This window comes from Dyella sp. OK584, assembly GCF_057787755.1.
In genome coordinates this window covers 1,775,254-1,832,924 of sequence record NZ_CM173542.1, presented here as the reverse complement: position 1 = coordinate 1,832,924, position 57,671 = coordinate 1,775,254, and the positions used below count along the sequence as shown (strand labels likewise).

At 62.0% G+C, this 57,671-nt stretch carries 49 protein-coding genes (2 of these 49 only partly in view); 18 read left to right on the top strand and 31 right to left on the bottom strand.

Features of this window, described 5'->3' with window-relative positions:
- The 4 genes from AC3CBN_RS08145 to trmB form a co-directional block, all read left to right on the top strand.
- Positions 1 to 563: the final stretch of a DUF6600 domain-containing protein gene (locus AC3CBN_RS08145; RefSeq protein WP_488636303.1), read on the top strand. The gene continues 1,801 nt to the left of window position 1, outside the view; the window shows 563 of its 2,364 coding nt (coding positions 1,802-2,364); its start codon lies off the left edge, out of view; it ends in the stop codon at positions 561 to 563.
- A gap of 98 nt (positions 564 to 661) precedes the next feature.
- Positions 662 to 862, top strand: a complete 201-nt coding sequence (thiS, locus tag AC3CBN_RS08140; RefSeq protein ID WP_488636302.1) for a sulfur carrier protein ThiS — start codon at positions 662 to 664, stop codon at positions 860 to 862.
- 63 nt (positions 863 to 925) lie between these two features.
- Positions 926 to 1,726, top strand: a complete 801-nt coding sequence (locus tag AC3CBN_RS08135) for a thiazole synthase (protein ID WP_488636301.1) — start codon at positions 926 to 928, stop codon at positions 1,724 to 1,726.
- 178 nt (positions 1,727 to 1,904) lie between these two features.
- A complete protein-coding gene (gene trmB, locus AC3CBN_RS08130) occupies positions 1,905 to 2,612 on the top strand; it encodes a tRNA (guanosine(46)-N7)-methyltransferase TrmB (protein ID WP_488636300.1) in 708 nt (235 codons plus the stop codon).
- A gap of 452 nt (positions 2,613 to 3,064) precedes the next feature.
- Here the strand turns inward: trmB and AC3CBN_RS08125 are convergent, their stop codons facing one another.
- From AC3CBN_RS08125 to AC3CBN_RS08110, 4 genes are all read right to left on the bottom strand, one after another.
- Positions 3,065 to 4,129 (bottom strand): fimbrial protein, encoded by a 1,065-nt coding sequence (locus AC3CBN_RS08125; RefSeq protein ID WP_488636299.1) that lies wholly within the window; start codon positions 4,127 to 4,129, stop codon positions 3,065 to 3,067.
- Between the two features lie 92 nt (positions 4,130 to 4,221).
- Positions 4,222 to 7,044 carry a fimbria/pilus outer membrane usher protein gene (locus AC3CBN_RS08120; RefSeq protein WP_488636298.1) on the bottom strand — a complete coding sequence of 941 codons (2,823 nt, stop codon included), beginning with the start codon at positions 7,042 to 7,044 and terminating at the stop codon, positions 4,222 to 4,224.
- 239 nt (positions 7,045 to 7,283) lie between these two features.
- A complete protein-coding gene (locus AC3CBN_RS08115) occupies positions 7,284 to 8,021 on the bottom strand; it encodes a fimbrial biogenesis chaperone (RefSeq protein ID WP_488636297.1) in 738 nt (245 codons plus the stop codon).
- A 95-nt stretch (positions 8,022 to 8,116) separates the two neighbouring features.
- The gene (locus tag AC3CBN_RS08110) at positions 8,117 to 8,719 is read right to left on the bottom strand and encodes a fimbrial protein (protein ID WP_488636296.1); all 603 of its coding nucleotides are present in this window, start codon (positions 8,717 to 8,719) and stop codon (positions 8,117 to 8,119) included.
- A gap of 459 nt (positions 8,720 to 9,178) precedes the next feature.
- Between AC3CBN_RS08110 and AC3CBN_RS08105 the strand changes: the two genes are divergently transcribed.
- Positions 9,179 to 10,996: an SLC13 family permease gene (locus tag AC3CBN_RS08105; RefSeq protein WP_488636688.1), complete on the top strand. Its 1,818-nt coding sequence runs from the start codon at positions 9,179 to 9,181 to the stop codon at positions 10,994 to 10,996.
- A gap of 25 nt (positions 10,997 to 11,021) precedes the next feature.
- Here the strand turns inward: AC3CBN_RS08105 and AC3CBN_RS08100 are convergent, their stop codons facing one another.
- The 10 genes from AC3CBN_RS08100 to AC3CBN_RS08055 all read right to left on the bottom strand — a co-directional run bounded on the left by AC3CBN_RS08100 (position 11,022) and on the right by AC3CBN_RS08055 (position 24,233).
- A complete protein-coding gene (locus AC3CBN_RS08100) occupies positions 11,022 to 12,110 on the bottom strand; it encodes an acyltransferase family protein (protein WP_488636295.1) in 1,089 nt (362 codons plus the stop codon).
- A gap of 82 nt (positions 12,111 to 12,192) precedes the next feature.
- Entirely contained in the window at positions 12,193 to 14,391 is a 2,199-nt protein-coding gene (locus tag AC3CBN_RS08095) for a hypothetical protein (protein ID WP_488636294.1), read from the bottom strand.
- A gap of 6 nt (positions 14,392 to 14,397) precedes the next feature.
- The gene (locus AC3CBN_RS08090) at positions 14,398 to 14,778 is read right to left on the bottom strand and encodes a hypothetical protein (RefSeq protein ID WP_488636687.1); all 381 of its coding nucleotides are present in this window, start codon (positions 14,776 to 14,778) and stop codon (positions 14,398 to 14,400) included.
- A gap of 263 nt (positions 14,779 to 15,041) precedes the next feature.
- Positions 15,042 to 16,322: an O-antigen ligase family protein gene (locus tag AC3CBN_RS08085; RefSeq protein ID WP_488636293.1), complete on the bottom strand. Its 1,281-nt coding sequence runs from the start codon at positions 16,320 to 16,322 to the stop codon at positions 15,042 to 15,044.
- A 136-nt stretch (positions 16,323 to 16,458) separates the two neighbouring features.
- On the bottom strand, positions 16,459 to 17,574 hold the full coding sequence (locus AC3CBN_RS08080) for a glycosyltransferase (RefSeq protein ID WP_488636292.1): 1,116 nt from the start codon (positions 17,572 to 17,574) through the stop codon (positions 16,459 to 16,461).
- Positions 17,571 to 18,752, bottom strand: a complete 1,182-nt coding sequence (locus AC3CBN_RS08075) for a hypothetical protein (RefSeq protein ID WP_488636291.1) — start codon at positions 18,750 to 18,752, stop codon at positions 17,571 to 17,573. The genes AC3CBN_RS08080 and AC3CBN_RS08075 overlap by 4 nt, the downstream gene beginning before the upstream one ends.
- A gap of 91 nt (positions 18,753 to 18,843) precedes the next feature.
- Positions 18,844 to 19,665, bottom strand: coding sequence for a WecB/TagA/CpsF family glycosyltransferase (locus tag AC3CBN_RS08070; protein WP_488636290.1), 822 nt, complete (start codon positions 19,663 to 19,665; stop codon positions 18,844 to 18,846).
- Positions 19,666 to 19,790: 125 nt separating this feature from the next.
- A complete protein-coding gene (locus AC3CBN_RS08065) occupies positions 19,791 to 21,227 on the bottom strand; it encodes an undecaprenyl-phosphate glucose phosphotransferase (protein WP_488636289.1) in 1,437 nt (478 codons plus the stop codon).
- A 282-nt stretch (positions 21,228 to 21,509) separates the two neighbouring features.
- The gene (locus tag AC3CBN_RS08060; protein WP_488636288.1) at positions 21,510 to 23,711 is read right to left on the bottom strand and encodes a polysaccharide biosynthesis tyrosine autokinase; all 2,202 of its coding nucleotides are present in this window, start codon (positions 23,709 to 23,711) and stop codon (positions 21,510 to 21,512) included.
- Positions 23,712 to 23,810: 99 nt separating this feature from the next.
- On the bottom strand, positions 23,811 to 24,233 hold the full coding sequence (locus tag AC3CBN_RS08055; protein ID WP_488636686.1) for a low molecular weight protein-tyrosine-phosphatase: 423 nt from the start codon (positions 24,231 to 24,233) through the stop codon (positions 23,811 to 23,813).
- A gap of 374 nt (positions 24,234 to 24,607) precedes the next feature.
- Here AC3CBN_RS08055 and AC3CBN_RS08050 point away from each other — a divergent pair, with 374 nt between their 5' ends.
- The 5 genes from AC3CBN_RS08050 (at position 24,608) to AC3CBN_RS08030 (ending at position 29,805) form a co-directional block, all read left to right on the top strand.
- The gene (locus AC3CBN_RS08050; protein WP_488636287.1) at positions 24,608 to 24,916 is read left to right on the top strand and encodes a hypothetical protein; all 309 of its coding nucleotides are present in this window, start codon (positions 24,608 to 24,610) and stop codon (positions 24,914 to 24,916) included.
- Positions 24,917 to 25,000: 84 nt separating this feature from the next.
- The gene (locus AC3CBN_RS08045; RefSeq protein WP_488636286.1) at positions 25,001 to 26,101 is read left to right on the top strand and encodes a polysaccharide biosynthesis/export family protein; all 1,101 of its coding nucleotides are present in this window, start codon (positions 25,001 to 25,003) and stop codon (positions 26,099 to 26,101) included.
- A gap of 82 nt (positions 26,102 to 26,183) precedes the next feature.
- A complete protein-coding gene (locus AC3CBN_RS08040; RefSeq protein WP_488636285.1) occupies positions 26,184 to 26,861 on the top strand; it encodes a YjbF family lipoprotein in 678 nt (225 codons plus the stop codon).
- Entirely contained in the window at positions 26,858 to 27,640 is a 783-nt protein-coding gene (locus AC3CBN_RS08035) for a capsule biosynthesis GfcC family protein (protein WP_488636284.1), read from the top strand. The genes AC3CBN_RS08040 and AC3CBN_RS08035 overlap by 4 nt, the downstream gene beginning before the upstream one ends.
- Complete coding sequence (locus AC3CBN_RS08030; RefSeq protein WP_488636283.1) at positions 27,637 to 29,805, top strand: YjbH domain-containing protein; 2,169 nt, start codon at positions 27,637 to 27,639, stop codon at positions 29,803 to 29,805. The genes AC3CBN_RS08035 and AC3CBN_RS08030 overlap by 4 nt, the downstream gene beginning before the upstream one ends.
- Before the next feature lie 17 nt (positions 29,806 to 29,822).
- Here AC3CBN_RS08030 and AC3CBN_RS08025 read toward each other — a convergent pair whose 3' ends face one another.
- Positions 29,823 to 30,167 carry a Rieske (2Fe-2S) protein gene (locus tag AC3CBN_RS08025; RefSeq protein WP_488636282.1) on the bottom strand — a complete coding sequence of 115 codons (345 nt, stop codon included), beginning with the start codon at positions 30,165 to 30,167 and terminating at the stop codon, positions 29,823 to 29,825.
- Positions 30,168 to 30,245: 78 nt separating this feature from the next.
- Between AC3CBN_RS08025 and AC3CBN_RS08020 the strand changes: the two genes are divergently transcribed.
- From AC3CBN_RS08020 to AC3CBN_RS08005, 4 genes are all read left to right on the top strand, one after another.
- On the top strand, positions 30,246 to 30,518 hold the full coding sequence (locus AC3CBN_RS08020) for a hypothetical protein (RefSeq protein WP_488636281.1): 273 nt from the start codon (positions 30,246 to 30,248) through the stop codon (positions 30,516 to 30,518).
- A gap of 184 nt (positions 30,519 to 30,702) precedes the next feature.
- Entirely contained in the window at positions 30,703 to 31,581 is an 879-nt protein-coding gene (locus tag AC3CBN_RS08015; protein WP_488636280.1) for a methylated-DNA--[protein]-cysteine S-methyltransferase, read from the top strand.
- Positions 31,582 to 31,766: 185 nt separating this feature from the next.
- Positions 31,767 to 32,690 (top strand): drug/metabolite exporter YedA, encoded by a 924-nt coding sequence (yedA, locus tag AC3CBN_RS08010; RefSeq protein ID WP_488636279.1) that lies wholly within the window; start codon positions 31,767 to 31,769, stop codon positions 32,688 to 32,690.
- Between the two features lie 114 nt (positions 32,691 to 32,804).
- On the top strand, positions 32,805 to 34,193 hold the full coding sequence (locus AC3CBN_RS08005) for a short-chain fatty acid transporter (RefSeq protein ID WP_488636685.1): 1,389 nt from the start codon (positions 32,805 to 32,807) through the stop codon (positions 34,191 to 34,193).
- Positions 34,194 to 34,319: 126 nt separating this feature from the next.
- Here the strand turns inward: AC3CBN_RS08005 and AC3CBN_RS08000 are convergent, their stop codons facing one another.
- The 4 genes from AC3CBN_RS08000 to AC3CBN_RS07985 form a co-directional block, all read right to left on the bottom strand.
- On the bottom strand, positions 34,320 to 35,630 hold the full coding sequence (locus tag AC3CBN_RS08000; protein ID WP_488636278.1) for an ABC transporter permease: 1,311 nt from the start codon (positions 35,628 to 35,630) through the stop codon (positions 34,320 to 34,322).
- A 10-nt stretch (positions 35,631 to 35,640) separates the two neighbouring features.
- Positions 35,641 to 36,807 carry an ABC transporter permease gene (locus tag AC3CBN_RS07995; protein WP_488636277.1) on the bottom strand — a complete coding sequence of 389 codons (1,167 nt, stop codon included), beginning with the start codon at positions 36,805 to 36,807 and terminating at the stop codon, positions 35,641 to 35,643.
- A 10-nt stretch (positions 36,808 to 36,817) separates the two neighbouring features.
- Positions 36,818 to 37,504, bottom strand: a complete 687-nt coding sequence (locus AC3CBN_RS07990; RefSeq protein ID WP_488636276.1) for an ABC transporter ATP-binding protein — start codon at positions 37,502 to 37,504, stop codon at positions 36,818 to 36,820.
- 108 nt (positions 37,505 to 37,612) lie between these two features.
- Positions 37,613 to 38,860 carry an efflux RND transporter periplasmic adaptor subunit gene (locus AC3CBN_RS07985; RefSeq protein ID WP_488636275.1) on the bottom strand — a complete coding sequence of 416 codons (1,248 nt, stop codon included), beginning with the start codon at positions 38,858 to 38,860 and terminating at the stop codon, positions 37,613 to 37,615.
- Positions 38,861 to 39,063: 203 nt separating this feature from the next.
- On the opposite strand from AC3CBN_RS07985, the gene AC3CBN_RS07980 reads away from it, so the two are divergent.
- The 3 genes from AC3CBN_RS07980 to AC3CBN_RS07970 all read left to right on the top strand — a co-directional run bounded on the left by AC3CBN_RS07980 (position 39,064) and on the right by AC3CBN_RS07970 (position 41,860).
- Positions 39,064 to 39,750 (top strand): fumarylacetoacetate hydrolase family protein, encoded by a 687-nt coding sequence (locus tag AC3CBN_RS07980; RefSeq protein WP_488636274.1) that lies wholly within the window; start codon positions 39,064 to 39,066, stop codon positions 39,748 to 39,750.
- A gap of 149 nt (positions 39,751 to 39,899) precedes the next feature.
- Positions 39,900 to 40,310 carry a large-conductance mechanosensitive channel protein MscL gene (mscL, locus tag AC3CBN_RS07975; protein WP_488636273.1) on the top strand — a complete coding sequence of 137 codons (411 nt, stop codon included), beginning with the start codon at positions 39,900 to 39,902 and terminating at the stop codon, positions 40,308 to 40,310.
- A 110-nt stretch (positions 40,311 to 40,420) separates the two neighbouring features.
- Positions 40,421 to 41,860, top strand: a complete 1,440-nt coding sequence (locus AC3CBN_RS07970) for a M20/M25/M40 family metallo-hydrolase (RefSeq protein ID WP_488636272.1) — start codon at positions 40,421 to 40,423, stop codon at positions 41,858 to 41,860.
- A gap of 82 nt (positions 41,861 to 41,942) precedes the next feature.
- Here AC3CBN_RS07970 and AC3CBN_RS07965 read toward each other — a convergent pair whose 3' ends face one another.
- The 3 genes from AC3CBN_RS07965 to AC3CBN_RS07955 all read right to left on the bottom strand — a co-directional run bounded on the left by AC3CBN_RS07965 (position 41,943) and on the right by AC3CBN_RS07955 (position 46,971).
- Complete coding sequence (locus tag AC3CBN_RS07965; protein ID WP_488636271.1) at positions 41,943 to 45,047, bottom strand: efflux RND transporter permease subunit; 3,105 nt, start codon at positions 45,045 to 45,047, stop codon at positions 41,943 to 41,945.
- 13 nt (positions 45,048 to 45,060) lie between these two features.
- Positions 45,061 to 46,191: an efflux RND transporter periplasmic adaptor subunit gene (locus AC3CBN_RS07960; RefSeq protein ID WP_488636270.1), complete on the bottom strand. Its 1,131-nt coding sequence runs from the start codon at positions 46,189 to 46,191 to the stop codon at positions 45,061 to 45,063.
- A gap of 315 nt (positions 46,192 to 46,506) precedes the next feature.
- The gene (locus AC3CBN_RS07955; RefSeq protein WP_488636269.1) at positions 46,507 to 46,971 is read right to left on the bottom strand and encodes a MarR family winged helix-turn-helix transcriptional regulator; all 465 of its coding nucleotides are present in this window, start codon (positions 46,969 to 46,971) and stop codon (positions 46,507 to 46,509) included.
- Between the two features lie 222 nt (positions 46,972 to 47,193).
- Between AC3CBN_RS07955 and AC3CBN_RS07950 the strand changes: the two genes are divergently transcribed.
- On the top strand, positions 47,194 to 47,712 hold the full coding sequence (locus AC3CBN_RS07950) for an O-acetyl-ADP-ribose deacetylase (protein ID WP_488636268.1): 519 nt from the start codon (positions 47,194 to 47,196) through the stop codon (positions 47,710 to 47,712).
- Here AC3CBN_RS07950 and AC3CBN_RS07945 read toward each other — a convergent pair.
- From AC3CBN_RS07945 to AC3CBN_RS07905, 9 genes are all read right to left on the bottom strand, one after another.
- Complete coding sequence (locus AC3CBN_RS07945; RefSeq protein WP_488636267.1) at positions 47,702 to 49,384, bottom strand: BatD family protein; 1,683 nt, start codon at positions 49,382 to 49,384, stop codon at positions 47,702 to 47,704. The two genes, AC3CBN_RS07950 and AC3CBN_RS07945, sit on opposite strands and share 11 nt — an antisense overlap.
- Positions 49,381 to 51,288, bottom strand: coding sequence for a tetratricopeptide repeat protein (locus tag AC3CBN_RS07940; RefSeq protein WP_488636266.1), 1,908 nt, complete (start codon positions 51,286 to 51,288; stop codon positions 49,381 to 49,383). Before AC3CBN_RS07940 ends, AC3CBN_RS07945 begins: the two co-directional genes overlap by 4 nt.
- The gene (locus AC3CBN_RS07935) at positions 51,285 to 52,265 is read right to left on the bottom strand and encodes a VWA domain-containing protein (protein ID WP_488636265.1); all 981 of its coding nucleotides are present in this window, start codon (positions 52,263 to 52,265) and stop codon (positions 51,285 to 51,287) included. Before AC3CBN_RS07935 ends, AC3CBN_RS07940 begins: the two co-directional genes overlap by 4 nt.
- Complete coding sequence (locus AC3CBN_RS07930; RefSeq protein WP_488636264.1) at positions 52,258 to 52,806, bottom strand: DUF4381 domain-containing protein; 549 nt, start codon at positions 52,804 to 52,806, stop codon at positions 52,258 to 52,260. Before AC3CBN_RS07930 ends, AC3CBN_RS07935 begins: the two co-directional genes overlap by 8 nt.
- A complete protein-coding gene (locus tag AC3CBN_RS07925) occupies positions 52,803 to 53,735 on the bottom strand; it encodes a DUF58 domain-containing protein (RefSeq protein ID WP_488636263.1) in 933 nt (310 codons plus the stop codon). The genes AC3CBN_RS07930 and AC3CBN_RS07925 overlap by 4 nt, the downstream gene beginning before the upstream one ends.
- Positions 53,732 to 54,727: an AAA family ATPase gene (locus AC3CBN_RS07920; protein WP_488636262.1), complete on the bottom strand. Its 996-nt coding sequence runs from the start codon at positions 54,725 to 54,727 to the stop codon at positions 53,732 to 53,734. The genes AC3CBN_RS07925 and AC3CBN_RS07920 overlap by 4 nt, the downstream gene beginning before the upstream one ends.
- Positions 54,728 to 54,886: 159 nt before the next feature.
- On the bottom strand, positions 54,887 to 57,019 hold the full coding sequence (locus tag AC3CBN_RS07915; RefSeq protein WP_488636261.1) for a type IV pilus secretin PilQ: 2,133 nt from the start codon (positions 57,017 to 57,019) through the stop codon (positions 54,887 to 54,889).
- 54 nt (positions 57,020 to 57,073) lie between these two features.
- The gene (locus AC3CBN_RS07910; RefSeq protein ID WP_488636260.1) at positions 57,074 to 57,613 is read right to left on the bottom strand and encodes a pilus assembly protein PilP; all 540 of its coding nucleotides are present in this window, start codon (positions 57,611 to 57,613) and stop codon (positions 57,074 to 57,076) included.
- Positions 57,610 to 57,671: the 3' end of a type IV pilus inner membrane component PilO gene (locus AC3CBN_RS07905; protein ID WP_488636259.1), read on the bottom strand. The gene runs 646 nt beyond the window's last position; the window shows 62 of its 708 coding nt (coding positions 647-708); its start codon lies beyond the right edge, outside the window — the gene reads right to left on this strand; it ends in the stop codon at positions 57,610 to 57,612. Before AC3CBN_RS07905 ends, AC3CBN_RS07910 begins: the two co-directional genes overlap by 4 nt.

Below are 57,671 nucleotides of genomic sequence, written 5' to 3'. Positions count from 1 at the left end.
ACGAACCCGCAGCGACGCGCCAAGGCGAACAGCCTTCTGCCAGGTTTGCCCGACCGCAAGACGCTGAAGATCGCAGCATGCCCGCCGACCGCGCCAATTCGCGCAACCAACCTCGCCCGGGCGTGAGCTATATCCCCGGCGCCGAATCCGACCGGACCACCCGCATGCAGCCGCAGCCCGGTGGCACGCTGCCCAGCACGCCCCGCTTCGAACGCCCGCAACCCACCCAGCCAGCAGGGTCGGACAACCCTCGCGGCGCCATGAATCAGGACAACGCCCAGCGTTTCCAGCGCGAAAATGCCGGCCCGCGTCCGATGCCCCAGGAGCCGCGCGTCGCTCCGCAGCAGCGCGAAGCTCCGCAAGGCGGCTACCAGGCCCAGCAACGTGGGGGCTATGAGCCACCCCGCGGCTACGAGCCGCCACGCGCCAACGCCGCGCCTCAACAGCAGCAGCAACAGCAACAGCCACCCCGCCCGGCCCAGAACAACGGCCAGCAGTCGCATCAGCAGGCGGCCGGTCACGAGGACCGCCACCCGCCGCGCAAGGATGACCAGCGCAACTGACGCACTCATCCGAGTCATCTGAATGAAAGGCCCGGCCAATGCCGGGCCTTTTTTCGTCCTGCCCCGGCATCTTCAGCCGTAGCCGTTACAATGTTCGGATGCACATCACGCTCAACGGCAGTCCGCGCGACTGCACCCCCGCCACGACAGTCGCCCAGTTGCTGCAGGAAGCCGGTTACGGCAACCGCCGCGTGGCCGTGGAAGTGAACCACGAGATCGTTCCGCGCAGCGTCCACGTCAGCCATCAGCTGACGGACGGCGACCAGGTCGAGATCGTCCACGCCATCGGCGGCGGCTGATCGCCACGGCACCCGTTTTCACGCGGCGCCGTAGGGCGTCGCCCGCAGCCTGAAGACATCACGATGAACACCAAGACGTTCGATTTCGCCGATCCACTCATCATTGCCGGCAAGAGCTACGGCTCGCGCCTGCTCACCGGTACCGGCAAGTACAAGGATTTCGACGAAACCCGCCGCGCCACCCAGGCCGCCGGCGCCGATATCGTCACGGTGGCGATCCGCCGCGTGAACATCGGCCAGGACGCCAGCCAGCCCAACCTGCTGGAAGCCCTTCCGCCGGAAGAATTCACCCTGCTGCCGAACACGGCCGGTTGCTACAACGCCGTCGATGCGGTGCGCACCTGCAAGCTTGCCCGCGAACTGCTGGACGGCCACAAGCTGGTGAAGCTGGAAGTGCTCGGCGACCAGCGCACGCTGTTCCCCGATGTGGTGGAAACGCTCAAGGCTGCCGAAACGCTGGTAGCCGACGGCTTCGACGTCATGGTCTACACCAGCGACGACCCGATCCTGGCCAAGCGCCTTGAGGAAATTGGCTGCGTCGCGGTGATGCCGCTGGCCGCACCGATCGGCTCGGGCCTGGGCATCCAGAACCGCTACAACCTGCTGGAGATCATCGAGAACGCCAAGGTGCCGATCATCGTCGACGCGGGCGTGGGTACGGCATCCGATGCGGCCATCGCGATGGAGCTGGGCTGCGACGGCGTGCTGATGAACACGGCGATCGCGGGCGCCAAGGATCCGGTGCTGATGGCCCACGCGATGAAGCTGGCCATCCAGGCCGGTCGCGCCGCCTTCAAGGCCGGACGCATCCCGCGCAAGCGCTTTGCTTCCGCGTCCAGCCCGATCGACGGCACCATCGGTTAAGCAGTGCGTCGTCCCCGCGAAAGCGGGGACCCAGTGACTGTTCTACGCGCCAAAGACACTGGATTCCGGCTTTCGCCGGAATGACGAGCGTGGAGACGCAAGGCTCTTAAAGCAGTAGCCCACTCTCTGCCCGTGGCACGCTGGCCGCAGGAGGGGTTAATACGTTGACGGAACTTCCATGACCCACGATCACGACGACGCCAACAAGCCGCAATACATGCGCCGCATCCGCAGCTTCGTGCTGCGTGAGGGGCGCATGACGCCGGCGCAGCAACGCGCGTTCGACGATCATTGGGCGCGATTCGGCATCGACTACAGCGCAACACCGCAGGACTTTGTCGCGCGCTTCGGGCGTGCTGCGCCGCTGGTGCTGGAAATCGGCTTCGGCAACGGTGAGGCTCTGGCCTGGGCCAGCGAGCACGATCTCGTGCGCGACTTCATCGGCGTGGAAGTCCACGGTCCGGGCGTTGGGCGCCTCATGAACGCACTGGCCGCTCGCGATGCCCACAACGTACGCCTGTACAAGCACGACGCCGTGGAAGTGCTTGAGCATGAGATCGCACCGGGCACGCTGTCCGAAGCGCGTATCTGGTTCCCCGACCCGTGGCACAAGAAGCGCCACAACAAGCGCCGCATCATCCAGCCCGAGTTCGTCGCCCTGCTCGCCTCACGCATGGCACCCAACGGTTTGCTGCACCTGGCCACCGACTGGCAACCGTATGCCGAGCACATGCTCGAAGTCATGGAAGCGGCACCCGCGTGGCGCAACGCCATCGACCCTGGCCAATACGCAGAAAAGCCCGAGTGGCGCATCGAAACCCATTTCGAGCGCCGCGGCCTCAAGCTGGGCCACGGCGTGTGGGATCTGCTTTATCACAAACGTTAAAGCATCGAATCGAGACGCGCGGCATGCCTCATCCAAGCGACACTACGGAGGCCGCCGGCCTGGTTCTTGGCCCTCACAGGCAATTGGCCAGGGCGGAACTCGTGCAGCGATAGATGCGGCAAAAGCACGCCTAGAGCAGGATGATGTAGCCGCCCCCCCACCCGCCGTCGCGCCGCAATCGCTGGACGTCGTGACCGTGTGCAGCGGGAATGGTGACGTACCTGCCCTGCAAAGCCACGCTTGTGATGGCGGTGTTTCCGTCCATTGCGACTAACGCTCTGGCGTGATCGGCGATGGCCGCGAAGTGAAGTTCACCACTTCGTGGTATCGCAACGAATATCCACAACTCCGAGGCTGAGTTGCAGAGGAACTGGCACTCGATCGACTGTGAGGCGCCGTGCAACGACGACGCGCCTGATGCAGGTGCGTCGTCGTCGGATGCAGCTCCCGCCTTAGTTGTAGGTGAAGTCAACGGTGGCAAAGCCATTGACCGTGCCAGCACCAAGTGAGCGCAGCCGGTAGTACTGGACGCCCAGGGGTATGGACATGGTGGTTGAAGTACCGACATTGCCCATGTTGATGCTGGTATTGAGGGGGAGCACCGTGCCCGAGGTACCGCCATTTAATAGTTGCAAGCCCACGCCACTAGCCGAACCGGTATTTTTCAGCACACTGGGTACGCCGTCGGTCGTGCCGCTTATGGTCATGCTGACGATGGACTCCAGCACGCAATTTTCCAGACGGAGATTGAAGGGGGTAATGCCGGCCGTGGCGCCATCGGCCGGCATATCGGCCACACTCGCCGCAGGTAGGGTAATGACCTGATTGGCGGTGTCGGAGCTGAGCGTACAGGCGGGATTGACGAACTGGAACGTCACCGGCGTGCTGGTTTCCTGGCCGAACTGCCAGGTCGGTGTACCCGGCCCCGATGCTCTGCTATAGCCGTCCTGATAGCCAAAGCGGACCAGGCTATCGTTAAAAGTGCCTGACGTGAGCGACGTGTCGGTGCGTACAAGATCAAGCCTGAAAGTGAAGCTTTGGGTCGATGTACCCACTGGCATGGCGCACCACACACCTCCCACGTTTGCTCCCATGCAGTTGGCGCCAAAGTTGTCGCCACCATTGGTGCCGTAACTTGTTGGTTTGACCATGCTGCCATCGGGCAAGTACATCCGATAGCCGAGTCCCGGCATGGACGTCGCAAACGTCCCCTGGCCCAACGACGTGCCCGCCAACGGAGCCATGGGTGTGTAGTTCAAGGTCCAGCCCCAGGTGCTAAAGGTCAACCCTGTGTTGTTACAGGTTACGGTGAGTGTCACCGTGGCACTGGAGACAACCTGACCCAGGGGTGTCGACTTGCTGATGACCACCAACGCTGGCTGGAACGGCGTCGTTGTTGTGCCGCCCGAGCAGGTGGCTCGTGCGTCTACCTGCACCAGACTGAGCACAATCGCCACCATCAGCAGCAGCGCAATCCGCCAACGCTGGATGAGCAAAGAGAGAGATCGAGCATTCATGGGCTTGTTCCAGCCGCCCGCGGGCGGCATCGGGTGGGTCAGTGATTGGCTTTGTTCACATCCAGTGACGCGGGGGCATACGTGTCGCGTGTTCATCGGCACATCGCCTCGACGCTGGTGATCGCAGCTTGTTTGTCGCCCTTGGCACGCGGCGGCAGGCTGTAGGCTGCATGGCACTGCTGGGTATCCGTGTCACCCCAGCGCACCGTGACCACGCCACCGTCTTCCATGCCGCGCACGAAGAGTTGGCCGCCCTGGGCCACCGAGCCCACATCATGTCCATTGGCATCGAGCACCTGCGCACCGAATGGCAGCGGCGTGCCATTGGCCTGCTGTGCGCGGATCAATACGGCACGCCCGCTGACGGTACCGAACTTCAGCGGCACTACGGCGCCAGCACGTGGCGCTACCTGCACACGCGTGGTTTCGAACTCCACATCCATGGAGGTTCCGATGGGGTCCAGCGTGACGTCGTTCATGCGATAAGGCATGAGGTTGGTGGCCACGGCATAGCCACGGCCATCGACAACGGTCTGACCGCTGCTGGACACACGGGCGCCCTTGGCGTCCGGCGCATCGATGATGCCGATGGCGCTGTTGAGATCGAGCTGCGGCGCCAGTGTGATGCCGCCGCCGTGCATCACCAAGCCACCGGCCGCACTGACCGATGCCTGCTGGTAGTGCTCCGAATACGAATAACTGCCATTGAGGTTGGCGTACGGGGCCTGCCAGCCCAGCGTACCGCTGGCCGTGGTCTGCGAACTGGCATTGCTGTAATCGTTATACGAGACGTTGCCGCCGTAGTTGAACTCGCTGTTCTTGCCGAACGTACCGCTGACGCCGACGCGATCGTTGTCTCCCATGACGTCGTCGTGCGTGGTGGAGAACTGCAGCATGGGCGCGTTGCGCGACGACGGCCCGCCCAACGGGATCGATACGTTGAGGCCGAACTGGTTGTCGTAGTGGGCGCCGTTGTACATCGGGCCAGACGTGTAGGTGCGACTGGCAGTGATGCCAAAGTTCACGCGGCGATACCGGTTGTTGTAGCCGAGCTGGTAGGTGGTGGCGCTGGGCATGCCGTGCCAATAGGTATTGCGCGAGCCGTTGAAGAACAGCTGGCCGTAGTTGCCGCCAAAATCCTGGTTGATGGTGACGTTGAGGCGCTGCCTGGAGCGCATCAGGTTCACCATGGACAGGCTGGTGGTGCGCAGGGACGTCAGCATGTCTTGCGTGATGACGGCGTCGGACAGCGACAGGAAATTGCCGTTGGAGTACCGATACGACGCCAACGCGAAGGTGGTGCCCGAACTGGGAATGACCTTGGAGTAAGAAACCCGCATGCTGTAGCCGGACAGCGAATCGGCACCCTGCAACGTGGTGTGCGAGTTGGTGACATCCAGCGCAATGGCGCCGAGCGGCGTATTGATGGCCGCACCGAGCAAATAGGCGTGGTAGAGATTGCGGTAGGTGGACTGCGCGCCCCCGTACGCCGTCAGCCAGTTGTTGATACCGTGCTGATAGGTGCCTTCCACGAAATACGGTTTGTCGTTGCGCAGTGCCGTGTTGTGCACCTGTCCATCGGTAACGGCCCAACGACTGACACCGGGACGCAGCAACATGGGCACCGCCGAATAGGGCACGACGAAGCTGTGCACGCTGCCATCGGCCTCGAACACGGTGATGGTCAGGTCGCCGCTATAGCCCGTCGCATACAGATCATCAATGACGAATGGGCCCGGTGCCACGGTGGTCTGGTACAGCAGGTTGCCGTTCTGGCGCACTTCCACGCGGGCCTGTGTGTTGGCGGTGCCGCGCACTACCGGCGCGTAGCCCTGCTGCGAGTCGGGGAGCATGCGGTCATCGCTGTACATGGTGATGCCACGGAATGGCGTGGTATCGAACACGACGCCCTGCGTATAGCCGTCTCCAATGGTGAACTGGGCCTTCCAGGGCGTGATGTCGTGGGTGGCCGTGGTGTTGATGTTGATCCAGCGGGTCCGGCCCGTACGCTGGTCCCACTGTGCCGTCTCCTGGCTGCGCACACGCCAGCCCAGCACGTTCATCCCAAGGTTGAGACCCAGATAGGCGTTAATGTCATTGCTGCTATCACCACCACGTTGTACCGGCACGAAGGTGCTACGTTGCACCGGCACATACTGGCCGTTGGTGCCGAGCATGTAGTTGCCCGTGGCGCTTGGCACGTAGCTTCCGCTTGGGCCCGCCATGTAGTACTGCGCGCCTTGCACCTGTAGCTGGCTGCCATCGGCGGCAATGGCGGTGCCACCGCCCTGCATACGCGGACCGCCGTAGCTCTGATCGAGCGAATAGGCGTTGAAGTTGTAGCCAAGCAGGAAGGCGGTTTCACCCCGATCCCACAGCTCCGGGCTCACATAGCCGCGTGCCTGACGGCGCAGCGATTCCTGAGGGATGGACACGTCGAGGCGAAGCTCACCCACATCCATTTGCACAGTGGCATCGGCGCTGATGTCCCTGATGCCAATGCACGGACTCTGGACGTTGACGACCTGGGCATCCAGCCTGGCCACATCCACGCCCATCTGCACCAGCGTTTCGTAGTCAAAACAGGGCTGGGCGACCTGGCTGCCTTCCATGGCACGAAACTGGATGTTCTTGCGTGCAACGCGACCCTCGTTGACGAAGACATCGACGTTGTAGCTGCCCGGCAATACTGGATTGCCCCTCTCAAAGCGCGACACGTCGACCGACTGACTGGAACCAGTGAAGGCGTTGCTGAATTCGACCACGCCAGGATTGGCAGCGGGCTCCAGCGCCGCGACAGCCGGAGCAGCAGCGGGGGCGGCAAGGATGGCAGCAGGCGCTGTACCCAAGCCCAGCATCACAAACCACGTCAGGGAGCGGATGCGCGCCACCTGAGGCAGGCGGGAATTGGCCATGTACAAGGAATGAACTTGCTTCGTGCTGGTCGCATTCATTGGGGTCAAAGCTCTTTTTTTGGACAAACGACTCCCCTCCGGGCCGCGCGACTCGCATCGCGGCACTGGAAAAAAGTCCTGGTTGGAGGGAAGCCCAACTACGTTGAACGGCTCCCGCGAATTACGCGTGGATCAATGCCTTTGTTCGACCTTCGTACCCTTCCGTCGCGGCGGGAGGTTCGCTTCAGCGAGCACCGGGATCACCGCGTGAAACTTGCTTCGTGCGGATTGAAGCCGCCGTAATCGTTGATGACGGTGATCACGAGCTTGCCGCTGGCATCGGGCGTCCCCGCCACGGGGAATGTCCCCTTGCCTTTGGCCGGGCACATGCCACCCTTGCTGACGGAGTCTTGCTGCGGAGCGCCCTTGAAGGAGACGTCACTGAAGGACACGTTGAAAGGCGTGTCGTTGGTGCACTCCACGGCGTAGCCGTTGCCTTTGGATACGAGGTGCCAGGTCACTTGCTCAGGCGCCGCGTCGAGTGAACCCTGCAGGCCCTTGGGGCGATAGAACAGCTTGATGCGCGACCGCACGGCCAGCTGCACGTAATTTTCCGCCGCGTCACTGCCCGCCTTGGGCTTGGGCGGAATTTCCAGAATATTGAGCCAGTAGACCGTTTCGCGGTCCTGCGGCAGTTGGTTGGCGCCGGTAAACATGATGCGGAGTGTCTGGCCCTTGCCGGGATCGACACGCGACATGGGCGGCGTGATCAGGAACGGTGCATTGCTGGATTCTGCGCGTTCGCTCGCGTCGCCGGTGTCCACCCAGGCTTGAATGAGGCGTGCTTCCTTGCCGTCGTTGACCATGCTCAGCGACACCTCGCGCTGATCCGCGGGATACACCACGCGTGTACCGTTAATAGTGATGCCGGCATAGGCGGAGCTGAGGCTCGCGGCGATGACGATCATGGCGCACAGGGCGCGGCTAAAGGCTTTCATGACACTGCTCTCGAAGCTTGGAAGGAACGGCACTGATCCGGAAGAGTCGGCAGGGCCGGCGTACCGGCCTTGCCACTGAAGCCCGTCGAGAGCGATCAGTTGTATTGCATTGAATAGGTCAGATAGGTGGTGACCACACCCGCCGTAGCAGCGCCGCCATTGGCCAGATACTGGGCGACGTAGTTCAGCGTGGCGGTATTGCCAGAGATCGTGGCGGCCGGCTGGTTGTTGGCAGCGATGACCGTGGCGCCATTGGCGACAGCGGCGTTGATGCCCAGGTTGATCGGCTGGTTGTTAGCCGGGTTGACCATGCGCACCTCCACGAAGTTGGCGCCGCCGCTGGCCTGGTTCTTCAGCGCACCCGTGGCCGTGTCGAGGGCCGGGGTCTGCGTAGTTTCGATCCACAGGGCAGCCGTCTTGCCGTTGGTGCAGTTGGTACCGCCACCCAGGACGAGCGAGAAGTTGGTGTCGCCGGCGGTCTGGCCGTTGGCGGCCAGCGCGGAGGTGCTGACGGTCGGCATCGTCACCGTGATGTTGCCGCTGCCGGTGGCAGCGCCGCCGCCCGTGACGATGCAGGTGGTGTCGGTGATCTGACCATTGAAGGTGATCGTGCCATCGGAGGCACTGGCGACCATCGGAGCGAGTGCAGCCAGGCCAAGAACCGCAGTCAGGGCAGTCGTGATAAGCGTCTTCTTCATATAGTGGTTATTCCTTTACCAGATCGGATAGAGCAGTGGATTCAAAGACGAGGCACGCCGTCGACCGGCAGTTGCCGGACTTCCTGTCGCATACGTGGAGAGGTTTTCCCCGTAGACCCGAGCGGGCTACGTCGCCATTTCGCGGTTGCTACCACGAAACACGGCCATTGTTCATTGATCCCAGGCCCGCTTCTTTAGGATGAATCTGAGATGTGTGTTTGATAAGCAGCCAGCGAGGCGCAGGCCTACAAGCCGCTCGAAGAGGTCGGCCTCGCGTCCAGCCGAAATTCACCTCCGGCTGTCGGCCGCGCTTATACTCGCCGCATCTCAATAAGAATCGTGCCGCTGCGTGAGTGACCCATCACGCCTTCCCATGCCCTGCCTCACGCCCGAGGCGGCGTTGACGCCGGGCGCAAGCGAAGGAGACGCCCGCTAGTGGGACTCACACTCACCCCCGAAATGATTCTGGTGCTCGGGCTGGTGGGCTTCACCATGCTGATGCTGGTGCTGGAATGGATCCGCGCCGACATGGTGGCCCTGCTGGTCGTGGTGGTCATCGGCCTGACCGGCCTGATTCCTTCCGACCGCGTCTTCAACGGCTTTGCCGGTAACGCCGTCATCGCGATCATCGCGATCATGATCATGGGTGCCGGACTCGATCGAGCTGGCGTGCTCTCGCTCACTGCCAACTTCGTCATGCGCATGGCGCGAGGTAGGGAGTCGCGTCTGGGCGTAGTGATCAACCTGGTCACCAGTCTGTTCAGCGCGGTGATTCCCAGCCAGGCGCTGGCTGCATTGATGATTCCGGTTACCAGCCGCCTTGCCGCGCGTACCGGCGTGCCGCTCTCGCGGCTGTTGTTGCCGATGGCGTTCTGCATCCTCACCGCCACCAACACCACGCTGATCGCCAACTCACCGCTGATCGTGCTGAACGATCTGGTGGCCAGCGCCAACGCCAACCTGCCTGCGGGTGCGCACACGATTCCAAAATTCGGTCTCTTCAGCGTAACGCCGGTGGGTCTTGTGCTCGCGCTGACGGGTGTCGGGTTCTTCTACTTCTTCGGCAAGAAGCTGTTGCCCGAGCGAGAAGACGAACGCCTGAAGGTAACGCCGGGCCGTACCGAGAGCTACTTCGCGGACACTTACGGCATTGTCGGTGAGACCGCCGAGCTCACGGTGACGGCCGAAAGCCCGCTGGTAGGCATGAGCATCGGCGAAGTGGAACAGCTCTATGGCTCACCGCTGATTCTTGCCATCAAGAGTGGCAACGATGCACGCATGGCGCCACCAGCCGATCATGTCATCTGGGTTGGCTCGGTGCTGGGCGTGCTGGGTCCACGCGATCAGCTCAACCAGTTCGCCAACAACCAGCTGTGCAAGCTGTCGCCGCGCATGCGGCAGTTGGGCGAACTGTTCAACCCCACGCGCGCTGGTATTTCGGAAGCAGTGATTCCGCCCAGCTCACGCTTCCTCAAGCAGACTGTCGGCGACCTGCGCCTGCGCAAGCGCTACGGCATCTCGGTGCTGGCGGTGAACCGCGGCGATCAGGTGTATCGCGACGACGTGCGCTCGGTGAGCCTGCGCGCCGGTGACACACTGGTGCTGCATTCCAGTTGGCGCGACCTGGCGTTGGCCAGCGAGGACAAGGACCTCGTCGTCGTTACCGACACTCCCAAGGAAGAGCAGCGTCCGGGCAAGATCTGGCAGGCCGTCGGTTTCTTCGTGCTGGCCAAGTGCCTTGCCTTGTTCACTCATCTCGATCTTTCCGTCGCCATGATGACCGGCGCCATCGGCATGCTGCTCACTGGCGTGCTGAACATGGATGAGGCCTACAAGGCCATCAACTGGAAGACCATCTTCGTCACGGCCTGCCTGATTCCGCTGGGCTGGTCGATGGACGCCACCGGCGCCGCCGCGTGGCTGGCGCAGGAAGTGCTGCAGCATCTGGGCCACACTTCGCACTGGGTTCTGCAACTGTCACTGGCTGTATTGACCCTGCTGTTCTCGCAGGTGATGTCCAACGTCGGCGCCACAGTGATGATGGTGCCCATTGCCATCAGCGTTGCTGTCGCTACTGGCGGCAATCCATCGGCCTATGCGCTGATCGTCGCGATATCTTCATCCAACACCTTCCTGCTCAGCTCCGGCCACCCGGCGTTGATGATGATCGCCGGTCCCGGTGGTTATCGCGGCAAGGATTTCCTGCGCGTTGGCTTGCCACTCACTGCATTGGTGCTGGTGATTACGTTGGTGGCGATCAATTTGATGTATCACTGACCTTAGCTAAGCGGCAATAGAGTGCTCAGGCCACCTGGCTGGCCGCCTCGCGTACATGCACTTCTCTAGCGAAGGCCCTCTTTACTAGCCTGCGGGCAGGGTTTTCTACGAGGTGATGGAGCATCGCAGCGCTAAAAATGCTCAGGGCCAAGAGAGAAAATATGCTCAAGCCAAGCGGCATAGCTTCAATGACATGAACCTTCTGACGCGATAAATCCCAAAGGTTCTGGGGAACGCGTTGAACCAGGTAAAGGCAGTAGGAAATCTCACCAAGATAGATCAAAGGCCGCACCGACATCGGCGTCCGAAGGATGTCGCCCTTGCTTGCCAAGCCAAGGACGAGAAGCGCAAGGCCCACCACGGCAATCGTGTCCGAATTGCAAAAGACGCCGAAGACAATGACTACGAGAGAGACGATGGAGCCAACCCGGATGGCCGCAAGCATGGGGATCTGACTACGCAGCCGGCATATGAGCGAGCCCAAGTAGAACTCGGGGATAAGTCGGGACAAGCCATGTGGCGTAGACAAATGCAATCCATCATTCGTTGACTCGACCCACCACAGGACGCAGATGGCCAGCACCACGGCAACGATAGTCGTGCCCGAGCGCTTCAGCTTGGAGGCCATCATGAAGATGGGAAACGCCAGGTAAGCAAACCACTCGGCGCTTACGGACCAGGCAACATCATTCCAGCCATTGCTCTGCCAGGGAAACCACGAGTTGACGAGGAGAAGGTTCGCCACCAACTCCCACCATGTATTGCCGGGAGCACCAATGATCTCCCGATGCATGAAGGCCTGTTTGACAAGGATCCTGGCGGCCGCCAAGCCAAGACAAACGAAGTGAACCGGGTAGATGCGAGCTATGCGATTGACTACAAAATCCTTGTAGTCAAACCGTCTCTCCGCCTGGCCGTAGTTATAGGCAAGGATGAAGCCACTCAGAACAAAGAAGCCGTCCACGCCAAGGTAGCCCTTGTCAAACAACGGCGTTGAAAATCCAAGGTCAAAGAACGCTGTTGGCGCTACCGGATAGAGGAAGAACCAGTGAAAAGCCAGCACCCAGAGAGCAAAGAAGGATCTCAGAGCGGTAAGCGGCTTGATGTTCTGCAACGTATTGCTTCCTTGTAGAGCGTCCTTCCTTGGAACGCATTTCCGATGAAGAGTCGGAACTTCGATATTGCAACAAGACTGATTAGGCGGATGCTCCCGACGCATCCCACCAGCCAGTGCCCCAGAACACCGGTCGGCCTATCACCGTATCGAAATAAGTAAACGTTTCGCCCTGGGCGAAATTCGCAGGGCGCTGCGCCGTGGTACCCAGCTTTCGCCTGGCGTCTACACGGCCAACCTCATTCCATACACCATCCGCCTGAAGCTCAACTTCGAGCACTGATGTTGGCCCCATGCCAAAGTCTGCCGAACCCGCCAAGCGGATACCACCGGCGGAAGTACCGTGCAGCACAACGCCGTTGATGTTGACCTTGTGGATAGTGACTCTCTGTCCCACGCGACCACCAGCAAGCCCCTTTAGCGCACCCGTCCCATCGAAACGAACAGACGCATAGGCAGTGACATTCATGGTGCCACTCGATGGCGCCGCAATGCTCACATACCCCGCACGTTTGTCATTTGCGTCGTGAGTAGACACCTCACGCACATGGCCGTCATACATGTTACCCACGGCGACCTGCGGATAATCGAAATCGACGTCCATCTCAGTCCCATCTTCACCACCGCCAGTCCATGTGACAAATCCGCGCTGACAGTACCGGAACCGTGAACCATCTTTCGTACTGCGAAGCAACTTACGACCGCCTATCACCGTCGGCCCAAGTAGCTTGATGTACTGATCGGCTTGATCTGCTGAAGATGCGCCGCTATGAACGAAGGCACTGTCGCTCGCCGTCACGTCGGAGCGTAAATCGTAGATTCCACCCATGATCGTGACGTGCGTAGTGCCTCTAATCCCAAAGCCAGGATAAGCGGCCGAAAACGCAGGCAGAAAGAACACGCTCATGGGCATGTCGGACTCATTGAGTACTTTGCAGCCAACAAACTCGGATCTCGCACCGTGCAAGTAGATCGGGTTGTTGCGAGCCTGCGGCCCTGTCGCATACATCACCCTAAAACCTGACTGAACTATCCACTGATCGTTGACGTAAGTGTCCATTCCAAAGTCAGGCATTGGCACTGCACCGACCATCTGCTTCCGGTGAAGCTGGACATTGATGAACGTATTGCCCGACGAGTTGAGAAAATGGGCTCCCGTGAAAACATCAATCTGGGCGCATTGTTGATCAGGATTTCCACTGCGCACGAAGTTGCCACGCAACTTGAGGCCGGTAGTCGCGCGAGCGATTTTCAGGATGTCGTAGTTCCCGTCATAGAACCGCTGAGGCCCGTCACCATGATTTGGTGACCAAACATCCCAATAGTTATCCGAGACCACAAATTCGCCGTAAGCGCGATCAGGCGCGTTGCCGCCGGGTGCCACCATGAGCATATACGGTAACGCGTATGGATCAGATGCTGTAGTCACAGCAACGTTGCGGACGATACTAAGCGACCTATGGTTTCCTACGATCGTGACTTTAGCTGCATTGAAAATGTTTCGCTCAAGCACGAGGCGTTGGGTGTTATGGCGCGTCCCGAGATTGATATTCGAATAGTCTCGCTGCCCAGCCATGCTCCAATCAGAAAAGAACTCCCGAGTGCTTTCCAACCCTGCACTAATGCAAACATCCACGCCTCCACATCCAACGAGCTCACAGAATTCCACGTTAGCCGCAAGGACAAAGAGGCGCGAGCCCGTGAGCTCAAACTTCGCACCGTTCATTTCGATGCGGATACTTCTGCTGATGCGCAACTCGTCCGTTCTAAAGGTGCTCGCCGTCCGCATGAACGAAAGAACGCCACCTTCTGGAGTGCTGTCAATCGCCTTTTGCAAACTGGCTGTATCTTCCGCACCATCACCACGAGCACCGAAGTCTTTGACGTGTGTTTGATCCCGCCCTTTTTCCTGCAACGGACGCAGGACAGCTCCGTCGCCAGCCTGCTGAAAACCTGATCCATTGCCGATGGCAAAAGCAAGACGGTCGAAAGCACCCCGCCAGCTCGCACCATCCCAGCTGTAGCTAGCATTGTTGTCGGGCACGGGATCGAGTAGTACCCAAGCCGCAGCACCAAGTCGCTGTCCGGCATCCGCCAGCATGTCGGCCTTCGTCTTATAGACAACGACACCGCTAGCTTGAGCCGCAGCAAACTGATTGACCGCATACGTCAACAAATCCCAACCCGCGCCAGGGGTACTGGCAACGGAGCGTTGGTTGTCGTTTGTACGATCACTCACGAAACGACTAGACGACTTGGCAAGAATGTCGAGCAAGCCCATGCCGATTCACCGTAAATTGGATGTCATTGGAAGACTGCTCAGGCTTAGGTGCTGGGCAACAAACCGCAACACACGATCCGAAGGAAAGTGGTATCCGTAGATCAGCGGCATAACGATCAGCAGAGTCAGCAGAGTCAGTACCTGTATCTGATTGGAAGCCGGTAACTTCCAATGCTGACCAAACCTCCGAAGCAAACAAGCGAACGCCCCTCCTCCTAAGAGAAGCCCCGTAACCACCTCAGACACACCGTGGGCGTGCACGGCGACCCGAGACACGGCAATGGCTAGAGCCAAAAGCGCTCCCAGACAAATCGCAGCATTACGGAGCATTCGTCCATGCGATCCCGCCAGCAGCGCAAACAACGCTGGCCAAGTCGCGGCAGACATGGCGGAGTGACCACTTATCCCAGTGAAGCTCGGCGCTGGGTTCCCGCCATCAAATACCAAGACAACGAGCTTACTGACAGCCACAAGGGCCGAGACCGCGATCAGCATCACGCCCCAACCCCGGGCCGCCGGGCGTCCGGCCGACCGCTGGTCCATGCAAAACGCGACCGCCATTGCACACGGGGCCACAACCGCCAAATCACCAAGCGCGGAAATATCGCTCCAAACATGAAATGGCAGCAATGAAGTAAGGAACAAGCGAGTCAGCCTGAGTTCGTGACGGGAGACGACTCGCTGCCAAGCGCTTGCGGGACATCACTTCGCATACCGCTCGATTTGCCGGGGACAAATTTGTAGGTGTACAAGAACATCAACATGAACATGAAGGAAGTAATGTTCGACGTCTTGACGAAGAAAGATTCCGTAAAATTGGACGATATATAGATTATGACAAAGATGTAGAGCATACCCCTCAATGCAGGCGCCCTGACTCTTCGAATGAGGCCAAGAAACCGGGAAATGATTACAAAATAGATGAAGGCACCAACCAGGCCTAAGTTGGCGACCAAATCGATATAGCCGTTATGAGAATCTCCGGGCACGAAGTCTTTACCCAGGCCGATATCGGTAATGTATTTCGCATAGGGCGTGTTGTAAAAACCTTCCAACCCAAATCCGAACCACCACCTGTGCTCGGTATTCAGGCCGGTGATTACGCCCTCCCATATCGTGGCCCTGCCGGACAGCGGCACCAGCAAACCCAGGATGGATACGGAGTCGTGGTTATCCCCAACGCCCACGAAACTCACCAAGCCAAAGAGCACCAGACCGACGGAAATCGCAACGAGCATGACCATGGATGCTCTAAACGTCCGGTTAATCCAATCCCACTGCGCCACACCAAGCAGACCAAGAATCATGATGCCCACGCCCAAGGAGGTTCTGGAGTTGCTCAGAACGAGGGCGCCAAGGCACAACGCAATAAAACCCGTATCGCGAATCTTCCAACGACGACGTCGGAGCATCATTCGACACGTATAGAAAAATATCAGGAAGTAGATGAGGCGCCCGTACGTATTCTTTTGGGAGTAGAAGGAGTTCAGTGACAACTTCTCGTCCACCACACTGAAGGCGAGGTCATGAAAAGCGACGGCAAACACCAAGGACAAAATAAAGGTGATCGTAAGTGATTTGGTGCAACAACTAACGAACTCTTCGATGGTCATGACCTTGGCAATGTGGTTGGCTACCGCCATCACGCCAAAGAACGAGAATAATTTCAGCCAGAAGCTGATGTCACCGTAATTAGTCAGCGCCCCCGACCCGGCAACGTACAAGAATAGTGCGATAAGGAACGCATTCCCGGAAGTAAGGGTCTTCTGGGTGACAGATAGCATAATCGCATAGACATACGGCACCAAAATCATTAGATGGTGCACTTGAACGCGACCCTCTTCGCCGCGTCCCAATACCGTAGATCCCACAGAGAGTGGCATCCACATGTAGACGAGCCAGCGATTGCACCGTTGGGTCAAATTAGCCATGGGATCAAGCCTCACGAGCTTGCGGCCTGGGTCTTTCAACCACCGTGCACAGACGGGCATGAAGACGCTTTTTTACAGTTACCCGGAGAGCGGACAGCTGCACTGAGAGCGCTCCGCGCGCAAATGAAAATCGCATCTAGCAGCTCCCAAAAAATTCGACGCAGTACGTCCGCATCATTTCGTTGAACGTGAACTTGGCGCCCTGCCGCGCACTCCTCATGGACGCATCGGCAAGCGAGTCCGGATCAGTAAAGTAACGACCCACTGCATCAATCCAACCATCAACATCAGTCGGGTCGATCAGTGGCCCTGCATCGCCGATCACTTCCGCAATCGCGGGATAGCTCGACGCGATAACGGGTAGTCCCGCCATCATCGCCTCCGCAGCCGCCATGCCGAAAGCTTCGGAATGGGAAGGGAATACGAACACGTCGCCTGCACGGAGAAATCTGGCAACACGGTCTGGCGGTACTTCTCCAAGAAGGGTCACGCGATCAGCCAGGGATCTGACTGCAATGCTGGCTTCGAGCTTGGATCGCAACTCGCCCTCACCAAGGATGGCCAGCTTGACCGCAGGCACGCGCTCCACGACCTTCAAAAGCAGCTCATGATTTTTGACCGCGGCGAGGCGCCCGCAGGTGACGAGCAGGAATGCTTGCGCGTCAAGGCCAAATTCTTCGCGAGCCTGTGCTTTGGTTAGTGATGTCTGCTCAACCGACACGCCGTTGTAAATCGTCTTCAGTCGAGCCCGATAAGGAGCCGGGAAGCGATCAAACGCCCGTTCGATGAACTTCGAGGCAGGGATGTTGGAGGTGTAAATGCCGAACGTGCCGCAGAACCAGTCCAGGGCACGGGCAAATTTGTTGAGCTTGTCCGGGCGGCTCGTCTGCGTTGCAATTCGGCGCGGAACACCGGTAATCCAACCCGAGAGCGTCGCCAGGGGCGACGAGTAGTGCGCCATACCAATGATGGCCACAGGCCGGCGTTGCTTTACGTACGCCACGAGGCGCATGAGGATACGGACATAGTCCAGTAGTGACGGCCTGCCCGGGAAAAGCACTTCCACGTTGGGATCGCCATCGAAAACGGCGCGTTTGCGGTAAAGAAAGACAACCTTGGCGTCCACGCCCTCCGACACCAGGCTTCTGGCCATAGCGGTCGCGAGAATCTGCGCTCCTCCAGCCTCCATCTGAGTGCAGACGACGACCACTCCCTGCCTTGGTTTCCGGTTGTTACTCAGGATCGACGTCATGCCGCACTCGCTTCCAAAGCCATCCTGAAGCGGCCATAGCAGCCGAAGACGAGAACCAGATTCGCAATCTCACCGAACAGCGCACCCAGCAGTGAGAGCGACACATCCGTCGGCCGCGCGATTAGAAGCGCGCACGACAGTACCAGCGGAACCGGGCTACAGAAGGCTGCAATCTTCGCAAGTTCACGAAATTTGCCGGCAGCCTGCAACGCAGTCGCCATAGGCTCACGAAGCGAGCGCAGGAGCGTGATGACGCCTACCAGGACGGTGGCTCCCAAGAGTGTAGAAAGGTCGTAGGCGTTGTCGCGACTTATCTGGGCAGGAAACTTTGCCAAGAGAACCGCCACTACCAACGAATTGCCAAGCCATGCCATGGCGACAAGATTCCTGACAAAGGCAATATCGCCCTTGAGGCTGGCCAATTCATTCCGGCTGATGTGGTGGGCCATCCGTGGCTGCTCGTACTGCACCAGGCCCGTCAAGATGACACCCAAGGGACGAAACAAAATCGTGGCCAGCGCCACCGGTGCGAACGCAGCTGCACCGACCATCAGGGTGATCAGGTAAGCATGGGAGTTGACACTGATCTGGGTAGCTACGTTGGTAAACGTTGCCCATCCGCCATGTTCGGCCAGTGCATCGTTGAAGATATGCAGCGAACCGCGCCATCCGTGAATGCACATCTCCCGAACCTGTGGCGCAGAAGCCAAGACGGCAACCAGGCTGGCTGCGATCAGCAGGATGAGGACATCATTCAGTTCGATGCGTCCGGAAATCCGGAGCGCCAAGATGCCCGCGACGGAGGCAATACCAAAGATCACGTCGATACGTGATGCCGCGGCTCGTCGCCGAAAAGACAGCTCTGCGGAACGTATGAACCATCTGAACCAGCTGGCTGACGCCAGCAGCCCCATGAGCATCAGCGAGGTGCCCGCAGCACCAGCCGCTCGCATCAGGCCATACGTCAAGACAAAACCGAAGAGGCAGTACCAGAGATTGCCGCGAAAGAAACTTCCAACGACTGCTGACTGATCGTTTCGCGCCTGTGCCACAAGTACCGTCAGAGGATTGCCCAGCAATCCGTTCGACACGCCCAGGCCTGCCGCCACGATGACCTGGCAGAACGCATAGAGGCCGAACTCACGCGCATCGACCGATCGCTGCAACAGAATGGCCACGAGGAAATTGGAGCCCGCAAAAGCAATCGGGCCCGCAAGGCTTCGTGAGGCGCGGTTTGCTAACTGGACCAGGGGCCGGAACATGCAAGCCTTAGCGACGCGCGTCAGTGATTAGGGGAGCGCAACCACGTCGCGTGTACCGCAGCATGCGATACATGGCATAGGGATTCGTGGTCATGTACCGCCACAGCAGCCGACGCGGATCATTAAGCGCCCTGTAGAACCACTCGAGGCCAAAGCTCTGCATCCATTGCGGCGCACGTGAAGCCCTTCCCGACAGGAACGCGTAAAGACCGCCACAGGTCTTCACCCAGCCGAGCCCGACCAGGCGACCCTTGTTACGAACGCACCAGTACTCTTGGCGAGGCTTGCCAAGTGCTACCCACAGCACGTCCGCCCCACTCTCCCGGATCAGTTCGCATACGGAGGCATCCATGCTCTGGTCGAAGTAGCCATGATGACGCCCCACAACGTGCACATCAGGGTAAAGGTGTCGAATCGCTTCAGCCGCCAGGAGGTTCTCTTCTTCCTCACCGCCCAGCATGAAGAACTTCAGGCCAGCTTCGGACGCGGCGCGCGCCGCGTCATGAAAGAAATCCGTCGTTGCCACGCGCTCGGGAAGGCGAACACCTGTCAGCCGACTCGCGTAAACCACTGGCATACCGTCGGCGTGCACGATGTCCGCCTGGGCCATCGCGCTGGCAAACGCCGGTTCGGTACCCGCAAGGGCAATACCCTGCCCGTTTGAAGAGAAGACCAGCTTGGGTGCGATAGTCGCCGCAGATTCGCGCGCAGCCACACAATCACGCACCATGAGATCTGCCAATTCACGCCGATCCAGCACGACCGTGGGAAAGCCGCCCACGCATACCGTGCGCACGGCGCGGGAACCGCGTGAAGTCTGGATTGGCATGCTTTGCGACATCACAACATTTCTCTTCAATGGTCATGCAATAGCGGCATGACGTTCTTATCTGTCTGCCTGTGAATCGGCACGGCGGCTCTTCAAACAGTTACGCCGCTCTTCAGTGGTCACATTCAATAAGCATTTTGCCGACGGATAAGCACCAGCGGCGTGCTGAAAATGATCTTGATGTCCAGCCACAATGACCAATGCTGTATGTAGTGGATATCGCATTCCACACGATTGGCCATCTTTTCCAGCGTATCGGTTTCACCGCGAAACCCCTTTACCTGCGCCAGGCCAGTCATACCCGGCTTCACGCCATGACGCTGCATATAGCCATGCAGGCGTTCACTGAAATGCATGTTGTGTTCGACCGCATGCGGCCTGGGACCGACAATCGACATTTCGCCCCGAAGGACGTTGAACAACTGGGGCAGTTCATCAAGGCTGCTGGAGCGCAGAAAGCGCCCGAACCGTGTCACTCGCGAATCGTTGCGCTCCGCTTGGGTCACGCGACTGCCGGACTCCTGGTGGACCTTCATCGAGCGGAACTTGAGCACCTCGATCTCTTTGCTACCAAGGCCGTGTCGCTTTTGTCGATACAGCACGGGTCCTGGCGAGCTCAACTTGACACCGAGCATCACCATCAACATCAGCGGACTGAGCAGTAGCAACAAGGCGATGGCAATTGAGCGATCCTCCATAGCCTTGATGACGCTTGCATGGCCTTCGACGCGACTCCCGCGCAACGTGATGACGGGCACGCCGCCAAGGGCTGTCGCGTTGTGATTGATCAGCTCGTATCCGAAGAAGTCGGGGATAAATCGAATCGTTACCGGCTTGTCGAGTGTGGCCTGCAGCACGCGCTGAATGGTCGACTCGGCACGCATCGGCAACGCGATCCATATCTGGTCCAATGACCAGGAATCGATGCCCACGAGAAAAGTCTCGAGATCGCCTAGGCTGGAGAGGCCGGAAATATCTACCTGGTCGTGGGGCGTACTTACATAACCGACGACATCCAGCCCCATCCACGCGTTCTGGCGTGCCGCCGTTACGATTCTCTGGCCTGATTGCGTCGCACCGATGAGGACGACACGACGCGAATCGACACCGTGCGCGCGGATGTGACCGAGCAGCCAACGTATAAACAGTCGATCGAGCGACAAGACAATGCCACTAATCGTGAACCACGCAACCGCATTGATGCGCGAGTAGTCGCCCGTGCTCTTGACCGCCCATTCGAGCAGCAAGAGAAGCAGCATCACACCGCTCCACGCCAACCACAGTCGACCAATTTCATCGACCAAGCGCTCGCCGCGCCAGCTCCGGTAGACACCGACGGCGGGAAAGACGAGCAGGGTCAGCAGCACCGCGCGTACCAGCCCCCTGTCATAGGGATCCGTTAGCGCAAGCCGGTCGAACTTCAGCCAATAGACGACATAAGCAACCGCGATGACCACGGCCACATCGCTCACGCGCAACGCGATATCGAGCAGCGCACCGTACTTCGAGAAGAAAGTGGATTCACTTTTCTTCGTGTAAGACATCCCAGGGATGGACAACATCAGTACACCTCATCCTTGAACGGCAATGACCTTCCTGCGAGCGTGACTTCCCGTCGCGGCACCCCACACACGTAATCGACCTCGGCGAGTACGACTCGCCCCATCGGATCGACAATTCCAAATCGGTACTTCATCAATCCCTCCCCCTGTCGAAGGAATCGCACCCCTTGGCCGTGGGGCTCCGGAATCTGACGGCGCCGGCGATGTCGCCTGCACCGTCTCCTTGGTTGGTCTAGTTACCGGATCCGCTAACCACCTCACTCACTGAGGTGATCGACTAGCTCAGGTGGTGGCACTGCTGTATTCGTAGTAGCCGTAGGAGTAATAGCCCGCGTTGCGACGCTCAACGGCGTTGAACACCGCGCCCTTGATCTGAACGCCGTTCTGCTCGAAACGCTGTTTTGCCAGTGCGATTTCGCGCGCCTGGTTCAACCCGAAGCGCACAACAAGCAGGCTCGTTCCCACGTGATGACCCATGATGGCCGCATCAGTCACGGCCAGAATCGGTGGTGTATCGAGGATGATCAGGTCGTACTGCGGCTTGAGCTGCTCCAGGAGTTTCTCGAAGCGCTCATGCATCAGCAGCTCGGAGGGATTCGGTGGTGTCTTGCCGCGAGCAATGAAATGCAGGCTCTCCACGCCGGAAACCGGACGCACCGCTTCTTCCATCGTCAACTGGCCTGCGATGAGCTCGGACAAGCCTCGCTCGGCGCGCCCACCCATCACGGTGTGCACGGCGCCCTTGCGCATGTCGCCGTCGATCAGCAGCACACGCTGGCCGCTCTTGGCGATGACCGCGGCGAGATTGGACGAGACGAAGGTCTTGCCCGCCCCCGGACTGGCGCCGGAAATCATGAGGATGTTGTTCTTGGCTTCGATCCGCGCGAAATGGAGGCTGGTGCGCAGGCTGCGCAGGGCCTCGATGGCCAGATCCGCCGGCGAGTTCACCGCCAGCAGTTTCTGCTTGCCGTCAGAGCGGCCACGGCGCCCCTGCAGGAAACTCTCGCGCTCCGCAACGCTGGCTGGAATGGACGCATAGACGGAAAGCCCAAGCTCTTCGAGAGCCGAGGGATCTTCCAAGCCACGGCTCAACATTTGATTCAGGAGTACAAAGGCAACCGCAAGGAACGCCCCTAGCAGCGTGCCGCCTGCGATCACCAAAGGCTTCTTTGGCTTGGCCGGCTTGGAGGTATCCACCGCCGCGGGATCGATCACGCGCACATTGCCCACCGTGCCGGCGCGGGCGATGTCCAGCTGCTGAGCCTGGTTCAGCAGGCCCGTGTAGGTGGCATTGGTCACTTCGACGTCGCGAGTCAGGCGCAGCAGTTCCTGCTGAGTATCAGGCAGGCCGCCCACTTCCTTGTCGATGCCATTCTTCTGTGCCTGAAGCTGCGAAATCTGCTCAAGCAAAGCTTTATAGGCGGGATGCTCGGCGGTGTAGCGCCGCTGCATATCCGCCTGCTGCAGGCGTAGCTGCTGAATGCTGGTCTCGATCGCAACCATCTGATCCAACAAACCCTTCGTCTGCATGGTGATGTCGACGGACTTCGCCTTGGTCTGGAACGCATTCAGCGCACTTTGCGCGGCGTCCAGGTCCTGGCGGATCTTGGGCAGCTGCTCACGGACGAACTTCAGGCTGGTCGCCGCTTCGGCCGAATTTCGGTCGACGTTCTGCTTGACGTAGGCCTGGCTCACATGGTCCAGCAACTGCGCAGCCAGCTCCGGGTCTTCATGGTTGTAGGTGAGCTGGATGATGCCCGAGTCCTTGCCCTGTTCCGTGGCGTTGACGTCCACCTGCAGCTGGCTGATCTCGGCAAGCAACGCGTGGTGGATGACGCGAAAGCGGGTACCCGGATTGGCCTGGATGCTGCGCACCTGCATGGTCACGCCATGCCCGATTGCAACCTCGCCCACGCGCCCCTGGATGAGCACGTCGCCGTCATAGGTCAACGCATACGCGCCCTGCGCTCCCGCCGTCAGGACAAGCTTCTCTTCCTCGAGCGTCACGGGGACGCGCATGAGGAAAATATCCAGCTTCGAATTGCCCCAGTCGTATCGGCTGAAGCCGAACATTGGCGCCGCAACATCCGTGGGTTGGTCCGGGTTGAAGTGTCTGGCGACCCAGCCGCCAAAAATCGGGAAATGGGACGGCGATACTTCGACCTGCAGGTTCAGCTCCTGCACTGCCTTGCCGATCACGGAGCGCGACGTGATCAGCGCAATCTCGGTCGTGGCCTCGGAACTGGAAGCACCCAACGTCTGCGTGATGGCACTGAGGCCCGGCAGATCGGGAACCTTCTGCTCCACCTGCACCAGGGCGTCCGCTTCGTAGATGGGCGTGCCAAGCACGGCGTAGCCGACGCTCAGCACCAGGCACACACCCGTGACGATGCCGATCAACCACTTGTTGTCGACCAGCGTGCCAAGCAGCTCGCGCAGGTCAATCTCGTCGTCTTGCTGCGCGGTGTTCTGTGTTGCGGCCATGCTCAGGCAATCCAGTGCAAATCAATTAGGTAGAAGGAATGGTGGGGTGTTGCGTATGGGCGCCTACCTCAGACTTGTAGACACCTGCTTGCTCGGAACTCAGGGCATCGGAGTCGTCAGATAAGGAAGCCAGGTGCGTACGCCGCGTTCGATCATCGTGTACACGTGCTCGAAGGCTTCGCGGCTTTGCCTGTAGGGGTCTGCAATGTCCTGCCCTTGCCCCCAGCGATCCAGCAACATCACCTTGCCGCTGGCTTCTGGTGCCATGCGCATCAAGCTGGCCACGTGCTCTCGCTCCATAGCCAACACCAGATCGGCTTCGCGCAGCATGGAAGACCCGAGCTGGCGCGCCTGGTGCGCGGCGCCATCCACTCCGTGGTCACTGAGCACCTGCATGGCAGTCGCATCCATGGGTTTTCCGACGAGCGCACCCAACCCTGCGCTTTCCACGCAAGCGCCAGAGGTGACCAGGTGATGCCGGAGCAGGTATTCCGCCGTAGGACTACGGCAGATGTTCCCCACGCATACGACCAATATCCTTTTGAACACGCTCAAGACTCTTCCGGATGCAGCCACCAACGCGGCGCACCACTCAAGCTGGGATGCATCCTCGTCAGACCCCTGTAACGACGACCCATGGGTGCGTATTGGATACCGCTTGAGGCCCCCGCCCTCTTTTGAAGGGCGCCCACGCCTACAGCGGCGGTCACTACGACCTCTTTACAAAAGCAACTAAAAAGACTTGCGTTCAGCTGACGATCATATACACAATTGAGACATACGTCACGAAACGTATACATGGAAATCACAATTCATTTTCAAGTAAGGTTTCGTGCGAATCGGGTCGTCACACACTGAACGGAGCTCACGTGAAGAAATTGCTTGCAGTAGTCCTCATGGCTAGCCTGGTTGGACAGGCTTTTGCGCAAACGGCCCCAGCCCCGGCCAATCCGCCAGCTCCGGCTCCCGCCGCCGCGGGTGGTGCAGGCTCCACCGGCACAGCTGGTGCGGCTGGCGCGGCCGGCATGTCGGCTGGCACGATCGCGGTAGTTAGCGTCGCCGCCGTTGCTGCCGTGGCCGGCGTGGCCGCTGCCGCCAGTAGCGGTGGCAGCAGCAAGTCCGGCAACAGCAACACCCCGCCGAGCACCGGTGGCGGCGGCACGGGCGGTACCGGCGGTACGACCGGCACCACCGGCACCCACTAAGCCTTTCTCTCGCCTACGAAACATCCGTGCCGGGCTCGCTCCGGCACGGATGCTTTTTGTCTGCACCAACCGAAAGTAGAAGTCATGAAAGTTCGTAACGCCGTGACCCTGGCTGTCGCAGCCGTCCTCCTGCATGGCTGCATCTGGGCGCCGGGACAGCACATGTCCACCAACAGCATGATGCGCAGCGAGGATGAGAACAGTCGCGTCGACGTCGTTCCCATCACGCCCAAACTGATCGCCATGGACAGGGCGGCAGAGACTGTGCAGGGCATCGTCCCTGAACTACTGTCTTTCCGACCTGAGTCGTATCGCATCGGTGCCGGCGACACGCTTTACATCACCGTGTGGGACCACCCGGAACTCACCTCGCCGGCGGGCCCGCAGCAGCAGACGCTGGCCAACGGGCGACTGGTGCGCTCGGACGGCACCCTGTTTTACCCCTACGTGGGTGAGCTCAAGGTGGCCGGCATGACCATCGAAGAGCTGCGCAAGGCCATCAGCGAGAAGCTGGCCAAGTACGTGGAAAAACCGCAGGTCGATGTCAACGTGATCGGCTACGGCAGCCAGCGCATTACGTTGCAGGGCGCCTTTCTGAAGACCGATCCGCAGCCGATCACCGCCATTCCCACCACGCTGGGGCAAGCGATCGGCACCGCGGTGGTCAACACCGAGCAGGCCAATTTGTCGGGCCTCGTGCTTACCCGCGATGGCCACGACTATCGGCTCAATCTCGACGCGCAGCAGGCCAGCAAGGCGCTGGCGCAAGATATCTATCTCAAGCCCGGCGACCGCCTTTTCCTGCCCTACAACGATCGTCAGGAAGCCTATGTCGTCGGCGAGGTCAACCGCCCGACAGCACTCAGCTTCAAGACGACCGACCTCACGCTGACGCAGGCCCTCGGGCGTGCTGGCGGCTTGAATCCGACCTCCTCCAAGGGCAAAGCGGTGTACGTCATTCGTGGCATCGCGGATCTGGAGAAAGCCAAGGGCACGGTCTACCAGTTGGATGCACGTTCGCCGGATGCCTTCATCCTGGCCGATCAGTTCAAGGTCAGGCCCGGCGACGTCGTCTTCGTCGGTCCCGCGGGCGTGACGCGCTGGAACCGCTTCCTGTCCCAGCTGTTGCCGCTCAGCGGCATCATCAGCAGCGCGGCCAACGCCTCGTACAACCTCGATCACTGATGTCGCCTCGCCGCTTGCCTGACGGCTGGTACGTGCCGGCCTTTGCGATGTCTCGCGCCCGTGGCGCGAGCTTCGTGCATGCATGGGCAAGCGCATGAACCGGACGGGCATCTTCCTGGCGGCGTTCATCGCCGGCAGCTTTCTGCTGACCGGATGCACGGACATCTCGCGCGGCACCGGCGACACCATCAAGCTGCTGTGGCACGGAACGCCGAAGCTATCGCCCACGGCGGAACAGGTGGCGGCCAAGCCGTATTACCAGTTGCGTGCGACGACCGCCCATGGCGACGCCATCCTTGTCCTCGGCAATGTCGACGGAAACCGCGAGTACTGGTACGGCACCCACGGTGTTGCGCTGGTGCTTCAGGACGGACGCGTCGTGCAGACCATCGGTCTGCCGGAAAATCTGGACCGGAGCGCTGCGCATGGCCCGGACCCGTTCGCGACTGGCCTGCAGACCCTTCAATCGCGGACCGGCTATGAACGCATCGAAGACCGGTCACCTGGTTACCGCTATGGCATGACGGTTCGCGCTGAACTCACGCCGGCGGGCAGCACGGACATCGACATCCTTGGCACCACGCATCGCGTGCTGCTGGTGACCGAGAGCGCCAGCGCCGAGCCGACGCATGACCACGCCAGCAACCGCTACTGGGTCGATCCTGTCGACGGTTTCGTGTGGATGAGCGAACAGGAAGTGCTGCCCGGCTTCAGCATCAAGCTGGTGCAGTTGCACCCCTATCGCCGGAGCAAGTCATGAAGCCCGGCGCCATACTTCGCGCCGCGATCCTGGCGTGTGCCTGGCTGCCCTTATGCGCCAGCGCGGTCGAGATCTATGTCAGCGGTGCAGTAGCTGATCCCGGTGTACGGCAGCTTCCGCCGAAGGCCAAGCTGGCTGATGCTGCGCTTGCGGTGGGCGTGCGTCTGGACGGCTATCCACTCGGCGCGGCATGGTTGCGCCCGTCGCTGCAGCAGGAACAGACACGCCAGAAAGCCGGCTTGCTGTACGACCTGGACACCGTTCGCCAGCAGGCGGCACGCGACGATCATCAGGACGTTGCGGAGGTGGCCGCGTCACTGCGCGAATGGCTGCAGGCTCTGCCTGTGACGGGCCGTCAAGTGGCCCTGCTCGATCCGCGCGCAGTGGAAATCACGCCTGCCGAAAACCGCTTGGTCGGCGACGGCGACACGCTCTTCTACCCCACGCGCCCTGATGGCATCCGCATCGTCGGTGCCGTCACGCATCCCTGCAACTTGCCGTTGGTCGCGCTGCAGGCCGCACGTGATTACGCGAAGGCTTGTCCTTCCCTTTCCGCTGCAGACAGGGACTGGATCTTTGTGATCCAGCCGGACGGCCATGTCTTCAGGCAAGGCATCGGCCTGTGGAATCCGGGGCAGCCCATGCCACTCGCGCCGGGCGCGGTGGTCTATGTGCCCTTGCGTGAAAGCAGCGTGCGCACGGCCGCGCCGGACCTCAATCGGGAACTGGCGGATTTCCTCGCCACTCAGCCGCTGGCTGGCCCGGAAACCCAACGATGATGCAGCGCCGGACAGCACGCCTTCGAGCAACGTGCGCACTACACGGCAATAAGCTGGTTCTGCGTGCCCGTTGCGGCTGCCTGCTGCTGGTCGGCAGCCTGCTGATGGGCGCGGCTCACGCGGACAACGCGCCGACCCAGAGCGACTTCGGCGGTGTGGGCCTGTGGGAGACGCCAACGGCGCGCATGGCGGAAGAAGGCGAATTGGCCTTCACCGCAGGCCACGTGCATCCGTATGACCGCTACAACTTTTCGCTGCAGCCGCTGCCGTGGCTGGAAGGGATCTTTCGCTATACGGCAGTGAGCAATCGCCTGTACGGCTCCACGTCGCTCAGCGGACACCAGAGCTACAAGGACAAGTCGATCGACGTGAAGGTCAGGCTGTGGACCGAAAGCCGCTATCTGCCCGACCTCAGCGTCGGTGCGCGCGACATCGGTGGTACGGGCCTGTTTTCCGGCGAGTACGTCGTGGCCAACAAGCGCTTCGGCGCATTCGACGCCAGCCTTGGCATGGGCTGGGGCTATGTCGGCGGACGCGGCGACGTCAAGAATCCTTTCTCGATCTTCGGCGACAGCTTTAACTATCGTCCGACGCCCACAAGCAACGTGAACAACGCGGGCAAGTTCGGCAGCAATCATTACCTGCACGGACCTGCGGCCCTGTTCGGCGGCATTTCCTACCAGACCCCCTGGGACTGGTTGGTGCTGAAGGCCGAGTACGACGGCAACGATTACCAGCATGAGCCGCAGTACAACAATCAGAAGCAGAGCTCACCGGTGAATATCGGCGCCGTGGTGCGCCCGAGCCGCAACCTGGACCTCAGCGTAGCGCTGGAACGCGGCAACACGGTGATGGTCGGCCTGACCTTCCACGCCAACGCGGCGGACGACAATATCCCGCCGAAACTGCTCGACCCACCGGTACCGAAGCGCAGCACGCAGGCCGTTACCGCCAAGCCGGATGAAGTCGATTGGGCGCAAGTGTCGCGCACGCTTCACGACAACGCCGGCATCCGCGTCTCCAGCATCACGCAACGCGGCAGCGAGATCGTGGTGAGCGGCGAGCAGGATCGATACTTCTACTCGGCCAAGTCGCTGGGCCGCGCCGCACGCGTGCTGGACAACCAGCTTGGTCCGTCGGTCGACTGGTACACGGTGGTGTCACAGCAGGAAGGCTTGTCCACGGTCGAGACCAGCGTGCATCGCCAGCGCTTCGACGAGCTGGTGGACCACGACATCGACCTGGCGCAGTTCCGCCGCGGCGTTGAGCAGAATGCTCCCACACCGCGCCGCGAAGACGTGCTTTACAAGGCGCCCATCGAGCGTTGGGAGCAGGCCTTTTCGTTCAACTACAGCCAGAGCCTGGGCGGCCCCGACTCGTTCCTGCTGTACCAGATCGCGGCGGTCTACGACGTCGACTTCCATTTCACCCCGAGCTTCTGGTGGAGCGGCCTGGCGAGCCTGAATCTGATCAACAACTACGACAAGTTCAAGTACGACGCACCCAGTGATCTGCCGCGCGTGCGTACCGACGTGCGCCAGTACATGACCAGTTCGAACCTCACCATGCCGATCTTCCAGCTGACGGGTACGCGGCAGCTCGGCAACGACCTCTACGGCATGGCTTATGCGGGCATGCTGGAAAGCATGTTCGGCGGCGTCGGCGGCGAAATGCTGTATCGGCCGTTTGGCCAACGCTGGGCTATCAGCTCGGAAATCGACTGGGTCAAGCAACGCGGCTACGACCAGGACTTCTCGTTCCGCGACTACCACGTCGTCACCGGCTTCGTGACCGGCTATTTCAACCTGGGCTACAAGGATGTGCTGGTTGCCGTAAGTGCCGGTCGCTACCTGGCCGGCGATTGGGGCGCCACGCTGGACGTATCGCGCGAATTCCGTAACGGCGTGCGCATGGGCGCATTCGCGACGAAGACCAACGTATCCGCCAAGGAGTTTGGCGAAGGCAGTTTCGACAAGGGCATCTACGTGTCGATTCCGTTCGACTTGATGCTGCCCCGCTCCACGCTGAGTCGCGCCACGTTCGTGTGGGATCCGCTGATTCGCGACGGCGGCGCACGTCTGAGCAGGCGTTACAGCCTGTACTCGCTGACCAGCGATCGCGATTTCGACAACTTCAATGGCAACCTGGACAAGATAGTCGAGTAGTCACCTTGTCCATCGGCTCAGTCGTCGAGCCACACCTCACCCTCGGCCACGCGCACGCCCACCGCACGCAGGTGCTCACCGCGACAAGGGCCGCCCACGCACAGACCATCGTCATCGTTGAACGTTGCGCCGTGCGCAGCGCAGATCAGCAGTCTGTCCTTGATGAGGAACTTGCCGGGCGCCCAGTCGAGCCGGCGTCCGGCATGAGGGCAAACATTGAGATAAGCGCGTACCACGTCATCACGACGCAGCACGATCACGCTCTCTTCGCCGTCGCGCAGCAGGGCTTCGACGGCGATCGCGCCGCCATCGGGAATATCGTCCAGCCGGCAAAGCGCCTGGTCGGGTGTCGCTGCATCCATCGGCACTTGCCTCTTCGGCCGTAAGGCCCCATCGTTACGCACGTAAGTCATTGATTTTACCACACGGATTTTTAACACATGCGCTTTTCGCTGCCCATGTCGCGTCGTTCCCGTCACCCGTTGATTCGTGCCCTATCGCTCGTTATCGGGCTGGCGCTGCTGGGTGTGCTGCTGGTATTTGGCCTGGTCGTGGCCGGCGTGCTGCTGATCGGTGGCGGGCTGGTATTTGCCTTGCGCCAATGGTCGCGTAAGCGCAGCACGATGTCGCCTGCTGGTCGTCGCCAGCACAAGCCCGAGGTGATCGAGGGCGAGTTCGTCGTGCTGAACCAGACGCGCCACGCGGCGCGGTGAGACCTGCCGTTTTTCTGTAGGAGCGCACCCTGTGCGCGACAAGCCTCCGGATCAGTGACTCCCTTCGGGCTGCGGTCGCGCACTAGGTGCGCTCCTACAGTGACGACGGAGGGTGGCACAAGATCCGGATAGTCGTGGTATCGGGCTGGCACTAGGCTAGCCTCATCGCATCACAGACGCCGCCATGAACACCCGCAACGCCACTGAATCCGCATTGGAAAAGGTTCGCCTGCTGGTCGAGCGTGCTGACGAGCCGCCCACCCTGCAGGTGCTGGCCGACGCCGTGCAACTCAGCCCCAGCCATTTGCAACGCGCGTTTCGTCGCCGCTACGGCATGAGTCCTGCCGAATATCACCGCGCTCGGCGCTTTGGCCAGCTCAAGACGGCGTTGCGCAAGGGTGCCGCCGTGACGGATGCGGTGTACGACGCCGGCTTCGGTTCCGGCAGCCGTGTCTATGAGCACAGCGACCGGCTGCTTGGCATGACGCCGGCCAGCTATCGCGCGGGTGGCGCGGGTGCGGATATTCGCTACACCACGACAGACACGCCGCTTGGACGTTTGCTGGTAGCCACCACTACACGCGGCATCTGCTCGGTGACGCTGGGTGATACGGACAAGGAACTGGAAGCGCGCCTGACGCACGAGTTCCCGCAGGCAACCCGCCAGCGAGTCGATGCCGGGCGTGAGGATTGGCTCGATGCTGTCATTGCACGCATCGCAAGCGACCTGGGCTGGAGCGATGTGACTGCGCCCGAGCTGCCACCGCTCGATGTCGCGGCCACCGCCTTCCAGTGGCGCGTGTGGGAAGCACTCACCCGCATTCCCAGTGGCGCCACCAAGAGCTATGGCGCGCTTGCCGCCGAACTGGGCGTACCCAAGGCGGCCCGTGCCATCGGCCGCGCCTGCGGCAGCAACAAGTTGGCGCTGATCGTGCCGTGCCATCGCATCGTTCGCGAAGATGGTTCGCTGGGTGGCTGGCGCTGGGGTGTGGAGCGCAAGCGGGAATTGTTGGCCAGCGAGCAGCGCAAGGTGCCGAATCGTGCGGAACGCACCGCCGCCTAGGTGATCCAGGCTTTTACTCGTCACTCCAGCGAAAGGGTGTCACACGGACACCCCGGCGGCTTGAGCTCAACTCAACGCTGCCTTGCACAAGCCTCGCTTCTGCCTTCGACACGGCCGGATTATTCTCACGCTGTCTGTAGACTATGGCGGGCATCCGCCCCGCGATGCTCCCTGCGCGTAGACCCATGAACGACTCAGCCACGACATCCGCCGCCACTGCGGCGTCCGCTCCTGTTGCCGACACCCGCGTGCTGGTACCGCTGGGGTTGTTTGCTTTGTACGTCATCTGGGGTTCGACCTACCTCGGCATCCGTTACGCGTTGGAAAGCTACCCACCGTTCCTGCTCGCCGGCATCCGCTTTGTTGGCGCCGGCATCGCGCTGTTCGCGTTCCTGCGTCTGCGTGGCGTGGCGTTGCCGACGCGACTCCAGTGGCGCAATGCGGCGATCACCGGCGTGCTGCTGCTGGGTTTCGGCAATGGTCTGGTGTGCTTTGCGGAACAGCATGTGAGCTCGGGCATCGCCGCGGTGGCTGTTGCCAGCATGCCGCTGTTTGCCGCGTTGTTTTCGGGCATGTACGGCGAGTGGCCAACGCGGCGCGAAACGATCGGCCTGGTGATCGGTTTCGTGGGCGTGATCGTGCTGAATCTGGGCAGCGGACTGTCCGGTTCGCGCATCGGTGCCATCGCCTTGCTGGTGGCAGCGATGAGCTGGGCGTTCGGCTCGGCCTGGAGCCGTCGCCAGGAGATGCCAGCCGGCCCGATGAATACCGCAGCACAGATGCTTTGCGCCAGCGTGGCGATGCTGATCGTCGGCTTTGCTTCCGGCGAACAGTTGCCGGCGCACCCGACGATGCGCGCAACGGCTGCACTGGTCTACCTGGCGGTGTTCGGCTCCATCGTCGCCTTCAGTGCGTATCTCTACGTGCTCAAGCATGCGCGCCCGGCGCTCGCCACCAGCTACGCCTATGTGAACCCACCGGTGGCCGTGCTGTTCGGCGTGCTGCTTGCTGGAGAAAGCGTTGGCCCGTATGACCTGGCCGGCATGGCGATCATTCTGGTTGGCGTAGGCGCAATCACCCTGGCCAGGCTGCGTCGCACAGCCCGCTAGGCCAGAGCTTCACGTGTTCTACCTTGGTCCGGCTTGCCGGGCCGACCTCCCGACGTTCACCATGCCCCGATCCTTGATCGGGGTGTATCCATGAATGCGACAAACGAAGGCCTGATGGCCCGCGCCGCGCTACGCAGCGCAGCCTGGGCGGAGCGTTGGTTTCCCGATGCCTGGGTGTTCGCGGCGCTGGGTGTGGTGATCGTCACCATCGCCGCCTCGGCCTTCGGTGCCACGCCCTCTGTTGCGGTGAATGCCTTCGGAGATGGCTTCTGGAGTCTGATCCCCTTCACCATGCAGATGGCCTTCGTGGTGATCGGCGGCTATGTGGTGGCCACCGCGCCGGTAGTGGCACGTCTTATCGAACTGCTGGCGCGCGTACCGCGTAGCGGGCGTGGCGCGATCTGCTATGTGGGCCTCGTGAGCATGCTTGCCTCGCTGCTTTCATGGGGCTTCTCTCTGGTCTTCGGTGGCTTGCTGGTGCGCGCGCTGGCACGGCGCGAAGACCTGCGCATGGATTACCGCGCTGCCGGCGCAGCGGCGTATCTGGGACTCGGCGCGGTGTGGGCGATGGGCCTGTCATCTTCTGCGGCCCAGCTGCAGGCCAATCCCAAGAGCATGCCGCCAGGGCTGCTCAACATCACCGGTGTGCTGCCTTTCAGCGAAACGATTTTCCTGTGGCAATCCATCGTGCTGACTACGGTGCTGATCAGCGTTTCGTTAGTGATCTGCTGGTTCACAGCACCTTCCGACCGCAGCGCACGCATCGCGCAAGATTTCGGAGTTGCCGAAACCGCCACGCCCGCCTTGCCGCCACGCCAGCGCCCCGGCGAATGGCTGGAATACAGCCCGTTGCTTTCGGTGTTGCTCGGCCTGCTCGGGCTCGGATGGCTAGGCTATGAGTTCGCCACCAAGCCGGCGGTGACTGCCATCGCCAACCTCAACACCTACAACTTCCTGTTTCTCACCGTGGGCCTGTTGCTGCACTGGCGTCCGCGCAGTTTCCTCAATGCGGTATCGCGTGCGGTGCCAAGTACGGCCGGTGTGCTGATCCAGTTTCCGCTGTATGGCGGCATCGCTTCGTTGCTCACGCATGCGCCGGGCTTTGGTGATGTGACGTTGTCGCACCGTCTCTCGGGCCTGTTCGTGCACATTGCCTCGACAGAGACATTCTCGCTGGTAATGGGTGCGTACTCGGCGATCCTTGGCTTCTTCGTGCCATCGGGCGGCGGCAAGTGGCTGGTCGAGGCACCGTATGTGATGCAGGCGGCGAACGATCTGCATGTGCACCTGGGCTGGGCCGTGCAGGTATACAACGCGGCCGAAGCACTGCCCAACCTGATCAATCCGTTCTGGATGTTGCCGCTGCTTGGCGTCCTGGGACTGAAGGCGCGCGATGTCGTCGGTTTCACTTTCATGCAGCTGTTGGTGCACGTGCCGCTGGTGCTGGGGTTGCTTTGGGCGCTTGGACTTACGCTGACCTATGTACCGCCCGTGATGCCGTAGGGAATGGTGCGGCGTTGCGGTTGGGTGGGTCGCGCACAGCGTGTGCTCCTACAAATACACCGTGCCTCCGCAGGAGCGCACCTTGTGCGCGACAGGGCGCAGCAGAGCCGCGCCCTCTTCCTTTCCTCACAGTTCGCGCAACGCCGTTGTCACAGGCAACCGCGCCGCGCGCATCGCCGGAAACACGCCGCCGATGAAGCCGATGGCCAATGCCCACTTCAGTCCTGTCCACAACAGAGCGGGCGACACTTTCAACTCGAAGCTGAGCTTGCCTACCGTGCCAGCGGCCAGCGTCGATGCGCTGTAACCGTTGAAGATCAGGTAAGCGAGCAGGCCACCGATCAACCCACCGATCAAGGCCAGCAGCATGGTTTCCAGCATCACCGCCACGACCACCGGCAGGCCACGAAAGCCGATGGCGCGCAGTGTGGCAATTTCCCTGGCGCGCGCCGCCACTGCGGCGAACATGGTGTTGAGCGCGCCGAACATCGCGCCGATTGCCATGATCAGGCCCACAGTGAAGCCGATGCCGCGAATCACCTTGGTCATGCCTTCGGACTGCTTGTTGAAGTAGTCGATGGTCGTGCTGACATCCACCTTCAACTGCGGGTTGCTGTCGAGTTCGGCCTTGAACGCGTCATAAGCTTTCGGATCGGTCAGGCGCACCATTACCGAAGCGCGACTGCTGCCGCGGCGATACGTATCGGCCACCACACTGGCATCGCCCCACACTTCGGAATCCATCGCGTCGTCCGAGGAGAACACACCCACCACGGTCCACTGCTGACTGCCCAGGCGAATCGTGTGGCCTGGTTCCAGGCCGGCGAATTGTTTGGCGGCACCCTTGCCGACGATCAGCTCGCGCATGCCCGGCTGGAAGTTGCGGCCCTGCACGATCTTCACGTTGGGACGCACCGCCCACGCCTGCTCGCCCACGCCACGCAACTGCACGCTGCCCTCGTCGTCCGCCTTGCCGCCCTTGATCGGGAGATTGGCGGCCACCACCAGCTCGGGCGAGGCGATGGGTTGGCCCTTGGCATCCTTGGCGATACCCGGCGCCTGCGGGATCAGCGTCACGCTGTCATGGTCGAGCACCGACATCACTTCAGATGCCGAGGAACCGCGCATCACGATGGCGGTATCCGCGCTGCCGGTGTTGCGCAGCGTCTCGGAGTAGCCCTCGCCCATCGCGAGCAATGCGACAAGCACGCCGACCACACCGGCGATGCCGATCACGATCACTGCCGACGAGCCCAACCGCTGGCCAAGCGTGCTGATGCCGACACTGGCCACCGACGCCGCCTGCTTTCCGCGACGGGTGAACAACATCCACCCGGCGAACAGCACAGCGAGCGCCACCACGCCATACCAGGGCAGCACCACCCACACCGCCAGTACGGCGATGATGAGCAGGAACAGGAGAATATTGGTGATCATGGTGTTCTCCTCAGCGTCCAGCCAGTGCATCGACGATGTTCAGGCGCATGGCGCGTAGCGCCGGCAAGGCGCCCACCAGCAAGCCGATGGCGATCATGAGTACAAGGCCCAGCGTCCAGCTGCTGGCTCCTACGCTTGGCAAATTCAACATGCCGCCGCTGCTGGCGCTCACGGCGGGAATGATCAGCGACGCCAATCCTAGGCCGATCACACCACCGATCAACAACAGCAACACCGACTCGGCCAGCACGATTGCCAGCACGCTCTGGTTGGAAAAACCAATCGTCTTGAGCACCGCCAGCTCGCTGGTACGCTCGCGTACTGCCTGCATCATGGTGTTACCCGAGAGCAGCAGCAGGGTGAAGAACACGGCACCCATGATGGAGCCTACGATCAAACCGATGTCGGCCAACTGCTTCATCCAGTTCGCCGTAGCGGCCTGCTCGGTCTGCGTGCGCGTTTCGTGGTCGGAGTTGGCCGAAATCGCATCGATGGCCTTGGCCACGCGATCGGCCTGGTTCACGTCGCTCACTCGCGTCACGTACCAGCCCACCGTGCCGCGATTGAACGGCGTGGTCTCGTCGAAGTACTTCCAGTGCAGCAGCAACATCTGGTCGTAGAAGCCGCCGGATTTCTTGTCCTTCGAATGCATGATGCCGATGATGTCGAAGGTCCAGTTCTTGCTGCCCTGGTGGTTGGGGAAGATGGTCGACTGCAGCGGTATCTTGTCACCCACTTTCCAGTTGAAACGCTTCGCCAGCTTTTCGCCCACCAGGATGCCGGTGCGCGTGTCATCGAAGGCTTTGCGCTCGGCAGCGCTCACTTCGATTTCCGGATAGAGGTCGATGTAGTTCGGCTCCACCGCGAAGCTGAAAACCTGGTTGTGCGGGTCCTGGTAGGCGCCGCCGAACCAGTTGGCGTAGGTCACCATTTTCACGCCAGGCACCTGCGCGATCTGCGCTTCAATCGATTGCGGCAGGGTCTGGATAAAGGACAGTTTCGAACCTGTCTGCAGGCGCTGCGCGCCGTTTGCGCTCTGACCGGCCTGGTTGAACGAAGTGCGCACGGCGTCGAGCATGCCGAACAGCAGGAACGCGGCAATGATCGATACTAGCGTGAGTATGGTGCGGGTCTTGCGCCGGAACAGCGCTGCCCAGATGAGATGGAGATATTTCATCGCCGTGTCCTCACGCTATCGCCTGCTCAACCAGCGTGCCCTTGTCCAGATGCAGGGTGTGGTTGGCGTATTCGGCCGCCTTGGGATCGTGTGTAACCATCACGATGGTCTTGCCATGCTCGCGGTTGAGCACGCGCAGCAACCCGAGCACTTCTTCGGCTGACTGGCGGTCCAGGTCGCCGGTGGGCTCATCACAAACCAGCAGCGTCGGGTCGGACACGATCGCGCGCGCAATCGCCACGCGCTGCTGTTGTCCGCCGGATAGCTCGCTTGGCTTGTGCGTCGCACGATCGCCTAGCCCCACCAGCTGCAGCGCAATGGAAGCGTTCTTGCGACGCTGCGCGGCGGACAGCTTGGTGAGCAGCAGTGGCAGCTCCACATTGCGCTGCGCCGACAGCATCGGCATCAGGTTGTAGAACTGGAACACGAAGCCGACGTGCGATGCGCGCCACTTTGCCAGCGCGCCACCACCGAGTTGGTCGAGGCGCTGGCCGGCGACGGTGATGGTGCCACCGGTGGGCGTATCCAGCCCGCCGATAAGGTTAAGCAAGGTGGTTTTGCCCGAACCCGAAGGACCCATCAAGGCAAGGAAATCACCTTCGGCAATGTCGAGGTTGATGTGATGCAGCACTTCCACTTTCTGCTTGCCGCGCTCGTACACCTTGGAGAGATCGCGGGTTTCAATCAATGTGCTCATTGCTAGTGCTCCCGAATTCGTCTGGCATGGCACCGCCCTTTGCGATGCGTTCGATCACGCGCTGCGGCCAAAGATGCTCTGATCTATTCAGAGCATCCTCAAACCCGCTTACTCCTTCGGCTTGGCAGGTGTCGTCACCCGCGAGCCGTCCTTCAATGTCGCCGGTGGCGAGACCACCACCGTCTCGCCCACCTGCACACCGGCAGGCAGCAGGCGCAAATCACCCTGGCTCGATGCGGCAGGTGCCACGGTGCGCTGCTGCGCGCTGTCGCCTTCAACCACGAATACCACCGCATGGCCGTCGCGCTGCGCGAGGGCGGCAGCCGGCACCAGCACGCCCTGCGGCGCCTGCACGGCCTGCTGCGCTTGTTTCGATTCCAGGAAGGAGACGCGTACGCCCATGTCCGGCACGATACGCGCGTCCTTGTGCTCCAGCGCCACGCGAACTTTCACCGTTGCCTTGCCGCGGTCGGCCGCCGGCACGATGGCGATGACGTGAGCGGGAATCTTCCAGTCCGGATAGGCATCCAGCACCGCTTCGGCCGGCATGTCCGGCTTCACGCGACCGATATACGCCTCGTTGACGTCCACATCCACTTCCAGCGAATCCATGTCGACGATGGTGCCCACGCCAGTGCGCGTGAAACCGCCGCCGGCAGAGAACGGCGAGATGATTTCACCGATCTGCGCGTCCTTGGTGGTGATCACGCCATCGAACGGCGCGCGTATCACGCAGTAGTCGAAGTTGACCTTCGCCACCAACACCTGGGCATCCGCCGATGCCGCGTTGCGCTGCTGCGAAATGAGCTGAGCGCGCATGCTGTCGGTCTGCGTGCGTGCCTGCTCCGCAAGTTGCTTGGCGACCAACCCCTTTTCGGCCAGTGATTCCAGGCGTACTGCGTCGCGCTGATTCTGCGTCAGCTGTGCCTGGAACTGCGCCACCAGCGCGTGCGAGCCGGCCGCCTGAGTGCGCGACGCTTCCAGCGCGGCCTTGTATTGCGCGTCATCGAGACGGGCCACAACCTGGCCATTCTTCACGTGATCGCCCTCTTCGATCAACACCTGAATCAGCGTGCCGGTGATCTGGGCCGACACCGTCGCCTGACGCCGCGCCGTGACATAACCGGTAGCTTGCAGCACCGCGCCGGCAGCGGCATTCCCGGCCGGGGATTGCGCCTGCGCCGTCTGCACCTCGATGGCGCCTTTTCCCGTCAACAACCAGGCCACAAGGCCGGCCAGCAACACCGCCACCAACACGCCGACGACGATCCAGGGCCAGCGACCCGACCCTCCGCCGTGCTCCTCGCGCTGGTGTTTCTCGATGCGCAGTTCCTTCAGAAGATCCGCATTCGCCACAAGCTCTCCCTAGCCGGCCCTGCCGGTTGTCCAATGCAGCACACGATGATTCAGGGGGCATCCCACAGCCAGAGCGCCCCATCAGCCATTGGCGGTGACAGCTGTCACCCGGCCCGGCCGGTTGTACTCGGAAGCCCGCCCGGAAAAAAGCTGACGTGGCAACTGACTGGCCCACATGACTTTGGATGCTACCCTTTCCGACCATGTCATACGCCATCTCGCCCCCAGCCATTCCCAGCCTGCCTGTCATCGGCAGCGACCAGCGCTTCCCGGTGCGCCGCATCTTCTGCATTGGCCGCAATTACGCCGAACATGCCCGTGAAATGGGCGCGACAGTGGACAAGGACACGCCGCTGTTCTTCTGCAAACCGGCCGATGCCGTGGTCACCGATGGAGCCGATGTGCCCTATCCCCAGGCCACCGACGACCTCCATCACGAGGTGGAGATGGTCGTGGCGCTGGGCGGCGGTGGACGTGACATTCCAGTGGACCGGGCCACAGGCCTTGTCTGGGGCTACGGCGTGGGCCTGGACCTCACCCGCCGCGACCTGCAGGCCGTGGCCAAGGCCAAGAGCCATCCGTGGGACGTGGCCAAGGCGTTCGACCATTCGGCCCCGGTGTCCGCACTGCGCCCCGCCAGCGAGGTGAAGCTGGACGGCGACACCGCACTCACGCTCAGCATCAATGGCCAGCAGCGCCAGCACGGCCGGCTGGGCGACATGGTGCATGGCGTGGCCGAGATCATCGCCCTGCTGTCCACCCTGTTCGAGCTGAAGGCGGGTGACCTGATCTTCACGGGCACACCGGCTGGCGTGTCGGCGCTTAAGCGCGGCGATCACTTTCATGCCGAGCTGGCGGGTGTGGCGACGCTGGAAGGGCGCGTCGCCTAAGAATAGGCGCCTCCAATGGCAAAGGCGCCATCCGGCTTTCGCTGGGATGACGAGCCAAGGCTTATTCCGAGTGCACCCGGGGGCGCGACCTGTCGCCCTCTGCCACGCTGCGCTAGAGTTTCCCTGCCATCCAGCCCAGGGAGTGAAGCATGAGCATGCTCAAAGAGTTCAAAGAATTTGCCATGCGCGGCAACGTCATCGACCTTGCAGTCGGTGTGGTCATCGGCGGCGCGTTCGGCAAGATCGTCACCTCGCTCGTGGACCAGCTCATCATGCCGCCGATCGGCCTGATCACCGGCGGCATCGACTTCTCACAGATGAAGTGGGTGCTCAAGCCGGCGGACACCAGCGACCCGGCGCACAAAGTGGCGGAAGTGGCCATCGGCTACGGCCCCTTCATCAACACGCTGATCCAGTTCACCATTATTGCGTTCGCCGTTTTCCTGATGGTCAAGGCGATCAACCGGATGACCCGTCGCGAGGAGGCAGCACCCGCACCGCCGCCGGCAGATGTGGTGCTGCTCACTGAGATCCGCGACCTGCTCAAGACCAGGCAGTAACTGGATTCATGACAGGGGTGCCGCACTAGCGCCCCTGTCCCATGACTTCTGGCCTAAGCGCATGGGCCCGGGCACGCCATAATCGGAGTTTCCGCCCAAGGAGTTTCCCCATGCGTCGCCTGCCACTCTCCCTGCTCGCCGCCAGCTTGATGCTTGCCATCGGTACGGCCAGTGCCGCCACCGAAACGACAGTTCCCACCGCAGCCGTAAAGACGGCCGAACAGTTGCGCGACAAGGCGATGAACGACAACACCGCCTACGAGATCGTGACGTCGGTGACGACAGAAGTGGGGCCGCGCCTGGCAGGCAGCCCGGCTGACGCGCGCGGTCGCGAGTGGGCCATCGCCAAATTCAAGGCACTGGGTTTCGACAAGGTCTATACCGAGGAAGTGAGCTACCCGCTGTGGGAGCGCCGCAGCGAACACGCCGCCATTGTCGCGCCGTTCCCGCAGCCGCTGGACCTGATCGCGCTGGGCTACTCGGCCGGAACGCCCAAGGGCGGCCTCACCGCCGAAGTGGTGAAGTTCGACAGTCTCGACGCACTGAAGAAAGCTGACCCGGCCAGCGTGAAGGGCAAGATCGTCTTCATCAACGCGCACATGGAGCGCCACAAGGACGGCCATGACTACGCCATCGGTTCGGCCGTTCGCGTGGGCGGCCCGGTGCTCGCCTCGAAGATGGGCGCCGCCGGCTTTCTGCTGCGTTCGGCCGGCACCGACGCCAACAGCCGCACGCCGCACACCGGTGTGACCGGCTTCCGCGATCCGAAGGAAGCAATCCCGGCCGCCGCCCTGTCCAACCCGGACGCCGACCAGCTTGCTCGCGTGCTGGCCTATGGCAAGCCGGTCAGCATCAAGCTTGAGCTCGACTGCGGCATCACCGGCAACTACACCGGCGCCAATGTCATCGGCGAAATCACCGGTAAGAAGCATCCGGAGCAGGTCGTTGCCATCGCCGGTCACCTCGACTCGTGGGACCCGGGCACCGGTGCCATCGATGACGGCGCGGGCGTGGCGATTGCCATGGCTGCAGGCAAGCTGATTCACGACATGCCGCAGCGTCCGGATCGCACGATCCGCGTGATCGCGTTCGCCAACGAGGAAATGGGTCTGTGGGGCGGCCGCGCGTATGCCGACAAGCACGGTTCCGAAGTCGCCAAGTTCCAGCTCGGCACCGAATCGGACTTTGGCGCGCGCAAGGTGTGGCGCATGAGCGCCAGCGTGAAGCCGGAAGCGCGCGGCGCGATCGATCAGATCGCCCAGGTGCTGGCACCCATCGGCGTGACGTATGACGCGAAGATGCCGGGTGGCGGCGGTTCGGATCTGTCGCAGATGCATGGCAAGGGTATGGCGGCGCTGTCGCTGACTCAGGACGGCACCGACTACTTCGACTACCACCACACCGCCAACGACACGCTCGACAAGATCGATCCGAAGGAGCTGGCGCAGAACGTGGCCGTGTATGCGGCGTTCTCGTACATGGCCGCGCAGGCCAATGGCGATTTCGGCTCGGCTCCTGGTGCTTTCGCGAACGATGGCGCGCAGGAGTAATTGCGCGTAGCACATCGATGGATGGAAAAAAGGGCGGCCCATTGGCCGCTCTTTTTTTCCGCCCGTTTCGGTATGGCAAACCTTACGGTTGCGCGGTATTGGCGCCGGCAACGTGACGCTTGCGCGAGAAGCGCTCGTGCAAGCGATCGAGGTACAGATAGATCACCGGCGTCAGATACAACGTGAGCACCTGTGACACCAGCAAGCCACCGACCACTGCCAGACCCAGCGGACGCCGCGTCTCCGCGCCCGCGCCCAGACCCAGCGCGATGGGCAACGTGCCGGCGAAGGCCGCCATCGTCGTCATCATGATCGGGCGGAAACGCACGTGGCAGGCTTCGACAATGGCCTTCGCCGGCTCCATGCCATCGCTGCGCTGACGTTCAAGCGCAAAGTCGATCATCATGATCGCGTTCTTCTTCACGATACCGATCAGCATCACGATGCCGACGAAAGAGAACAGGTCCAGCGGCGCACGGAAGATCATCAAGGTAAGCAGCGCGCCGACACCCGCAGACGGCAGGCCCGAGAGAATCGTCAACGGATGGATGAAGCTCTCGTAGAGAATGCCCAGCACCAGATAGATCACGAACAGCGCCAGTACCAGCAGCAGACCCATGCCCTGCATCGAATCCTGGAACGCCTGCGCCGTGCCCTGCACGCTGCCGGTGATCGACGTCGGCAGATCCATGCGCTTCATCGCGCCGTCGATGCTCTGCACCGCTTCGCTGAGACTGACACCCGGCGCGAGATTGAACGACACCGTCACCGCCGGAATCTGGCCCTGGTGGTTCACCGTGAGCGCCTGCGGCTTGCGTTCAAAACTCGCCACCGCATTGAGCGGCACCAGCGTGCCGCTGCTGGAGGTGACGTAGATCTGCGACAGCACATCGACGTCGTTCTGCAGCGCGTAATACACCTGCAGGATCACCCAGTACTGCGACGACGAACCATAGATGGTAGAGATCTGGTTGGCGCCGAACGCGGAACCCAAGGCGCTCTGCACCTGATCCATAGTCAGGCCCAGCGTGGCCAGCTTGTCGCGATCGACGTTGACACGAATGGAAGGGCCGTTGAGATCGAGATCGCTCGTAACATCCTGGAAGCCCGGCAGCTTGCTGAAGGCAACGATCACCTTGCCCGACCAGCTGTACAGCGCGTCCGTATCGATGGATTGCAGCGTGTACTGATACTGCGCCTTCGACTGGCGTCCACCCACCTGGATCGATGGCGGGTTTTGGATATAGGCGCGAATGCCCGGAATCTGCGCAAACTTCTGCCGCAGCTCCTGGATGATGCCGTTGGGATCAAGCTCGCGCTGGCTGGCCGGCTTGAGTCGCAACAGTAGCGAGCCGTTGTTGGTGGTGGTACGCGCGCCGCCAGCGCCGACCGATGACATGTACGCCTCGATATTCGGATCCTGGGCCACGATCTTCGCCAACTCTTGCTGGCGTACTGCCATGCCGCTGACCGAAATGTCGTCGGGCCCTTCGACGTTGACGTTGAGCTGGCCCGAGTCGCCGGCCGGGATGAAGTCCTTGCTCACCACCACGAACAGCACGCCCGTCATCAGCAAGCTGCCGAAAAATACGCCAAGAATGGTGCGCGGGTGGCTTACCGCCCAATCCAGCGTGCGTGCATAGCCCTGGCGCACGCGCTCGAAGCCGGCATCGAACCACAGCACCACGCGCGCCTTCTTCTCATGCTCGGCATGCTTCAGGAAGCGGCTGCACAGCATCGGCGTCAGCGTGATGGAGACGAAGCCGGAAATCAGAATGGCCACGCTCAACGTCACTGCAAACTCGTGAAACAGACGGCCAACGATGCCGCCCATGAACATCACCGGCAGGAATACCGCCACCAGCGACAGCGTCATCGAGAAGATAGTGAAGCCGATCTCACTCGCGCCCTTGAGCGACGCTTCGTACGGACCCATCCCGTCTTCGACATGACGCACGATGTTCTCGAGCATCACGATGGCGTCGTCCACCACGAAGCCGACCACCAGGGTGAGCGCCAGCAGCGACAGGTTGTCCAGGCTGTAACCCAGCGCGAACATCGCGCCGAACGTACCCACGATGGATACCGGCAGTGCCAGGCCTGGAATCAACGTGGCCGAGGCGTTGCCGAGGAACAGGTAGATCACCAGCACCACCAGCACGCCGGCAAGTAGCAAGGTGTACTGAACGTCGTCTACCGAGGCGCGGATCGATTCGGAGCGGTCGTAGAGAACGGCCAGCTTGATCGACGGCGGCAGCGTGGCCTCGAACGTCGGCAACACCTCGCGGATGCGATCGATGGTGGCCACGGTGTTGGAGCCGGGTTGACGCTGAATGGCCAGCACGATCGCGCGCTCGCCGTTGTACCAGCTCGCGACCTGGTCGTTCTGCACACTGTCTTCGGCCTTGCCGAGATCGGACAGGCGCACCGGCGCGCCATTGCGATAGGCAACGATAATGTTGTTGTAGAGATTGGCGCGCTGTAATTGGCCGTCCGAACGGATCGACAGCAATTGTCTGCTGCCGTTGAGCGAGCCGGTGGCCAGGTTAACGTTGGCATTCGAAATGGCGTTCTGCACCGTGTCGATGCCGATGCCGCTGACGGCCAGCTTCTGCGGATCCACGCTGACACGCACCGCGTACTTCTGCGAGCCATACACGTTCACCTGCGCCACACCGTCGATCATCGACAGGCGCTGCGCGAGCTGCGTCTCAGCGTAATCATCCACCACCGACAAAGGCTGTGTTCGCGAACGCAGGGTGAGGTAGATGATGGCTGCATCGGCCGGATTCACCTTGCGGAAGGTGGGCGGCGTGGGCATGTTGGTGGGTAGCTGACGTTGCGCCGCCGAGATGGCCGCCTGCACGTCCTGGGCGGCACCGTCGATGTTGCGGTCGAGCTCGAAGGTCAACGTGATGGAAGTGGAGCCCAACGCGCTGGTCGAGGTCATCGACTGGATGCCGGCGATGGTCGAGAGCTGGTTTTCCAGTGGCGTGGCCACCGCCGTTGCCATCGTTTCCGGCGCCGCGCCGGGCAGGCTCGCGTTCACCGTGATGGTAGGAAAGTCGACGTTGGGCAGCTCGTTGACCGGCAGCTTGGGATACGCCGCGATGCCGAACACCAGCAGCGCGATCATCAACAGCGTGGTCATTACCGGCCGTCGGATACACAGTTCAGGCAGGTTCATGCTCGGTGTCCGCTCAGCCGTTGTCGGTCACGATGCGCACATGCGCACCATCCACCAGCAGCAGCTGGCCTTCGGTAACCACGTGCTCGCTGCCGGTCAGTCCCTTTTCGATGACGATCTGCGAACCGCTGCTCGGACCTGCCGTGACTATGCGCTGCTGCACCGTGCCATCGGCATTGGCAACGAACACGAAGCTGCCCAGCGGCGAATTCTGTAGAGCTACCACGGGCACGGTCACCACGTTGGGCAGGCGCGTGGTGGGTAGCACCACCTCGACGAACTGGCCCGGCGTCAACCGGTCGTCGTCGTTGTTGTAACTCGCCTTGAGCTGGATGGTGCTGGTGGTGGGGTCCACCGCGTTGTTGATGAAATCCAGCTCGGTCTCCATCGGCGACGACTTCGTGCCGGGAATACTGGCCGTTACCGGCACGGCGCCACGGTCCATCGCCGATTTGATGCCCGCCAATCCCGTCTCCGGAACGGAGAACGTGATATGGATGGGACGAATCTGGTTGAGCACCACGATCGACGTATCGTTCGCGGTGACCTGTGCCCCCGGGTAGACCAGCGGCGCGCCCGCAATGCTGTCGAAAGGGGCCTGGATCTGCGTGTAACTCAGTTGCGTGCGGGCGAGCTCGACAGCGGCCTTGTCGGCCTTCACCGAAGCGGCGAAGACGCCCTCGTTGGCCTTGAGGCTGTCGTAATCGGACTGCGAGACGTAACCCTTGCCCAGCAGCGGCTGGTAACGCTTGAGCTGGGTCTGCGCGTTTTCCAGCTGGGCCTGATCCTTGGCGAGGTTGCCGAGCGCCTGGTCCAGTTGCGCCTGCAGCAGGCTCGGGTCGATGCGGATGATGGTTTCGCCCTGTTTGACATGTCCGCCCGGCGTGAACGACAGCGCCTGCAATTGGCCGCTGATACGCGCCTGCACGTTGACGGTGGAATAGGCCTCCGCGCGACCGATCACCTTCAGGGTGAGGTCGAGATCGCCGCGGTGTGCGCTTGCCACCTTCACCGGCACAACGGCCGGTTGCGCCGGACTGTTGGCCGACGAACGACCGCTGCCGCGAAACCACTGGACAGTCACTACGGCTGCGATAAGAACCGCGACCAGCAGGACGAGTTTTTTCGGGGACATACGCTGCATGAGTTCTCCGACCATCGACCGCAGGCCGCAACACCGGCCATGCGCCGGAATGCCGCGATATCGGCTGCGATGTGTATCACAGGGGTGCTGCACCACGCCCTACACCGGTGCGCCGCACCGGGCATTGTGATGCAGCCAGCGCCCGTGACCCGCACGACCGACAGCACTTGGCAAACCGCTCGCCATGCGGCATGGCATCGCGCAAAGCGCAAGATTTTCTGCCGTGCTGCGCCGCGTCGACCGTCAAATCATCATGACGTTGTCATGATGCGTGCGCCTGGAGCGGAACGCTTGCACAACGTCGACGTGCGCCCGTTATGGCGTGTTGTCGTCCGTCGGCGCGCCACCGTCCAGCGCTTGCAGGTTGTCTTTCATGCGGTTGAGTACATCCAGGGCCTGCTGCAACTCGGGCACGGTGATGCCACGGGTGGCATCTTTGCGCAGGCCCTTGGCGATCTCTTCCATGTCGACAATCACTGCACGCGCCTGATCGGTGACATGCAGGCGCCAGGCGCGGCGATCCTTCGGATCAGGGCGTCGCTCGACGAAACCTGCCGCCTGCAGGCGGTCGATGACGCGACCCACGGCGATCGGTTCCATCTCCAACAGCTCGGCCAGCTCGGTCTGGCGCAGCCCTTCGCGGTAATACAGCATCTTGGTGGCCCGCCACTGTGCGCGAGTCAACCCGAATTTCACGGCACGTCTGTCGAAGTGCTTGCGGAAGAGCAAGGTCACATCGTTCAGCAGATAGCCAAAGGAAACGTCTTCCGCTTTAGTCATAGATGTGATGTCAGTCCGCACGGCCAAGTGTCAAGGATGCTCCGATCCTGTCGATGAAGGCGGCATGACGGTCGGAAAGTCCGCAGGGTGCGGAGGGTAGCGTCGCTCAGGCTGGCTGCCTTTGCCGACGCAACACTCATCTGCGAGCAGGTAGAACCGACGACGTCTTCATGGACTAGATCAGAGCATCCTTAAGCATACGTCGCAAGATTCCACGAAACCATGGCCATCCAGATCGTAACCGCCGATATCACCCAGCTGAACGTGGACGCCATCGTCAACTCCGCCAACACGACCCTGCTTGGCGGCGGTGGCGTGGATGGCGCTATTCATCGCGCTGCAGGCCCCGAGCTGCTGCAAGCCTGCCGCGCGCTGCCTCAGGTTCAGCCCGGCGTGCGCTGTCCGACGGGCGAGGCGCGCATCACTCCGGGGTTCCGACTTCCTGCCAGTGTCATCATTCACACCGTTGGCCCGGTGTGGCATGGCGGCACCCATGGGGAGCCCACGCTGCTGGCCAGCTGCTACCGGCAGAGCATGGCGCTGGCCATCGCGCATGGCGTTGGGTCCATCGCCTTTCCCGCGATCAGCTGCGGCGTGTTTGGCTATCCACCTGAGCTGGCCGCGCCGGTGGCGCTGCGCAGCCTGTCCGAATCGCAACCGGCGGACGCCTCGATGCGCATCGTGCTGTGCTGCTTCAGCGATGACATGGCTGCCATCTGGCAGGCAGCGCTCAACGACTGAGATCGAACGGGTACAACGGAGGCAATGGCGAGGCGCTGTCCGCCTTGTCGTTCTGGCGCCAGACAAAGCCGTCGCGGAACGCCGCCACCAGTCGCTCGCCCAGTTCAGCTTCCTCAACCTGCGCGTAACGTTTGCGCTGCAACGCGGCGATCACGTCGGACTGGGAAGCGGATGCCAGTACCTCCGACAGCTCGCCCAGGTTCTGCAGGTCGGGACGTTCACCCCGTGCCCAATTCAACAGGGCATGCGCCTGCAAAGCCACGTCGTTGCCACGCGCGGCGGCAAGGAAGGCTGCACGCAAACGGGACGCCACGGGCTTCGCCGGCACTTCGGCCGTAGGCACCGCGGAACGCGCAGCCCGACGATGCCACCACCACCCCGCCACGCTCACCAACCACAAGGCGAGACTACCCAGAGCGATCCAGCGCCAAGGCAGGATGCCAGCCGCAGGCGGCGAAGCGGGCGCTACACCCTGAGAGGGCGACGGCTGCGGCGCGGCCGGCGCTGGTGGCGCTCCGATGGCCGGCAACACGGTGAAAGTCTGGGCCGGGATGCGCGCCATTTCGGCACCGTCAGTCACCACGTCCCACCAGGTAAGCGTCGTCTCGGGAATGGTGAGCGTGCCAGCTCGATTGGGCACAATCGCAAACCCTTGCTGGCGGCGACCCACCAGCCATGCCCCATCGACATGCGTGGCATTGACCGGTTTGTCGGGGTACACCGTCGCGCCATCCAGCGTCGGCAGGCTGAGCGCAGGCAGCGCTTCATAGGGAAGGCCCGTGGCCTGCACGCTCATCACCACGTTGAGCGGCTGCCCCACGCGCAGATCGCCATGCGCAGGGCCGCCATCCAGGCTCAACGTCAGGTCGCGCGCCGGCAACCACGAGGCATGCGCCGCCTGGGCTGGCGCCGGCCGTACATCGATGGATACCGCCGGAGAGGACGCCGAGACCGGCGTGCCGTTGCCGAAGAAGGCATCGGGGTCGGCCATGTTGACCATGTCCCCCTGGAACGCCACGGGTGGAATCTCCAGGTGACCTTCGCGTTGCGGCGTTAATGCATAGCGGCGTTCGATGACGTTGTAACGGCGTCCGCCACGTTCGGCCTGATAGTTGATCTCATTGCCGAGCCGTCGCACATCCACACCAGCCAGCTGGGGGTCTTCCAGCCCGCCATTGGTCAGGTCCGCGGCAAAATAGAGCCGCAAGGTGTAGACCAGTTGCTGGCCAACATAACCACCCGCCGGGTCAACCACCGATTCGAGAAAGACGTCTTTACGTCCAGAAGCCGTCGCGCGGGGATCGGGTGAATCCACCTGAAGTTGTAGTGGTGCCGTGGTGCCGCCTGCGAACGACAATGGTGGAATACGCAGCATGCCCACATGCAGCGGCCTCAAGGCCACGCCCACAGTGACCTGGGCCGAGCGCCTGCCGTTGATGATGCTGATGCTGGTATTGCTCGACGTGCCAAGCACGGCAAAGTCCCGCGAGAGCGCGCCCAGGTCCGGCGTCTGCACCATGCCGCCCACTTCCGCGCGCAGGTTCAGCGTGACCGTTTCGCCAAGCTCCACGTGGGCACGATCAAGCGTGGCCTGCGCTTCGGCCGCAAACGACGCGATGGGCCAGAAGCAGGTGAGCAGCCACAACAGGGCGAACAAGTGACGCAGCTTCACGGTGAATCGTCCTCTGGTGGCATCGCACCGTGGCGTTGCCGGTATTCGAGATCGAACTTGCGGCGCAGCAAGGCACCCGGGTCATCCGGCACGCGCTGCAACGCCTGGCGTACGTCGGCGGGCAGTTTCGACTGCGCGTCGCCGGTGGCGATGGCGCCAAGTTCGTGGGTCACGGGTTGTCGCGCCTGCCCCGGCTTGCCCAGCGCCTCATCCATCTGCTTTTGCAGCGCCTGCTGCGCCTGTTGCTCGCGCGCCTGCTGTTCGGCCTGCTCCTGGGGCGTCTGCGGACGGGTGCCTGAGGTGTCGTCGGGTTGCCGTCCCTGCTGCGAGTTGCTGCCGGTGGCGTCCTTGTCGTTGCCGGTGCCCTGCGCGTTGCCTTGGGCGTCCCGCGATGGCTTGCCCGATTCACCGTCCTGCGATGCTTCGCTTTGCTGCTGGCCAGACTGGCCTTTCGCGTCGTCGGGAGGTGTCGTCGATGGACCCTGCCCCGCCTTGCCTTTGTCATTCTGCGCACCCTTGTCTTGCGGCTGCGGCTTTGGCTGCTGACGAAGCCAGTCTTCGATCACTTTGTGGTTGGCGATGGCGTCCGCGTTCGCCGGGTCGGCCTTGAGCGCGCGGTCATAGGCATGCAGTGCCTCTTGATAATCGCCCTGCCTGGCAAGCACGTTGCCGAGGTTGTATTGCGCGTCGGTGTCCGGCAGGTCGCGCAACGCCTTGGCTGCGGCAGCGTAATCGCCTGCGCGATAGGCGGCGGCGCCACGCAACGCAGGATCGCGCGCCAGTTGCTGGGCCTCCTTCGCCTTGCCCTGATTCAACGCTGCGGCCGCCTGTTGATCGTGGCGTTGCCACAGGTCGCTCCAGTTGTCGGCACGGGCTGTGCCCGGCATACCAGGCAATAACGTCAGTGCGAACAACACCAGCCACCCGCGCCGGAACGTCATCGCGGCGAGTGGCAACAGCGGCAGTAGCAGCCAGGGTCCACGATCTTGCCATTCGTCACCTTGCTGGTCGGTGGCGAGCGCGGTCGTGTCGTCGGTACGCAGTTCGCCGCGCAATGCATCGATATCCGCGCGGTCGTCGGTCATCGGCACGTAGCGACCACCGCCCGCATCGGCAAGCGCGCGCAAGGCATCGTCATCGCGTCGGGCCATCGCCAGGCTGCCTTGCGGATCGCGCTGGAAGCTTTCGTTGGTGAGTGGCACCGGGCCACCCTGCCATGTACCGACGCCAAGCACCGACACCCGCACACCGGCATCACGCGCTTTGCGCGCCGCCGTCTGCGCGGCAACATCCGCGCTGTCGGTGACCAGCACCAGCGACCCACCACCCACTTTCGCATCATGGACCAGCGCCACGCCACGCTCGATGGCTTGTGCGGCGTTGTCGCCTTCGGCCGGCATGGTGTCCGGTGCCAACGCATCAAGCAGTTCGTTGAGACTGGAAGAGTCGGTGGTGAGTGGCGCAACCACGAACGCCTCGCCGGCATAGGCAATCAGCGCATTGAGTCCGTCGTGATTGGCGGCCAGCAGGTCGCGCACCTTGTAGCGCGCACGATCCAGCCGGCTTGGCGCCACGTCGCGCACCAGCATGTGCTGCGATAGCGACAACGCCACTACCTGAGCGGCGCGCTTGGCATACAGCGGCTGGGCAACGCGACTCCAGGTGGGACCGGCCATGGCCAGCGCGGCGAGAATCCAGCTCGCGGTGAGCACCAACGCCGGCATACGTCGACGGTGCTCGCGTCCCTGTAGAAGATACGGCAGCAGTTCGGCATCAACCAATTGCGCCAGCTCCTCACGCGCAGTGCTGCGGCGCATGACCAGCACCAGCAGCACGGGCAACACCAGCAAGGCGAGCAGCCATACGGGGCGCAGGAAATGGAACTGCTGCCATACCTCGTTCATACGGCCATTACCCGACGCCGCGCACGCGGCATCAACGCAACGAGCCAAGCCAGCACGCCCAGCGCGAACGGCCAACGGAACAATTCATGACGCGGACGCAGTGACGGCCCCTGCTGCGGCATGGGCTCTAGCGCATCGATGGCGCGGTAGGCGTCGGCCAACTGACTCGCGTCGGTCGCACGGAAGTAGTGGCCGCCGGTCTGCGTGGCGATCGTCCGCAACATGCCTTCGTCCAGATCCGCCGATGGATTGACCGTGCGCGTGCCGAACAAGTCCGGCACATTCATCTCGGTGGCACCGATGCCGATGGTGTAGATGCGCACGCCTGCCGCCTGTGCCGCATGTGCCGCATCCAGCGGCGCGATGCTGCCGGCGTTGTTCACGCCATCAGTGAGTAGTACCACTACACGCGCTTGAGACGGCAAGCCGGCAAGCCGCTTGACCGCCACCGCGACGGCATCGCCAATGGCCGTCTCCGTGCCGGCCAGCCCCACCGCTGCGCCTTGCAACTGTGCGCGCACGGCATTGAGGTCGTAGGTCAACGGCGTCACCAGGAACGCCCTGCTGCCGAACAGGATCAACCCCATCTCATCGCCACCACGGCGCGATATGAAGTCGCCAGCGATGGCTTCCACCGCGCCGAACCGACTGATGGAGCGACCGCCTAGCTGCATGTCGTCCGTGCGCATGCTTCCGGACAGATCGACCGCCAGCATCAACGCCCGTCCACTGCGCTGCTGTGCCTGCGGTGGCCCAATCCATTGCGGACGCGCTGCCGCCACCAACAGGCAAAGCCATGCAAACAGCAACACCCAGTGACGCCACCCGCCGCGGTCCTGACGCTCGGCCACCGCAAGATGCAAACCTGGGTGCGGCAAATGCAGCGCCTGACCAGGCTCAGCCGCTCGCAACCAGCGGCGCCACAGCCACGGCAGTGGTAGCAACACAACAACCCATGGCCATGCGAACTCAGGCATGACCCGATTCCGGTGATGCCTCAGCGATGGGCGGCAGGGACGTCGACGCTCGCGCGCCACGGAAGCGCCACGCAAGCACCAGCCAACGGCGTGTCGCGGTCGTGGCGACCAGGGCATCGAAGGGCGCATCGGGTCGATACATGGCCGATTCGAGCGTCATCAGCTGATCGAGCGTGGATGCATCGACAGCAACCTTGGCCAGCGTTTGCCGCCACGCTTCACCACGACGGCGTGCGGCTTCGGCATCAAGGCGCAGGGCGCCACGACGCAGCAGTTGATGCAGGCCGGCAGCAAGCTTCTGCGGCTGTTTACTGTGGCGCACCACGAGTGCATCAACTTCCGCCAGCATTGCGCGCTCAAGAACGCGCCGCCTGCGCTGCCTGCGCCATAGCCAGATACCCATGGCAGCGGTCAGCAGAAGCAACACGATAACGATCCACCAACCTGGCGCGGGTGGCCACCAGGAAGGTGCTGGGGGCACATGGATGTCGCGCAGTGCCGGCGCCTTCGCCGGTGGCGCTGCACTGGTGGCGGCAATCATCGACGCACTCCCGGCGCCAGCAACGACATCACGGCATCGAGCGGATCACCCGCCGTGTCGATGGTGCGGTGAGGCATGCCAAGCTCCTGGGCAACGGCGTTGAGCCGGCTCTGGCCCGCGCCCAGCACCTGCTGGAATTCACGACGCTGGCGCTCGCCAAACAACACGACCTCACGTCGCTCGCCTTCGTGTTCCAGCGGATAGCGCCCCGGTGGAGGTAAGGACAACTCCAGCGCATCGGCAACCACGAGCACGCGCATGGCAGCCTTACCGGACAGGTCCAGCAGTCGTCCACGCGCGGCATCGTCGCAGCTGAGCCCATCGCTGATGACCAGCACTCGATTGGCGCCATGCATGAGGCGACCGGCTCGCAGTAGCGCCTCCGACAAGGGTTCGCTTTTCGAAGACGTGTCCTGGCCATCCCATTCGGCCAGCGCACCGCAGACCGCCAGTGCGCCGCGTGTGCCAGCCATCGGACGCAGCAGATGATGACCGCTTCCATAAGCCATCAGGCCGACGCGTTCGCCGGCCCGCACCGCATACCAGGCGGCCAGGGCCGCTGCGCGTGCCGCCTGCACCGACTTGAAACGCACTCGCGTGCCGAAGCGCATGCTCGCGTGTGCATCGAGCAGTATCAGCAGCCGGCCTTCCCGCTCTTCCTGGAAAAGTTTGGTGTGCAACCGTCCACTGCGAGCGGTCAGCCGCCAATCGATACGCCGCACGTCATCACCCGGCTGATAGACCCGCGATTCGGCGAAGTCCATGCCTCGTCCATATAGACGGCTGGATTGCTGCCCCGCACGCATGGCGCGACTTTCAAGACGCGGCAACGCGGCTTTTGCGACACGTCCGCGCAACGCCACCAGTTCGGCAAGGCGGACGCGCGTGCGGCCATCACCATCGGTCGGCATGTTCACTACGGCGTTCACGGCAGCGGCACGAGATCCAGTACGCGCTTGATGACCTGGTCCGAGCGCACCCCTTCGGCTTCTGCTTCATAGCTGAGCAGCACGCGGTGGCGCAGCACTTCGTGGGCAATGGCGTGTACGTCCTCGGGCAACACGTAGTCGCGTCCCAGGAGCCATGCATTCGCGCGTGCACAGCGATCCAGCGCAATCGTGCCGCGTGGGCTGGCGCCCCAGGCAATCCATCGCTTGAGTTCGGGTCCATAGGCGCCAGCATTGCGGGTCGCCAGCACCAGTTGCGTGAGGTACTCCTCCAGCGCTGGCGCCATATGCACGGCGAGCACGGCGTCGCGAGCGCTGAACACATCCGCCTGACTGAGGCTGGGGCGCTGGGCGGGAACCGGATGCAGGCTGCGGCGCGCCTGTTCGCGCGCAAGCCGCAGGATCGCCAGTTCTGATGTGGCATCGGGGTAACCAATGGTCACGTGCATCACAAAGCGATCAAGCTGCGCCTCAGGCAAGGCGAACGTGCCTTCCTGCTCGATCGGGTTCTGCGTAGCCATCACCATGAACAGTTCGGGCAATGCCCACGTGCTGCGGCCCACGGTGATCTGGCGTTCCGCCATCGCCTCCAGCAGTGCCGACTGCACCTTGGCTGGCGCGCGGTTGATCTCGTCGGCCAGCACAATGTTGTGGAATAGCGGCCCGCGCTCAAACTCGAAGCTGCCTGATTGCGGCCTGAAAATATCGGTACCGGTGAGGTCCGCCGGCAGCAGATCGGGGGTGAACTGCACGCGGTGAAAATCGGTCTCGATGCAACCGGCCAGGGCCTTGACCACGGTGGTCTTGGCCAGACCCGGCGCCCCTTCGACCAGCAGATGCCCGTCGGCAAGCAAGGCAATCAGCAGGCAATCGATCAGATGCGGCTGGCCGATGACGCTACGCTGCAATTCGTCGCGAACATGCAGGAACGCCTGATGCAGGCGTGATGCGGGTTGGGCCTCGGGCATGTCCATCAGGGGTTCCATCAAGGGGGAGCGCTATGACAGACCTTAGCGCGCCCGGGAAGTTTAATGCCCATGACTTCTGGCCATCATCGCGTGCCGCGTTTTTGCCCGACCAGAACGAAAAAAGGCGGCCTAGGCCGCCTTTTTTCTGCCGTTGCGAGAATCCGCTTATTGCAGGCTTTCGCTGAGGATACGCGGCGTCACGAAGATCAGCAGTTCCGCCTTGTCGCTCTGACGCTTTGTGGTGCGGAACAGGATCCCGAGACCCGGAATGTCACCCAGGCCAGGCACCTTGGTCGCGCTGTTCTGCTTGGTGATCTCGTAGATGCCACCCAGCACGACCGTCTGACCGTTGTCGACTAGCACCGACGTGTTGATCTCGCGAGTGTCGATCTGCGGCACCTGGCCGCTGCCCGGCACGGTGATGAACTGGGCCAGCGCATCCTTCTTCACGTTGATCATCAGGTAGACGCGGTTGTCGGCCGTGATGGTCGGCGTCACCTTCAGCTCCAGCACCGCGTCCTTGAACTGCACGGTGGCGGTACCGCTGCCGGCCGCACCGGTAGCGGTGTTCTGGTAGGTCACGTAGCCGATTTCCTGGCCCTGGCGGATCACGGCTTCCTGCTGGTTGGCCGTAATGACGCGCGGGCTGGAGATCACTTCGCCACGACCCTCGGTCTGTGCCGCGGACAGTTCGAGGTCCAGAGCGTAGTTCTTGCCAAGAATGCCCAGAGCAAAGCTGCCTCCGTTGGTGGTGCTGGGCAGGTTGACGTTGATGCCGCCCGCCGTGCCATCACCATTGGACTTGCCACCGGTCGATAGGACCTGGCCGCTCGGATTGGTACGTGCACCCTGCACGCCGAACTTCGCACCCAGTTCACGAGTGAAGTTGTCGGTGGCGATCACGATGCGCGACTCGATCAGCACCTGCTGCACCGGCTTGTCGAGTACCGAGATCAACTCACGCAACTCTCGGATCTTCTGCGGATTGTCGTTGATCAGCAGCGTATTGGTGCGCTCGTCGAACGACACGCTGCCGCGCGAGGACAAGAAGCCGCGGGAGGCATTGGTGGATTGGCCGCCGCCACCTTGGCTCTGCATGCTGCCCTGGGTCAACAGTTTGGCAATGTCCTTGGCCTTGCCATAGCTGATCGGCACATAGTCGGTGACCAGCTCGGCATTATCCTCGGACTTCATGCGCGCATCAGCGATGCTCTGCTCGTACTTGGCCAGCTCTTCCTGTGGCGCAATCCAGATCACGTTGCCATTGCGGCGCTTGTCCAGGCTCTTGGCGCGTAGCACCACATCCAGTGCCTGATCCCACGGTACGTTCACGAGCCGCAAGGTGACGCTGCCGCCAACCGTGTCGGAAGCAACCAGGTTCAGACCCGAAATATCGGCCAGCAGTTGCAGCGCCGAGCGCACCGGGATGTCCTGGAAGTTGAAGGTCACGCGGTTGCCGTTGTAAACCGGCTCCTGGCCCTTGGCGAGCTTGCCGTCAGCAGCAACCTTGGCGTCCTTCTTCTTCGCAGCGATCTCGACTACGTACTGGTTGCCACTCTGGTAAGCAGAGGTCTCAACCTGGCCCTTAACGGCGATTTCCATGTGCGCGCCGCCGCGGACACCCGCCTTGGTCACGATGGACTGCACCGGAGTAGCGAAGTCGAGCACGTCAAGGCGCTGCGCGAGGTTCGACGGCAGGTTTACGTGGTCCATATCGACCACCACCTTGTCACCCTGACGCTTCATATCGGCATTGGCGCCAGCGCCGCTGAAATCGATCAGCACCCGACCTTCACCGTTCGGACCGCGACGGAAGTCGATATTGGACACCGATGGGCCGTTCGCCATCGAAGGCAGCGCCTTCGACGGATCGATGGTGGCCGCCGTGGTGGTGGTGGCTGCCTCGGTACCGTTGTTCACGGTCAATACCAGGCTGTTGCCCTCGACGCGCGAGCGGTAGGTGGAGTCGCGCACCAGCTCAACCACCACGCGAGTGCGGCCACCTGCGGATACGGCGGATACGCCTGTCGCCGCGCCCTTGCCGATGTCGATATGCCGCGGCGCCGCGTTGTCCGTGTCGGCAAAATCTACCGCGATGCGCGGTGGATTGCCGGTGGTGAAGATCTTCGGTTCCGGCACCGGCCCCTGCGCGAAGTTCAGATGCAGCTCGATGCGGCCACCTGGCAGCGTGTCGTAGCTGATTTCCTTCAAGGTGCTAGTAGCGGCAGCGGCGGCGTTCGACCAGGCAGCGCCCAGCGTCAGCAGGCCCACCACCACGTAACGGCTAGCCTGGCGCATGACACGGCCCCGAACAGTTTTGATTTGGTTGGTCATTGCATCAGCCCCTGTTTCTTATTTCTCGCTGAGCGCGATGCTGGCGGAACGTTCCATCCAGCCACCATTGCCGTTGGAAACCAGTTCCACCAGGTCGATATGGTCATCGCTGATTGCGTTGACACGACCGTAGTTCTGGCCCATGTATTCGTTGCGATGGATACGATGGATCACACCACCGGGGTCCTTCACAAGCACTTCCATTCCCGCACCGGTACCGACCGTGCCGACCATCTTCAGGCTGTCCAGTGCAAACATCTCCAGCGGCTCCTTGGACCGGTTCTCGTCCGGCCGCGCGCCCGCATTGGCGTTGTTCTGCTGCAGCTCGGCCGTGCTTGGACTGAACGGGTCGCGCCGGTCGTGGTCGTTGTACTGGAACGTCTCGAAGGTCTTGATGACAGGGAGCGGTGGAATCGGCGCCCCCTTCCTCTGCTTTTCCTGAGCAACCCACTGGTGCAGATCGTCCTCCCCGCTGCAACCGGCGAGGGTGAGGACAGCGCAGAACACCAGCGAGGCTTTGGCCATGAAGGCAGGCCTGATGGCAGCCAACTTGCTCATTTCTTGCCCCCTGTCTTTGCCGGCGCCTTACCGCTTGCCGATTTGGCATTGGCCGCCT

What these genes read in the sequence shown, in the direction of transcription:
- thiS (WP_488636302.1), top strand. Translation starts at nt 662, where the DNA reads ATGCACATCACGCTCAACGGCAGTCCGCGCGACTGCACCCCCGCCACG.
- AC3CBN_RS08135 (WP_488636301.1), top strand. Translation starts at nt 926, where the DNA reads ATGAACACCAAGACGTTCGATTTCGCCGATCCACTCATCATTGCCGGC.
- trmB (WP_488636300.1), top strand. Translation starts at nt 1,905, where the DNA reads ATGACCCACGATCACGACGACGCCAACAAGCCGCAATACATGCGCCGC.
- AC3CBN_RS08125 (WP_488636299.1), bottom strand. Translation starts at nt 4,129, where the DNA reads ATGAATGCTCGATCTCTCTCTTTGCTCATCCAGCGTTGGCGGATTGCG.
- AC3CBN_RS08120 (WP_488636298.1), bottom strand. Translation starts at nt 7,044, where the DNA reads ATGGCCAATTCCCGCCTGCCTCAGGTGGCGCGCATCCGCTCCCTGACG.
- AC3CBN_RS08115 (WP_488636297.1), bottom strand. Translation starts at nt 8,021, where the DNA reads ATGAAAGCCTTTAGCCGCGCCCTGTGCGCCATGATCGTCATCGCCGCG.
- AC3CBN_RS08110 (WP_488636296.1), bottom strand. Translation starts at nt 8,719, where the DNA reads ATGAAGAAGACGCTTATCACGACTGCCCTGACTGCGGTTCTTGGCCTG.
- AC3CBN_RS08105 (WP_488636688.1), top strand. Translation starts at nt 9,179, where the DNA reads ATGATTCTGGTGCTCGGGCTGGTGGGCTTCACCATGCTGATGCTGGTG.
- AC3CBN_RS08095 (WP_488636294.1), bottom strand. Translation starts at nt 14,391, where the DNA reads ATGGGCTTGCTCGACATTCTTGCCAAGTCGTCTAGTCGTTTCGTGAGT.
- AC3CBN_RS08090 (WP_488636687.1), bottom strand. Translation starts at nt 14,778, where the DNA reads ATGTCTGCCGCGACTTGGCCAGCGTTGTTTGCGCTGCTGGCGGGATCG.
- AC3CBN_RS08085 (WP_488636293.1), bottom strand. Translation starts at nt 16,322, where the DNA reads ATGGCTAATTTGACCCAACGGTGCAATCGCTGGCTCGTCTACATGTGG.
- AC3CBN_RS08080 (WP_488636292.1), bottom strand. Translation starts at nt 17,574, where the DNA reads ATGACGTCGATCCTGAGTAACAACCGGAAACCAAGGCAGGGAGTGGTC.
- AC3CBN_RS08070 (WP_488636290.1), bottom strand. Translation starts at nt 19,665, where the DNA reads ATGCCAATCCAGACTTCACGCGGTTCCCGCGCCGTGCGCACGGTATGC.
- AC3CBN_RS08065 (WP_488636289.1), bottom strand. Translation starts at nt 21,227, where the DNA reads ATGTTGTCCATCCCTGGGATGTCTTACACGAAGAAAAGTGAATCCACT.
- AC3CBN_RS08060 (WP_488636288.1), bottom strand. Translation starts at nt 23,711, where the DNA reads ATGGCCGCAACACAGAACACCGCGCAGCAAGACGACGAGATTGACCTG.
- AC3CBN_RS08050 (WP_488636287.1), top strand. Translation starts at nt 24,608, where the DNA reads ATGGCTAGCCTGGTTGGACAGGCTTTTGCGCAAACGGCCCCAGCCCCG.
- AC3CBN_RS08045 (WP_488636286.1), top strand. Translation starts at nt 25,001, where the DNA reads ATGAAAGTTCGTAACGCCGTGACCCTGGCTGTCGCAGCCGTCCTCCTG.
- AC3CBN_RS08040 (WP_488636285.1), top strand. Translation starts at nt 26,184, where the DNA reads ATGGGCAAGCGCATGAACCGGACGGGCATCTTCCTGGCGGCGTTCATC.
- AC3CBN_RS08035 (WP_488636284.1), top strand. Translation starts at nt 26,858, where the DNA reads ATGAAGCCCGGCGCCATACTTCGCGCCGCGATCCTGGCGTGTGCCTGG.
- AC3CBN_RS08030 (WP_488636283.1), top strand. Translation starts at nt 27,637, where the DNA reads ATGATGCAGCGCCGGACAGCACGCCTTCGAGCAACGTGCGCACTACAC.
- AC3CBN_RS08025 (WP_488636282.1), bottom strand. Translation starts at nt 30,167, where the DNA reads ATGGATGCAGCGACACCCGACCAGGCGCTTTGCCGGCTGGACGATATT.
- AC3CBN_RS08020 (WP_488636281.1), top strand. Translation starts at nt 30,246, where the DNA reads ATGCGCTTTTCGCTGCCCATGTCGCGTCGTTCCCGTCACCCGTTGATT.
- AC3CBN_RS08015 (WP_488636280.1), top strand. Translation starts at nt 30,703, where the DNA reads ATGAACACCCGCAACGCCACTGAATCCGCATTGGAAAAGGTTCGCCTG.
- yedA (WP_488636279.1), top strand. Translation starts at nt 31,767, where the DNA reads ATGAACGACTCAGCCACGACATCCGCCGCCACTGCGGCGTCCGCTCCT.
- AC3CBN_RS08005 (WP_488636685.1), top strand. Translation starts at nt 32,805, where the DNA reads ATGGCCCGCGCCGCGCTACGCAGCGCAGCCTGGGCGGAGCGTTGGTTT.
- AC3CBN_RS08000 (WP_488636278.1), bottom strand. Translation starts at nt 35,630, where the DNA reads ATGATCACCAATATTCTCCTGTTCCTGCTCATCATCGCCGTACTGGCG.
- AC3CBN_RS07995 (WP_488636277.1), bottom strand. Translation starts at nt 36,807, where the DNA reads ATGAAATATCTCCATCTCATCTGGGCAGCGCTGTTCCGGCGCAAGACC.
- AC3CBN_RS07990 (WP_488636276.1), bottom strand. Translation starts at nt 37,504, where the DNA reads ATGAGCACATTGATTGAAACCCGCGATCTCTCCAAGGTGTACGAGCGC.
- AC3CBN_RS07980 (WP_488636274.1), top strand. Translation starts at nt 39,064, where the DNA reads ATGTCATACGCCATCTCGCCCCCAGCCATTCCCAGCCTGCCTGTCATC.
- mscL (WP_488636273.1), top strand. Translation starts at nt 39,900, where the DNA reads ATGAGCATGCTCAAAGAGTTCAAAGAATTTGCCATGCGCGGCAACGTC.
- AC3CBN_RS07970 (WP_488636272.1), top strand. Translation starts at nt 40,421, where the DNA reads ATGCGTCGCCTGCCACTCTCCCTGCTCGCCGCCAGCTTGATGCTTGCC.
- AC3CBN_RS07965 (WP_488636271.1), bottom strand. Translation starts at nt 45,047, where the DNA reads ATGAACCTGCCTGAACTGTGTATCCGACGGCCGGTAATGACCACGCTG.
- AC3CBN_RS07960 (WP_488636270.1), bottom strand. Translation starts at nt 46,191, where the DNA reads ATGCAGCGTATGTCCCCGAAAAAACTCGTCCTGCTGGTCGCGGTTCTT.
- AC3CBN_RS07955 (WP_488636269.1), bottom strand. Translation starts at nt 46,971, where the DNA reads ATGACTAAAGCGGAAGACGTTTCCTTTGGCTATCTGCTGAACGATGTG.
- AC3CBN_RS07950 (WP_488636268.1), top strand. Translation starts at nt 47,194, where the DNA reads ATGGCCATCCAGATCGTAACCGCCGATATCACCCAGCTGAACGTGGAC.
- AC3CBN_RS07940 (WP_488636266.1), bottom strand. Translation starts at nt 51,288, where the DNA reads ATGAACGAGGTATGGCAGCAGTTCCATTTCCTGCGCCCCGTATGGCTG.
- AC3CBN_RS07935 (WP_488636265.1), bottom strand. Translation starts at nt 52,265, where the DNA reads ATGCCTGAGTTCGCATGGCCATGGGTTGTTGTGTTGCTACCACTGCCG.
- AC3CBN_RS07930 (WP_488636264.1), bottom strand. Translation starts at nt 52,806, where the DNA reads ATGATTGCCGCCACCAGTGCAGCGCCACCGGCGAAGGCGCCGGCACTG.
- AC3CBN_RS07920 (WP_488636262.1), bottom strand. Translation starts at nt 54,727, where the DNA reads ATGGACATGCCCGAGGCCCAACCCGCATCACGCCTGCATCAGGCGTTC.
- AC3CBN_RS07915 (WP_488636261.1), bottom strand. Translation starts at nt 57,019, where the DNA reads ATGCGCCAGGCTAGCCGTTACGTGGTGGTGGGCCTGCTGACGCTGGGC.
- AC3CBN_RS07910 (WP_488636260.1), bottom strand. Translation starts at nt 57,613, where the DNA reads ATGAGCAAGTTGGCTGCCATCAGGCCTGCCTTCATGGCCAAAGCCTCG.